Origin of the sequence: Sphingomonas sp. KRR8 (assembly GCF_023559245.1) — a bacterium.
Taxonomy (GTDB): Bacteria; Pseudomonadota; Alphaproteobacteria; order Sphingomonadales; family Sphingomonadaceae; genus Sphingomicrobium.
The window spans coordinates 2,198,352-2,253,094 of sequence record NZ_CP097462.1 but is presented as its reverse complement, the minus strand read 5'-3'; the positions used below and the strand labels follow the sequence as shown (position 1 = coordinate 2,253,094).

At 67.0% G+C, this 54,743-nt stretch carries 58 protein-coding genes and 1 tRNA gene (2 of these 59 cut by a window edge); 22 read left to right on the top strand and 37 right to left on the bottom strand.

Translation table 11 applies throughout. The features are described 5' to 3' along the window. The 4 genes from coxB to M8312_RS14520 all read left to right on the top strand — a co-directional run. Positions 1–625, top strand: partial view of a cytochrome c oxidase subunit II gene (coxB, locus tag M8312_RS11390; protein ID WP_250117809.1) — the 3' portion only. Its footprint begins 530 nt before the window's first position; 625 of the gene's 1,155 nt are visible here — the last part of the coding sequence; the start codon falls outside the window, past its left edge; it ends in the stop codon at positions 623–625. Between the two features lie 17 nt (positions 626–642). Then, positions 643–2,322, top strand: a complete 1,680-nt coding sequence (ctaD, locus tag M8312_RS11385; protein WP_250117808.1) for a cytochrome c oxidase subunit I — start codon at positions 643–645, stop codon at positions 2,320–2,322. 152 nt (positions 2,323–2,474) lie between these two features. Then, a complete protein-coding gene (locus M8312_RS11380; protein WP_250117807.1) occupies positions 2,475–3,134 on the top strand; it encodes a hypothetical protein in 660 nt (219 codons plus the stop codon). Between the two features lie 190 nt (positions 3,135–3,324). Continuing rightward, positions 3,325–3,564, top strand: coding sequence for a DUF6894 family protein (locus tag M8312_RS14520; RefSeq protein ID WP_502957416.1), 240 nt, complete (start codon positions 3,325–3,327; stop codon positions 3,562–3,564). Positions 3,565–4,157: 593 nt separating this feature from the next. Here M8312_RS14520 and M8312_RS14455 read toward each other — a convergent pair. The 5 genes from M8312_RS14455 to M8312_RS11360 form a co-directional block, all read right to left on the bottom strand. Further along, positions 4,158–4,385: a GDCCVxC domain-containing (seleno)protein gene (locus M8312_RS14455; RefSeq protein ID WP_284070179.1), complete on the bottom strand. Its 228-nt coding sequence runs from the start codon at positions 4,383–4,385 to the stop codon at positions 4,158–4,160. Between the two features lie 13 nt (positions 4,386–4,398). Then, positions 4,399–4,800 (bottom strand): organomercurial transporter MerC, encoded by a 402-nt coding sequence (merC, locus tag M8312_RS11375; protein ID WP_250117806.1) that lies wholly within the window; start codon positions 4,798–4,800, stop codon positions 4,399–4,401. A gap of 145 nt (positions 4,801–4,945) precedes the next feature. Continuing rightward, on the bottom strand, positions 4,946–5,242 hold the full coding sequence (locus M8312_RS11370; protein ID WP_250117805.1) for a hypothetical protein: 297 nt from the start codon (positions 5,240–5,242) through the stop codon (positions 4,946–4,948). Positions 5,243–6,043: 801 nt separating this feature from the next. After that, positions 6,044–6,415: a fluoride efflux transporter CrcB gene (gene crcB / locus M8312_RS11365; protein WP_250117804.1), complete on the bottom strand. Its 372-nt coding sequence runs from the start codon at positions 6,413–6,415 to the stop codon at positions 6,044–6,046. Beyond that, entirely contained in the window at positions 6,412–7,365 is a 954-nt protein-coding gene (locus M8312_RS11360) for a DUF808 domain-containing protein (RefSeq protein WP_250117803.1), read from the bottom strand. Before M8312_RS11360 ends, crcB begins: the two co-directional genes overlap by 4 nt. A gap of 56 nt (positions 7,366–7,421) precedes the next feature. On the opposite strand from M8312_RS11360, the gene serS reads away from it, so the two are divergent. Both serS and M8312_RS11350 read left to right on the top strand, forming a co-directional pair. After that, the gene (gene serS, locus M8312_RS11355; RefSeq protein WP_250117802.1) at positions 7,422–8,681 is read left to right on the top strand and encodes a serine--tRNA ligase; all 1,260 of its coding nucleotides are present in this window, start codon (positions 7,422–7,424) and stop codon (positions 8,679–8,681) included. Further along, positions 8,668–9,435, top strand: a complete 768-nt coding sequence (locus M8312_RS11350; protein ID WP_250117801.1) for an alpha/beta hydrolase — start codon at positions 8,668–8,670, stop codon at positions 9,433–9,435. Before serS ends, M8312_RS11350 begins: the two co-directional genes overlap by 14 nt. On the opposite strand, the gene M8312_RS11345 is transcribed toward M8312_RS11350, so the two are convergent. Together M8312_RS11345 and M8312_RS11340 are read right to left on the bottom strand one after the other, a co-directional pair. Next, on the bottom strand, positions 9,407–10,165 hold the full coding sequence (locus M8312_RS11345; protein WP_250117800.1) for a phenylalanine 4-monooxygenase: 759 nt from the start codon (positions 10,163–10,165) through the stop codon (positions 9,407–9,409). The genes M8312_RS11350 and M8312_RS11345 overlap by 29 nt on opposite strands. 195 nt (positions 10,166–10,360) lie before the next feature. Further along, positions 10,361–10,795, bottom strand: a complete 435-nt coding sequence (locus M8312_RS11340) for a hotdog fold thioesterase (RefSeq protein WP_250117799.1) — start codon at positions 10,793–10,795, stop codon at positions 10,361–10,363. Between the two features lie 117 nt (positions 10,796–10,912). On the opposite strand from M8312_RS11340, the gene M8312_RS11335 reads away from it, so the two are divergent. Then, on the top strand, positions 10,913–11,065 hold the full coding sequence (locus M8312_RS11335) for a hypothetical protein (RefSeq protein ID WP_250117798.1): 153 nt from the start codon (positions 10,913–10,915) through the stop codon (positions 11,063–11,065). On the opposite strand, the gene M8312_RS11330 is transcribed toward M8312_RS11335, so the two are convergent. After that, complete coding sequence (locus M8312_RS11330; RefSeq protein ID WP_284070178.1) at positions 11,059–11,304, bottom strand: 4a-hydroxytetrahydrobiopterin dehydratase; 246 nt, start codon at positions 11,302–11,304, stop codon at positions 11,059–11,061. The two genes, M8312_RS11335 and M8312_RS11330, sit on opposite strands and share 7 nt — an antisense overlap. Positions 11,305–11,391: 87 nt before the next feature. On the opposite strand from M8312_RS11330, the gene hppD reads away from it, so the two are divergent. The 3 genes from hppD to paaD are packed head-to-tail and all read left to right on the top strand — an operon-like array spanning position 11,392 to position 14,107. Continuing rightward, positions 11,392–12,477 (top strand): 4-hydroxyphenylpyruvate dioxygenase, encoded by a 1,086-nt coding sequence (gene hppD, locus M8312_RS11325; RefSeq protein ID WP_250117797.1) that lies wholly within the window; start codon positions 11,392–11,394, stop codon positions 12,475–12,477. Continuing rightward, positions 12,474–13,676: a 3-oxoadipyl-CoA thiolase gene (gene pcaF, locus M8312_RS11320; protein ID WP_250117796.1), complete on the top strand. Its 1,203-nt coding sequence runs from the start codon at positions 12,474–12,476 to the stop codon at positions 13,674–13,676. The genes hppD and pcaF overlap by 4 nt, the downstream gene beginning before the upstream one ends. Continuing rightward, positions 13,676–14,107, top strand: a complete 432-nt coding sequence (paaD, locus tag M8312_RS11315) for a 1,2-phenylacetyl-CoA epoxidase subunit PaaD (protein ID WP_250117795.1) — start codon at positions 13,676–13,678, stop codon at positions 14,105–14,107. Before pcaF ends, paaD begins: the two co-directional genes overlap by 1 nt. Here paaD and M8312_RS11310 read toward each other — a convergent pair whose 3' ends face one another. From M8312_RS11310 to trpD, 8 genes are read right to left on the bottom strand one after another with little or no spacing between them, the layout of a single operon-like run. Then, on the bottom strand, positions 14,108–15,094 hold the full coding sequence (locus M8312_RS11310; RefSeq protein ID WP_250117794.1) for a chorismate synthase: 987 nt from the start codon (positions 15,092–15,094) through the stop codon (positions 14,108–14,110). After that, positions 15,091–16,347: a 3-phosphoshikimate 1-carboxyvinyltransferase gene (gene aroA, locus M8312_RS11305; protein ID WP_284070214.1), complete on the bottom strand. Its 1,257-nt coding sequence runs from the start codon at positions 16,345–16,347 to the stop codon at positions 15,091–15,093. The genes M8312_RS11310 and aroA overlap by 4 nt, the downstream gene beginning before the upstream one ends. Before the next feature lie 26 nt (positions 16,348–16,373). After that, entirely contained in the window at positions 16,374–17,480 is a 1,107-nt protein-coding gene (locus tag M8312_RS11300; RefSeq protein WP_250117792.1) for a 3-deoxy-7-phosphoheptulonate synthase, read from the bottom strand. Position 17,481: 1 nt separating this feature from the next. Next, positions 17,482–18,357 (bottom strand): SDR family NAD(P)-dependent oxidoreductase, encoded by an 876-nt coding sequence (locus M8312_RS11295; RefSeq protein ID WP_250117791.1) that lies wholly within the window; start codon positions 18,355–18,357, stop codon positions 17,482–17,484. Further along, on the bottom strand, positions 18,341–19,159 hold the full coding sequence (gene trpA / locus M8312_RS11290; RefSeq protein ID WP_250117790.1) for a tryptophan synthase subunit alpha: 819 nt from the start codon (positions 19,157–19,159) through the stop codon (positions 18,341–18,343). Before trpA ends, M8312_RS11295 begins: the two co-directional genes overlap by 17 nt. Beyond that, positions 19,156–20,337, bottom strand: a complete 1,182-nt coding sequence (trpB, locus tag M8312_RS11285; protein WP_250117789.1) for a tryptophan synthase subunit beta — start codon at positions 20,335–20,337, stop codon at positions 19,156–19,158. The genes trpA and trpB overlap by 4 nt, the downstream gene beginning before the upstream one ends. Continuing rightward, complete coding sequence (gene trpCF / locus M8312_RS11280) at positions 20,334–21,674, bottom strand: bifunctional indole-3-glycerol-phosphate synthase TrpC/phosphoribosylanthranilate isomerase TrpF (RefSeq protein WP_250117788.1); 1,341 nt, start codon at positions 21,672–21,674, stop codon at positions 20,334–20,336. Before trpCF ends, trpB begins: the two co-directional genes overlap by 4 nt. Next, a complete protein-coding gene (gene trpD / locus M8312_RS11275; RefSeq protein ID WP_250117787.1) occupies positions 21,667–22,731 on the bottom strand; it encodes an anthranilate phosphoribosyltransferase in 1,065 nt (354 codons plus the stop codon). The genes trpCF and trpD overlap by 8 nt, the downstream gene beginning before the upstream one ends. A gap of 243 nt (positions 22,732–22,974) precedes the next feature. On the opposite strand from trpD, the gene M8312_RS11270 reads away from it, so the two are divergent. Together M8312_RS11270 and M8312_RS11265 are read left to right on the top strand one after the other, a co-directional pair. Then, positions 22,975–23,982: a 2-dehydropantoate 2-reductase gene (locus M8312_RS11270; RefSeq protein WP_250117786.1), complete on the top strand. Its 1,008-nt coding sequence runs from the start codon at positions 22,975–22,977 to the stop codon at positions 23,980–23,982. Then, positions 23,979–25,082 (top strand): glycosyltransferase family 4 protein, encoded by a 1,104-nt coding sequence (locus tag M8312_RS11265; protein WP_250117785.1) that lies wholly within the window; start codon positions 23,979–23,981, stop codon positions 25,080–25,082. The genes M8312_RS11270 and M8312_RS11265 overlap by 4 nt, the downstream gene beginning before the upstream one ends. On the opposite strand, the gene M8312_RS11260 is transcribed toward M8312_RS11265, so the two are convergent. The 3 genes from M8312_RS11260 to M8312_RS11250 are packed head-to-tail and all read right to left on the bottom strand — an operon-like array spanning position 25,062 to position 28,702. Next, positions 25,062–26,411, bottom strand: a complete 1,350-nt coding sequence (locus tag M8312_RS11260) for a lipopolysaccharide biosynthesis protein (RefSeq protein ID WP_250117784.1) — start codon at positions 26,409–26,411, stop codon at positions 25,062–25,064. The genes M8312_RS11265 and M8312_RS11260 overlap by 21 nt on opposite strands. Continuing rightward, positions 26,408–27,499, bottom strand: a complete 1,092-nt coding sequence (locus tag M8312_RS11255; RefSeq protein WP_250117783.1) for a glycosyltransferase — start codon at positions 27,497–27,499, stop codon at positions 26,408–26,410. The genes M8312_RS11260 and M8312_RS11255 overlap by 4 nt, the downstream gene beginning before the upstream one ends. Positions 27,500–27,502: 3 nt before the next feature. After that, a complete protein-coding gene (locus M8312_RS11250) occupies positions 27,503–28,702 on the bottom strand; it encodes a CDP-glycerol glycerophosphotransferase family protein (protein WP_250117782.1) in 1,200 nt (399 codons plus the stop codon). Between the two features lie 299 nt (positions 28,703–29,001). On the opposite strand from M8312_RS11250, the gene M8312_RS11245 reads away from it, so the two are divergent. Further along, positions 29,002–29,667 carry an FkbM family methyltransferase gene (locus M8312_RS11245; RefSeq protein WP_250117781.1) on the top strand — a complete coding sequence of 222 codons (666 nt, stop codon included), beginning with the start codon at positions 29,002–29,004 and terminating at the stop codon, positions 29,665–29,667. Between the two features lie 52 nt (positions 29,668–29,719). Here the strand turns inward: M8312_RS11245 and M8312_RS11240 are convergent. Further along, positions 29,720–29,810, bottom strand: a tRNA-Ser gene (locus M8312_RS11240). Between the two features lie 96 nt (positions 29,811–29,906). On the opposite strand from M8312_RS11240, the gene M8312_RS11235 reads away from it, so the two are divergent. From M8312_RS11235 to M8312_RS11225, 3 genes are read left to right on the top strand one after another with little or no spacing between them, the layout of a single operon-like run. After that, on the top strand, positions 29,907–30,305 hold the full coding sequence (locus M8312_RS11235; protein ID WP_250117780.1) for a metallopeptidase family protein: 399 nt from the start codon (positions 29,907–29,909) through the stop codon (positions 30,303–30,305). Next, a complete protein-coding gene (gene ccmA, locus M8312_RS11230; protein WP_250117779.1) occupies positions 30,302–30,865 on the top strand; it encodes a heme ABC exporter ATP-binding protein CcmA in 564 nt (187 codons plus the stop codon). Before M8312_RS11235 ends, ccmA begins: the two co-directional genes overlap by 4 nt. After that, positions 30,862–31,497 (top strand): heme exporter protein CcmB, encoded by a 636-nt coding sequence (locus tag M8312_RS11225; RefSeq protein ID WP_250117778.1) that lies wholly within the window; start codon positions 30,862–30,864, stop codon positions 31,495–31,497. Before ccmA ends, M8312_RS11225 begins: the two co-directional genes overlap by 4 nt. On the opposite strand, the gene M8312_RS11220 is transcribed toward M8312_RS11225, so the two are convergent. Genes M8312_RS11220 through M8312_RS11185 form a run of 8 tightly spaced genes read right to left on the bottom strand, consistent with a single transcriptional unit; the run spans position 31,494 to position 37,024 of the window. Then, on the bottom strand, positions 31,494–32,357 hold the full coding sequence (locus M8312_RS11220) for a class I SAM-dependent methyltransferase (protein WP_250117777.1): 864 nt from the start codon (positions 32,355–32,357) through the stop codon (positions 31,494–31,496). The genes M8312_RS11225 and M8312_RS11220 overlap by 4 nt on opposite strands. Next, complete coding sequence (locus tag M8312_RS11215) at positions 32,354–33,586, bottom strand: M16 family metallopeptidase (protein WP_250117776.1); 1,233 nt, start codon at positions 33,584–33,586, stop codon at positions 32,354–32,356. Before M8312_RS11215 ends, M8312_RS11220 begins: the two co-directional genes overlap by 4 nt. After that, positions 33,583–34,176 carry an SURF1 family protein gene (locus M8312_RS11210; protein WP_349773283.1) on the bottom strand — a complete coding sequence of 198 codons (594 nt, stop codon included), beginning with the start codon at positions 34,174–34,176 and terminating at the stop codon, positions 33,583–33,585. The genes M8312_RS11215 and M8312_RS11210 overlap by 4 nt, the downstream gene beginning before the upstream one ends. Further along, positions 34,173–34,547 carry a DUF983 domain-containing protein gene (locus M8312_RS11205; protein WP_250117775.1) on the bottom strand — a complete coding sequence of 125 codons (375 nt, stop codon included), beginning with the start codon at positions 34,545–34,547 and terminating at the stop codon, positions 34,173–34,175. The genes M8312_RS11210 and M8312_RS11205 overlap by 4 nt, the downstream gene beginning before the upstream one ends. Next, entirely contained in the window at positions 34,544–35,392 is an 849-nt protein-coding gene (locus tag M8312_RS11200) for a cytochrome c oxidase subunit 3 (RefSeq protein ID WP_250117774.1), read from the bottom strand. Before M8312_RS11200 ends, M8312_RS11205 begins: the two co-directional genes overlap by 4 nt. Before the next feature lie 35 nt (positions 35,393–35,427). Further along, the gene (locus M8312_RS11195; protein ID WP_250117773.1) at positions 35,428–35,988 is read right to left on the bottom strand and encodes a cytochrome c oxidase assembly protein; all 561 of its coding nucleotides are present in this window, start codon (positions 35,986–35,988) and stop codon (positions 35,428–35,430) included. Then, positions 35,985–36,122, bottom strand: a complete 138-nt coding sequence (locus M8312_RS11190) for a cytochrome c oxidase system small membrane protein (RefSeq protein WP_250117772.1) — start codon at positions 36,120–36,122, stop codon at positions 35,985–35,987. The genes M8312_RS11195 and M8312_RS11190 overlap by 4 nt, the downstream gene beginning before the upstream one ends. Next, a complete protein-coding gene (locus M8312_RS11185; protein ID WP_250117771.1) occupies positions 36,119–37,024 on the bottom strand; it encodes a heme o synthase in 906 nt (301 codons plus the stop codon). Before M8312_RS11185 ends, M8312_RS11190 begins: the two co-directional genes overlap by 4 nt. 51 nt (positions 37,025–37,075) lie before the next feature. Between M8312_RS11185 and M8312_RS11180 the strand changes: the two genes are divergently transcribed. Next, positions 37,076–37,687, top strand: a complete 612-nt coding sequence (locus M8312_RS11180; RefSeq protein ID WP_250117770.1) for a peptidylprolyl isomerase — start codon at positions 37,076–37,078, stop codon at positions 37,685–37,687. Here the strand turns inward: M8312_RS11180 and M8312_RS11175 are convergent. Next, on the bottom strand, positions 37,684–39,297 hold the full coding sequence (locus tag M8312_RS11175; RefSeq protein WP_250117769.1) for a M28 family peptidase: 1,614 nt from the start codon (positions 39,295–39,297) through the stop codon (positions 37,684–37,686). The genes M8312_RS11180 and M8312_RS11175 overlap by 4 nt on opposite strands. Positions 39,298–39,407: 110 nt before the next feature. Here M8312_RS11175 and M8312_RS11170 point away from each other — a divergent pair, with 110 nt between their 5' ends. The 4 genes from M8312_RS11170 to M8312_RS11155 all read left to right on the top strand — a co-directional run bounded on the left by M8312_RS11170 (position 39,408) and on the right by M8312_RS11155 (position 45,452). After that, positions 39,408–40,106, top strand: coding sequence for an ImuA family protein (locus tag M8312_RS11170; protein WP_250117768.1), 699 nt, complete (start codon positions 39,408–39,410; stop codon positions 40,104–40,106). Then, entirely contained in the window at positions 40,024–41,547 is a 1,524-nt protein-coding gene (locus tag M8312_RS11165; RefSeq protein WP_250117767.1) for a Y-family DNA polymerase, read from the top strand. Before M8312_RS11170 ends, M8312_RS11165 begins: the two co-directional genes overlap by 83 nt. 9 nt (positions 41,548–41,556) lie before the next feature. After that, complete coding sequence (locus M8312_RS11160) at positions 41,557–44,970, top strand: error-prone DNA polymerase (RefSeq protein ID WP_250117766.1); 3,414 nt, start codon at positions 41,557–41,559, stop codon at positions 44,968–44,970. A gap of 77 nt (positions 44,971–45,047) precedes the next feature. Further along, the gene (locus M8312_RS11155) at positions 45,048–45,452 is read left to right on the top strand and encodes a DUF2147 domain-containing protein (RefSeq protein WP_250117765.1); all 405 of its coding nucleotides are present in this window, start codon (positions 45,048–45,050) and stop codon (positions 45,450–45,452) included. Here the strand turns inward: M8312_RS11155 and hutH are convergent. From hutH to hutI, 4 genes are all read right to left on the bottom strand, one after another. Then, positions 45,449–46,972: a histidine ammonia-lyase gene (hutH, locus tag M8312_RS11150; RefSeq protein WP_250117764.1), complete on the bottom strand. Its 1,524-nt coding sequence runs from the start codon at positions 46,970–46,972 to the stop codon at positions 45,449–45,451. The two genes, M8312_RS11155 and hutH, sit on opposite strands and share 4 nt — an antisense overlap. Positions 46,973–47,054: 82 nt before the next feature. Then, positions 47,055–47,543, bottom strand: coding sequence for a lipocalin/fatty-acid binding family protein (locus M8312_RS11145; RefSeq protein WP_250117763.1), 489 nt, complete (start codon positions 47,541–47,543; stop codon positions 47,055–47,057). Between the two features lie 86 nt (positions 47,544–47,629). Continuing rightward, a complete protein-coding gene (hutU, locus tag M8312_RS11140) occupies positions 47,630–49,300 on the bottom strand; it encodes a urocanate hydratase (RefSeq protein ID WP_250117762.1) in 1,671 nt (556 codons plus the stop codon). Between the two features lie 11 nt (positions 49,301–49,311). Further along, positions 49,312–50,517: an imidazolonepropionase gene (hutI, locus tag M8312_RS11135; RefSeq protein ID WP_250117761.1), complete on the bottom strand. Its 1,206-nt coding sequence runs from the start codon at positions 50,515–50,517 to the stop codon at positions 49,312–49,314. Between the two features lie 36 nt (positions 50,518–50,553). Here hutI and M8312_RS11130 point away from each other — a divergent pair, with 36 nt between their 5' ends. Then, positions 50,554–51,447 carry an arginase family protein gene (locus M8312_RS11130; protein ID WP_250117760.1) on the top strand — a complete coding sequence of 298 codons (894 nt, stop codon included), beginning with the start codon at positions 50,554–50,556 and terminating at the stop codon, positions 51,445–51,447. Here M8312_RS11130 and M8312_RS11125 read toward each other — a convergent pair. From M8312_RS11125 to M8312_RS11110, 4 genes are all read right to left on the bottom strand, one after another. Further along, on the bottom strand, positions 51,386–52,996 hold the full coding sequence (locus M8312_RS11125) for an ATP-binding protein (protein ID WP_250117759.1): 1,611 nt from the start codon (positions 52,994–52,996) through the stop codon (positions 51,386–51,388). The genes M8312_RS11130 and M8312_RS11125 overlap by 62 nt on opposite strands. A gap of 60 nt (positions 52,997–53,056) precedes the next feature. Continuing rightward, on the bottom strand, positions 53,057–53,608 hold the full coding sequence (locus M8312_RS11120) for an alpha-ketoglutarate-dependent dioxygenase AlkB (protein WP_250117758.1): 552 nt from the start codon (positions 53,606–53,608) through the stop codon (positions 53,057–53,059). 3 nt (positions 53,609–53,611) lie between these two features. Then, positions 53,612–54,634, bottom strand: a complete 1,023-nt coding sequence (locus M8312_RS11115) for an ATP-dependent DNA ligase (RefSeq protein WP_250117757.1) — start codon at positions 54,632–54,634, stop codon at positions 53,612–53,614. Positions 54,635–54,695: 61 nt separating this feature from the next. Then, positions 54,696–54,743, bottom strand: the 3' portion of a protein-coding gene (locus M8312_RS11110) for an exodeoxyribonuclease III (RefSeq protein WP_250117756.1). It continues 723 nt past the right edge of the window; the window shows 48 of its 771 coding nt (coding positions 724–771); its start codon lies beyond the right edge, outside the window; it ends in the stop codon at positions 54,696–54,698.

The window sequence follows — 54,743 nt, the reverse complement described above, 5'->3', positions numbered from 1 at the left end:
GCCACCCGCCGACCTCACGGTTAAGGTGATCGGCAACCAGTGGTACTGGACCTACCAATATCCGGATAACGGCGGGTTCGAGATCGTCTCGAACATGCTCAAGGAAAAGAATGAGGCTGGCGCCGGCGCCCGCTTCCGGACCGATGCCGACGGCCCCAAGCTGCTGGCGGTGGACGAGCGGCTGGTGATCCCGGCCGGCAAGGTGGTGAAGTTCATCGTCACCTCCAACGACGTCATCCACAGCTTCGCCATGCCGGCTTTCTGGATGAAGATGGACGCCAACCCGGGCATCCTCAATGAAACCTGGGTGAAGGTCGACCGGCCGGGCGTCTACTTCGGGCAATGCTCCGAACTGTGCGGCGCGCGCCACGGCTTCATGCCGATCGCGATCGAAGTGGTCACCCCGCAGCGTTACGCGCAGTGGGTCGCAAGCAAGGGCGGCACCATGCCCGGTGCCCGTCCGGCCGCCACTCCCGACAGCACGGCGGCCACCACCGTCAGCCCGACCAACGTGACGCCCGCCGCGGCGCCGCTGCCCGCCACCAAGCCGGGCACGGCAGCGCCGGCAGCCCCCGGTGCCACCCAGCCAAACGTCGCCAATCGCGCGACCGACGCCAATCAGTAAGCGGACCTAAAACCATCATGGCCACTACCGCAGACTCCCTCCCGCTGACGGGGCACGAGGCGCCCGCCCATGACCACGGTCATGACGCGGATCACAAGCCGGCGTTCTTCGCGCGCTGGTTCATGTCCACCAATCACAAGGACATCGGCACGCTCTACCTGATCTTCGCCATCTGCGCGGGGATCATCGGTGGCGCGATCAGCGGCATCATGCGTGCCGAGCTGGCCGAGCCGGGCATCCAGATCCTGACCAAGGCTTGGCCGATCGGCGCGGGCAGCACCAACTTCGACGAGGCGCTCCATCACTGGAATGTGCTCATCACCGCCCACGGCCTGATCATGGTCTTCTTCATGGTCATGCCGGCGCTGATCGGCGGCTTCGCCAACTGGTTCGTGCCGATCATGATCGGCGCTCCGGACATGGCCTTCCCGCGGATGAACAACATCAGCTTCTGGCTGCTCGTCCCGGCCTTCATCCTGCTGCTTGGCTCGACCTTCGTGCCGGGCGGTACGGGGCTTGGTGCGGGCACCGGCTGGACGGTTTACGCCCCGCTATCGACCAGCGGATCGGCGGGACCGGCGGTCGACATGGCGATCTTCGCGCTCCACCTGGCGGGCGCCAGCTCGATCCTCGGCGCGATCAACTTCATCACCACCATCTTCAACATGCGCGCGCCGGGGATGACCCTGCACAAGATGCCGCTGTTCGTGTGGTCGGTGCTGGTCACCGCCTTCCTGCTGCTGCTGGCGCTGCCGGTGCTGGCGGGTGCGATCACCATGCTGCTGACCGACCGTAACTTCGGCACCAGCTTCTTCGACGCCAGCGGCGGCGGCGACCCGGTGCTCTATCAGCACCTGTTCTGGTTCTTCGGTCACCCCGAAGTGTACATCATGATCCTGCCGGCCTTCGGCATCGTCAGCCAGATCGTCGCCACCTTCAGCCGCAAGCCGGTGTTCGGCTATCTCGGCATGGCCTACGCCATGGTCGCGATCGGCGTGGTCGGCTTCGTCGTGTGGGCGCACCACATGTTCACCGTCGGCCTCGACGTGAACGTGAAGATGTACTTCACCGCCGCCACCATGATCATCGCGGTTCCGACGGGCGTGAAGATCTTCAGCTGGATCGCCACCATGTGGGGCGGCTCGATCTCGTTCGAGACGCCGATGCTGTGGGCGATCGGCTTCATCTTCCTGTTCACCGTGGGCGGCGTCACCGGCGTCGTCCTGTCGAACGGCGGCGTCGACACCTACCTGCACGACACCTATTACGTGGTCGCGCACTTCCACTACGTGCTGTCGCTGGGTGCCGTGTTCGGCCTGTTCGCGGGCTTCTACTACTGGTTCCCGAAGATGAGCGGGAAGATGTACAACGAGCTGCTGGGCAAGATCCATTTCTGGGTCATGTTCGCCGGCGTCAACGTCATCTTCTTCCCGCAGCACTTCCTGGGCCTGGACGGCATGCCGCGGCGCATTCCGGACTACACCCCGGCCTTCGCTTACTGGAACAAGATCTCCTCGATCGGCTACCAGATCACGGCGGCCGCGATGGTGGTGTTCTTCGTCAACGTCTTCTGGTCGTTGGCCAAGGGCAAGAAGGCCCCCGACAATCCTTGGGGCGAAGGCGCGACGACGCTCGAGTGGACCCTGTCGAGCCCCCCGCCCTTCCACCAGTTCGAGACCCTGCCGAAGATCGACTGATCGTCACGCAGAGTTCGGAACGACACGCAGACGCCCCGGCCTCACCGCCGGGGCGTTTTGCTATGCGGTGCAAGGAAGATTCATTTTCGGCCCCATTCGGACGTTAGCCATAGGCGCTCAACACGCGTAGCTTCGTTCGCGGGGGCGCGATCATGAAATTAAGCATACCGAAGCCCATACACGGTTGGCGAGAGTTTGCCGGGGAGGTCGGCATCATCGTTCTTGGCGTGCTCATCGCACTCGGCGCGCAGCAACCCGTCGAATGGGGCAATCACTTAAGCCAGGTCGACGAAATGTCCGCCCGGCTACGTAGGGAAAGCCTGGAAAATCGCGATGGCATGAATTTCGATCTTGCCAGCCTCCGCAAGTCGCTGAACGCCGTCAACAATCAGCTCGGCACGCTTGATGGCTGCAAGAGCCCTTTGGGCGTCACGCGTTTGGCTTCGGTACAAAGGCCGCTTGTTCTTCTGGCCACAGACTCCGCGTGGCTCGGCGTTCGCGATAGCGCCCTCCTGCCGATGATGCCGAAAGACGTTGTCGACAACTACTGGAAGCTGGACGCCACGGGTCAGCAGCTTCTTCCGATACTTCATGATGCGCAATTGTCATTCAACGACGCCGAAGCGTCCGTCAGTGCTTTGAAGGCCAATGTTGCGGATGCACAATCATGCGTGCGAGCCGTTCAGTCGCTTTATCGGCTCAGGAGCGCCGAACAGAGCTTGGTGAACTGGGTATCATTCTACCAGAGTGCCAACGAACAAGTTCTGCGCGGAGAGCGGCTTGTTCCGCCGAGAATACGAGCAGAAAACTAAATTTTCACCGCAAAACGCGAGGTCTGCTTTCGACCCAATCCGGACATTCAAGCCGAACGCATGAGTTCGATTCACGGCAAGGATGCCGCACGGGTGGAACGTTGCGCCTGGCGGAGCGCTACGTGCTTATCGCCGGATCGACTGGTGACTGAGAGACTCGTTGTGCTTTCTTTGTTGATGAAAGCGCCGAATGTCCCGGTACCATTTCCACCTAACGAGTGATCGTGAGACCTTTGACGATGAGGGGGTCGATCTCGCGTCGCTCCATGATGCGCGATGCTACGCGGTTCGCATGATCGCCGAAGTTCTGTGCAATGCGCCTGAACGCTACTGGGAAACCGAACAGTACCGAGTGACAGTCTCTGATCCGAAGGGCCTGACGCTGTTTTCTGTCGAGCTGGTATCCGCAGATGCGCCCTCAATCAGGTAACGTCTGCTTTCGACCCATTGCGGACATTCGCACAGGACCTAAGCTCACGTGGTCAGGCTACATCCCGCCTGACGACTCCGTGAGGTGGTCCAATGCTACACTTTGCCCTGATCGGCGCATCAGCAATGACCTGCCCCGCAGAGCATGCCCGCTACCAGCAACGTCACGATCCCTCGGTCACGGCTGAGTTCATGGCAGTTGCCGCAACGCCGGATTGGCCCAGCGGATTGGCACTTGAGGTGCGAGCACGTGGGACACCAGCGGTCAGCTGGTGGGTCCCTTGGATAGGTGGAACGGATAACTTGCTCCACCTCGCATCGACCACCGATGCGCGGGCAAAGGGGTGGCAGCCGCCCAACCCCGACGGAGGTCCGCGCCCCTACGGAGATCGTGATTATGTGGGCGCCGATAGTCAGTACGAACTATCCGGCACCGTCCCGGCGCGTGGCCACCCGGCCCCTGCTCACTTCCTCATTCCGAACGCGGGCAGCTCGCATGATGCAGTCTTCAAGGTTCGGGAATGGTTCGATCTGATCGGGTGTGATCGATCCGGACACTGAGGGTGGACGTCTGAGTTCGACCCATTTCGGACATTAAGACCGTGAGCAGCAACTCTCTTTGCCGCTCTCCCTAGCATCCTGAATGGGTGGGCACGGCACGTCTGCATAAGAGCAGAAAACGCAGCAGTCCCCGGCGAGCGGTCTGAGAATGGCACCGCAATGCTTGCAGTCGTAGAAATATTGGCAAGCGTCGGTTGGCATTGTCTCGGTTGAAGTGCCCGCACACTGTGGACAGGTTAGAGTCGATTGAAGTCCGGCCATGTGTCGATCTAACCTATCTGTTCGCTGGAATGGCTGGCGTTCGAGCCATCAAGTCCCATAAAGCTAGCCCAATCATGAGCACGAGACCCGGATAAAGCAGCCACTCTGTGGCCATGCCGTAAGTGGCCATTAGCAGCGATGCAGCAACCACGAGCGATGGTCCGACAACGCCGAGAACGATGCGAACCCAACTGCGGCGGCGCACACCGCTAAGAACGTTTGCGACCAACCCGATCAGGGCAAAAAGCGGCAGCATGTAATGGATCGAGATGCTCTCGAACTGACTTAGAAACCCCAGTCCGAGCGCGGAAGCGAGAGTGGCAAGGGCGGGAAAGCATGCCGTGCAACTCATCGCCGCGATGATGGCTCCCACTGTGCCGGTGCTGCCCGCAACGCGGGTGCCTTGGGTGGTCATGGCGGTGGACAGTCCTAGTTCCTCGTGAAATCGCAGAGCAGCTTACACGCAGTGGCCGAGTGTCCGCTATCCACCCATTGCGGACATTCAGCTTCGAACGTTGAACTTGAACCCAAACACATAACCTAGGTGCGCGACTGATCGTTCAGGGCCGGGCGTCAGGCGCAGCCCGCGACGCCGTTGCCGGTCGCACCCAGCCGGACACGGTGTAGCCTCGCTCCGCCAAGCAGCCGGTCATGACACGCTGGATGGCCACTTCGCGCCGATGGCGCTTCATCTTGGCCATGCCGACTGCCCCGCCAACAATGGCAAATGGCAGCAACACGACCGTGGCGGAGGCCAGAGCGACCCCACCCCCGTAAAGGCCTGCGCTGGTGGCTGCAGCACTGCCCAGGACAGCGGTAGTGGCACCAGCAGCCGCTCCCGCGGCGCCCGACGCCATTCGCCCACTCCCGTCCAACTTCCCCTGGACCTGGAGGTTCTGACACTCTGCGTATGCGGCCGGGAAGCCCTCAGGGACAGGGCCCGACGTCGCAAGACGAGGCTGAAATTCTCGCGGTCGCGATGAGCAGGCTTGAAGGACCAGGCACAGCGCCAACGCACAAGCGATTTGTCCTTGTTGCATGCCTGCCCCCACCCAAACGAAGACAAGTGGTCTGCCGACCTGGTCGGACTGTCAACCTGCTCCGTGCCGTCGAGCAGGCCCGGCGGAACGAGAAGGTGATGCAGTTCGTGAAGACGTGTCGTCTTCTTTCACAGCGGCAGATTGGGCGTCAGGTCCCGTGAGGCGGCCTCACCGCGACCTGGCGACGTTCATTGGGTGTGCCTTCCCCTGAACACCTGCCCTGAACGGGCGACCGATGACCTCAAGGCTCGCTCGCCCCAATGAGTGGCAAGATAGGTCTTCAATCCTGCGGGCTGGAAATGTTGTGTGTGCCTCAAGGCTCGCGCTTGCCGGAGGTGTGGCTGGAGCGTCCGCTATCCGGCCAATCACTCCTGTTCTTAAACAATAGGATTTTGACTGCTTCCCTGAGCTGCGCACTATCCGTGTCTCGACCATCGACGGAGCTGTGCAGCGCCCCTCGGCCGGTCGCGACCTTAGACAGAAGGTCACGGCAGGGAAACTTGGAAGCGTGCGCCCAGCTGTTCGGGATTGGCGGAAATCGGGCGAACTCACCCTCGCCGCTTGCGCCAGGAACGTGGGGTACCGGGGAAACTTCGTGACCCGGGACGGTCGTGCGGTTCAGGCGAGGCGGGCGGCGGCGAAGCCGACGGTGATGGCGAGCAGGGAGAGCAGGACAGAGGCGAGCACGTACAGCGCCGCCAGCCCTACCTGCCCCCGCTGCCACAGGGTCAGCGCGTCCAGGCTGAAGGCGCTGAAGGTCGTGAAGCCGCCGAGCACGCCGGTGGCGAGGAACAGGCGCCACGGCTGGCTCGCCGCCGGCCCTTCCGCCAGCACGGCGGCAAGCAGGCCCATGAGGAAGGAGCCAAGGATGTTCACCACCAGCGTGCCGGCGGGAAGGAAGGATCCGGCCCAGGGAAGGCTCAGCCGGCCGACGCCGTAGCGGGCGACGGCCCCCAGCCCGCCGCCGACGAAGACGATCAGGGCGTTCACTGAGCGACCTCGGCCACCCGCCTGCGGTGGGGAAGGAGGTGGAGGACGCTGACGACCACCGCGCCGACCGCGGTTCCGACCACCGCCGAGCCCAGGGCGAAGACCAGCCATTCCCAGAAGGCGGCCCAGAAGCCGAGGGTCTCGGCGGTGGCCACCGCCAGGTGATGAACGAAGTGCGGCAGTGCGGTGAGCAGGTGGAGCTGCTCCAGCCCGTGAAGCAGGATCTGGCCGCCGACCCACAGCATGGCCGCGGTCCCGATCGCCGCCAGCCCGCCGAGCAGCTTGGGCACTCCGCGCACGAGCAGCAGGCCCAGGTGCCGCGTCGATCCGCCCCGCTTGGCCAGGTGCAGGCCGATGTCGTCGAGCTTCACTATAAGCCCGACGGCGCCATAGACCGCGACGGTGATGACGATCCCCACCAGGACGAGCGCCAGCGCGCGGGTCCAGAAGCTGGACGTCTCCAGGCTGGAAAGAGCGATGACCATGATCTCGGCCGAGAGGATGAAGTCGGTGCGGATCGCGCCCGCGACCTGCCGCTGCTCGAGTTCGCCGGGGTCCTCGCACTCGGCCAGGGCGGCTTCGTCGTGGTGCTCGCCTGACAGTTTCTCCCACAGCTTCTCGGCGCCCTCGAAGCAGAGGTAGGTGCCGCCCAGCATCAGGATGGGCGTGATCGCCCACGGCGCCAGCGCAGACAGGATCAGGGCCACCGGCAGGATGATCAGCAATTTGTTGCGCAGCGAGCCCACCGCGATCTTGCCGATTATCGGAAGTTCCCGATCCGGGGTCAGGCCGGTGACGTAGCGCGGGGTGACGGCGGTATCGTCGATGACGACGCCCGCCGCCTTGCTGCCCGCCTTGCCGACCGCCGCGCCGACGTCGTCCAGGCTGGACGCGGCCAGCTTGGCGATGGTGGCGACATCGTCGAGCAGGGCGATCAGTCCGGACGGCATGGCAGCGGCTGTAGGCGAACTTGCGCGGCCCGCGCAATTCGCGCATCCGCGCGGCCATGCTGAGCCTCGACTTCATCCGCCAGAACCGTGACGCCGTCGCCTTGGCCGCCAGGCAGAAGAATGTGGCCGTCGATCTCGACGCTCTGCTCGCCCTCGACAGCGAGACCCGCGGCATCAAGACGGAAGTCGACCGCCTGCGAGCCGAGCGCAACGCGATCAGCGCAGGCTTCAAGTCGGCCGCACCGGAGGAGAAGGCCGAGCTTGGCCGCCGCGCCAAGGAAGCCGGCGCCAGGGCGGGCGAGCTCGAGAGCGAGCTGGCAACCAAGGATGACGAGCTCAAGGAACTGCTCCTCCGCTTGCCCAACATCCCGTGGGAGGGTGCGCCGGTCGGCCCGGACGAGAGCTTCAATACCGTCGTCCGCACCGAAGGCACCCCGCGCGACTTCGGTTTCACCCCACTGGACCATGTCGAACTGATCGAACGCAACGACTGGGCCGACCTCACGCGCATCGTCCAGATAGCCGGCAGCCGCCAATATTGCCTCAAGGGCCGCCTCGCCCTGCTCGAAGGCGTGCTGATGAACTGGGCGCTGGCGAAGATCTCCGCCGCAGGCTTCACCCCGATCACCGTGCCTGCGCTAACCCGCGAGGACGCCTTCATCCGCCAGGGCCAGTTCCCCGGGCACCGCGAGGAGACCTACCAACTTCCCAATGACGATCTGTGGCTGGCCGGGACGGCAGAGGTCGCGCTGACCTCGCTCCACTCGGGCGAGATCCTCGACCTGTCGAAGGGGCCCGTGCTTTATGCCGGCTACTCCCCCTGTTTCCGCCGGGAGGCAGGGAGCGCCGGCCGTGACGTTCGCGGACTTCTGCGCGTCCACCAGTTCCTGAAAGTCGAGCAATACGTCATCTGCGAGGCGGACGAGGCCATCTCGGCCGAGTGGCACGCCAAGCTGCTGGGCCTCGCCGAACAGCTGCTGACCGACCTCGAAATTCCCTATCAGGTGATCGAAACCTCGACCGGCGATATGGGCCTCGGCAAGTTCCGCATGAACGACATCGAGAGCTGGGTACCGTCCTTGAGCAAGTACCGCGAGACGCACAGCTGCTCGACCCTGCACGACTGGCAGGCACGCCGGGCGAACCTCCGTTACCGTGATGGAGAGGGCAAGGTGCGGTTTGCCCACACGCTCAACAACACCGCTCTGGCGAGCCCGCGCATCCTCGTTCCGCTGCTGGAGAACCACCAGCAAGAAGACGGCCGGGTGCGCCTGCCCAAGGTCCTCCAGCCACTGATGGGCGGTGAGTATCTCTGAGTTCTTCCGCCGAGGTGGCCCCAATCCGGCCGCTGGTACGTTGCACCGCAACATGGAACTCGACACTCGTCCGCCCCCGGCCACCGCGCGCATCGCCGAAGTCGCCGCCTTTCTACCCCGCGCCTGGAAAGGCCTTGCGCCCGTACGCCCGCTGGGGCCTCAGGACGGGCCCAAGTGCATGGTCATCCCCGGCTTCCTTGCCAGCGACCGCTCCACCGCCGAGCTGCGCCAAGCTTTTGCGGACGCCGGCTGGCGCGTCGAGGGCTGGGACGCGGGCCTGAACACGGGGGCCAAAGCCGACACCATCGCCCTGCTGCGAGAGCGCTTCGAGGCGTTTAGCGACGGCGACAAGGTACTGCTGGTCGGCTGGAGCCTGGGTGGCGTCTTTGCGCGCGAGTTGGCGCGCGAAGTGCCGGACGACGCGCTGGCGGTGGTGACGCTGGGCTCGCCTTTCAGCGGCGACCCGCACTGGAACAACGTTTGGCGGATGTACGAGTGGGTGGCTGGCCACAAGGTTGAAGAGCCGCCCGTGATGCGTGATCACTCCAAGCCGCCCGTCCCGACCCTCGCCCTGTGGTCGCGCCGCGACGGCATCGTCGCTCCCCGGGCCGCCTACGGCCTGCCCGAGGAAAGCGATGAGGCGGTGGAGCTCGATTGCACCCACATGGGCTTTGCCGTGACCAGCACCGGCACGCGCGCTGTGGTGAAGGAGACCATGCGTTTCCTCAGCGAACGGGAACTCGCGCCTCGGTGATGGCGGCGACCACCGCTTCAAGGGAATCAGCAACGAAGTAATGCGGTTGCATCGCGTCGTGTCGATAGGGCGCGGCGGTTGCCTCGGCGACGCTGAACCGGCGCCGCTCGATCGCGGGACCTTCGAGGCTGACTCGCGCCTCGCCAAAGCTGGACGCTAGGCCGGCACCTAGAATTCGCACATCTTCACCTTCCCGCAGCAGGCCGAACTCGACCGTGTGCCAGTAGAGCCGGGCAACCCAGTCGCCCTGCCCGGCCGCGATCGCTTCCATGCCGAGCTGGCCAACCTTCTGCATGGCGTCCGCCATGCCGGCATGCGCGAGCATCGGCACATGGCCGAAGATGTCGTGGAAGCAGTCCGGCTCTTCCAGGTAATCGAGCTGGTCACGACGCCGGATGAAGTCACCGACGGGGAACACCCGCTCCGCGAGCATGGCGAAGAATGCCTCGTCAGGGACCAGCCCCGGAACCGCGACGCAGCGCCAGCCAGTCAACTGTTCCAGCCGGGCGTTCAGCTGCCCGAGCTCCGGAACACCGCCCGCGCCAAGGTCGAGCAGGTCCAGGCCATCAAGGAAGGCCGACACGACTCGGCCACGCAGCAGCGCCGCCTGCCGGTGGTAAAGCGTGTCCCAAACCGCATGGTCGCCGGGCGTAAAGCTTGCCCAGCCCTGGTCGATGACATGGGCCTGCCAGCCAGAGGCGGTCGGTAGTGGGTCGAAGGTCTGGAACATGGCGGGTCCTTGTCGAGGGCAATAAAAAACCCCGCCGGACCTGAACCTGGCGGGGTGCGGTGGGTCGAACCTGACGAGCGCGCGTCAGCCGATCTCCACCGCAGGCGGATAATAATAAGCAGCAGCGATGGCGATCGTGCGGTTCATGGGAGCGAATCTGCCATGATGTGAGTGAACGTGCAATGGCCGGCCCGTTCAGACTTGCTGAGTGGCAATCACCGCCAGCGTGATCCGCGACAGGCAGATGAGCTTGCCAGCCTCATCGGTGATTCGCATCGTCCACACCTGCGTAGTTCGGCCGAGCGCCTCGTTGGTGGCGCGGCAGGTGACGTATCCGTCGCGGGCTGCACGGATGTGGTTGGCGTTGATTTCGAGTCCGACGACGGTGCGCTCGGCAGGATCCACCGCCAAAGAGCCTGCCATGGAAGCAACCGTTTCGGCGAGAGCGACAGAGGCGCCGCCATGCAACCGCCCGAATGGCTGATGCGTCCGGCGGTCGACTGGCATGCGCGCTTCGACCCAATTGTCGCCAATGGCGGTGAACTCGATTCCGAGATGCCCGGGCATGCTGGCTTCACCCAGCTTTGTGATGGCGTCGAGGTCGATGTCCTTGCGCTGCCAGATCGCCACCCCAGATCTCCCGGATAAGTGAACCCCCGCGCGACTTGCCAGAGCGCAGGCCGGCCCGCCAGCCGGTTCGGGTGAGCGCGACGCTGCGTCGACGGACTGATCGAAAGGAAGTGAACAATGACACCTGAGAGCAAACGCATCGTCAAATATGCTGCCATTGGCGCGGTGATGGCGATTCCGCTGCCGATCGTTGGACCGATCATCGGCGGAATCGTTGGAGCGGTGATCGCCAACAACAAGAACAGGAACGAGGGCCTGCGCTCTTACTGAGCGGCCAGTTCGTCGATCGCGCGCGCCAGTGCGTGGTCGCGGGCCGTCACGCCTCCCGCGTCATGGCTGGTCAGGCGAAAGTCGACCCGGTTCCAGGCACTGGTGAATTCAGGATGGTGGTCGACCTTCTCGGCATGGAGCGCCACGCGCATGAGGAATGCGAAGGCGCTGCTGAAGTCCTTGAACCGGAAGCTTCGGGTCAGCGCGCCGTCCTGCTCCGTCCAATGGTCAGCGGTCATGGCTCACTCCTTCTCCCGCTCGACTGCGCCTGCTTGAAACGCCGCGTCAAGCGGAGCAGGGGGACGTTCAAGCAGAGGAGTAATTCCATGGCCACCGCCACCGCCGAGCTTTCGCCGCTCGGTTTCGAAAATCCGATGGGCACCGACGGGTTCGAATTCGTCGAGTTCGCCGCCCCCGACGCGCAACTGCTGCGCTCGCTGTTCGACAAGCTCGGCTTTCCGCTGGTCGCGCGGCACAAGGCGCATGACATCACGCTGCACCGTCAGGGCGACATCAACTTCCTGATCAACGCCCATCCGCAAGGCCATGCCGCCGACTTCGCGCGGGACCACGGACCGTCCGCCGCATCCATGGCCTTCCGGGTCAAGGACGCCGCCGCCGCCCACGCCCGCGCGCTGGAGCTCGGCGCGACCGACGCCAGCGAAGGCGGACTCGGCGCTCCGGCCATCGAGGGCATCGGCGGATCGCGCCTTTACCTTGTCGACCGCTACGGCCCGGCTGGCAGCTTCTACGAAGACAGCTTTACCTTCGAGGACGGGTGGCAGGCAAAGGAACGGGAAGCCAACGCCCACCTCGTCTACCTCGATCACCTGACCCACAACGTCCACCGCGGGCGGATGGCGCATTGGGCCGAGTTCTATGAGCGGCTCTTCAACTTTCGCGAGATTCGCTACTTTGACATCGAGGGCAAGGTCACCGGGCTCTTCTCCAAGGCGATGACGTCGCCCTGCGGCAAGATCCGGATCCCCTTGAACGAGAGCCAGGACGACAAGAGCCAGATCGAAGAGTTCCTGCGCGAATATAAGGGCGAAGGCATCCAGCACATCGCGCTCGGTTCCGACGACATCTATGCCAGCGTCGATATCCTGAGCGAGCGCGGCATTCCCTTCCAGGACACGATCGACACCTATTACGATTTGCTGGATGAGCGGGTGAAGGATCATGGCGAGCCGCTCGCCGAGCTCAAGAAGCGCAAGATCCTTGTCGATGGCGCTCCGACCGAAGGCCAGGGCCTGCTGCTGCAGATCTTCACCCAGAACGTGATTGGGCCGATCTTCTACGAGATCATCCAGCGTAAGGGGAACGAAGGCTTCGGCGAGGGCAATTTCAAGGCGCTGTTCGAGAGCATCGAACTGGACCAGATCCGGCGCGGGGTGATCTCGGCGGAATGACCGACGCCTTTATCTGCGACGCCGTTCGCACTCCCATCGGCCGCTACGCCGGGGCGCTGTCGAGCGTCCGCGCCGACGACCTCGCCGCTATCCCGATCCGGGCGCTGATCGAGCGCAATGCCGACGTGGATTGGGAGCAGCTCGACGACATCATCCTGGGCTGTGCTAATCAGGCGGGCGAGGACAATCGCAACCTCGCAAGGATGGCGGGACTCCTGGCCGGGCTGCCGCACCAAAGCGGCGGCGTCACCCTGAACCGGCTGTGCGGCTCGGGGCTCGATGCGGTGGCAATGGCTGCGCGGGCCATCCGCGGCGGCGACAAGGATTTCATCATCGCTGGCGGCAGCGAAAGCATGAGCCGCGCCCCGTTCGTCCTGCCCAAGGCCCAGTCGGCGTTCGACCGCAACGCCGAGATCTACGACACCACCATCGGCTGGCGCTTCGTCAATCCCAAGCTGCGCGATGCCTACGGCGACGACACGATGCCGAGCACGGCGGAGAATGTCGCCGACGATTTCGGCATCGGCCGCGAAGACCAGGACGCCTTCGCCCAGCGCAGCCAGGAGAAAGCCGCCGCCGCGCAGGCAAATGGTCGCCTTGCCGCCGAGATCGTTGCGGTGGAGATTCTGGGCCGCAAGGGCGAGGTGACGCGGGTCGAGAAGGACGAGCACCCGCGCCTGACGGGTCTCGACAAGCTCGCGGCCTTGAAACCCATCGTGCGCAAGGACGGCACCGTGACCGCCGGCAATGCCTCGGGCGTGAATGACGGCGCGGCGGCGCTAATCGTCGCTTCGGAGGAGATGGCCAAGCGGCACGGCCTCACTCCGCGCGCGCGCGTCCTCGGCACGGCCGTGGCGGGCGTGCCGCCGCGGATCATGGGCATCGGCCCGGCCCCGGCGAGCGAGAAGCTGCTGGCGCGGCTCGGGCTGACGCTCGACCAGATGGACGTGATCGAGCTGAACGAGGCGTTCGCGGCACAGGGGCTGGCGGTGCTGCAGCAGTTGAAGATCGCCGACGACGACCCGCGCGTGAATCCGAATGGCGGAGCGATCGCGCTTGGTCACCCGCTTGGCATGAGCGGGGCGCGGCTGGCGCTGACTGCCACCGAGGAGCTGATGCGAACCGGCGGCCGCTATGCGCTGTGCACCATGTGCATCGGCGTCGGCCAAGGCATCGCCATGGTGATCGAGCGGGTCTGATGCAGCCAATCTGGGACGTCTTGAAGGAAGTCCCAGACCCCGAGATCCCGGTGATCTCGGTGGTCGACCTCGGCATCGTCCGCGACGTCAGCCCCGAGCGGGTGGTGATCACCCCCACTTATTCGGGCTGCCCCGCGACCCAGGTGATCGAGCAGAGCATCCGCGAGGCGCTCGACGCGGCCGGCTACCGTTCGGTGCGGATCGAGACTGCCATCGCCCCGCCGTGGACGACCGAGTGGATCACTCCAGAAGGCCGCGAGGCGCTGCGCCGCTACGGCATCGCTCCGCCCGAACCGTCCGGCGCGGTCGCCTGCCCGCAGTGCGGGTCAGCCGACGTGGAGGAAGTCAGTCGCTTCGGCTCGACCCCCTGCAAGAGCCAGTATCGCTGCCGCGCGTGCCTCGAGCCGTTCGACCGCTTTAAATGCCACTGATCAGCCGCATTGCCCGCGGTGCAGCAATTTGTGATCCGCCAGCACCAGCGCCATCATTGCCTCGACCACAGGTGCTCCGCGAATGCCGACGCACGGGTCGTGCCGTCCCCGCGTGACCGCTTCTACTTCATTGCCCTCCGCATCGATGCTCGGAACGCCGACGCGGATCGACGACGTCGGCTTGAATGCGACTCGAAGCACCACGTCCTGACCGGTTGAGATGCCGCCGGTGATCCCGCCGGCATGATTGCTGTCGAACCGGCCGCCGGAGCGGATTCCGTCGGCGTTCTCGCTGCCCTTCAGACGCGCGGTCGCGAAGCCGTCGCCAATCTCGACGGCCTTCACCGCGTTGATGCCCATGATGGCGGCGGCGAGGTCGGCGTCGAGCTTGGCGTAAATCGGCGCACCCCAGCCGGCGGACACGCCGGTCGCGGTACATTCGACGACAGCGCCGAGGCTGTCGCCCGCCGCGCGCGCTTCGTCGAGCAGCATGTCCCAGCGGGTCTCGTCGGCCTCGCCGCCAATCTCCACCACGCGCGCGGCGATGGCGACTTCGGGGATGATCAGCCGGGCGATAGCGCCGCCAGCGACCCGGATGGCGGTCTCGCGCGCGCTGGACCGGCCGCCGCCGCGCGGGTCGCGAATGCCATATTTCTGCTGGTAGGCGAAGTCGGCGTGGCCGGGGCGGAAAGGCAGGCCGGTATAGTCCTTCGACCGCGCGTCGACATTGTCGATGATGAAGGCAATCGGTGTGCCGGTTGTGCGGCCTTCGTAGACACCGGACAGCAGGCGGACCTGGTCCGGCTCCTGGCGCGGGGACACGTTCTTGCCGGTGCCAGGCCGCCGCAGGTCGAGGAAACCCTGCAGCTGTGCCTCGTCTAGCGCGATGCCCGGTGGGCAGCCGTCGAGCACGCCGCCAATGGCCGGTCCGTGGCTTTCGCCCCAGCTGGTCAGGCGCAGCAGCCGGCCGAAGCTGTTCCAGCTCATGCGGTTTGCGCGATGTCGGCGCCGAGCGCGCGCATGGCGCCGACGTAGGTGGGAAAGCTGGTCGCGATCATCTCGGCCTCGTCGACGGTGACCCGTTGCTGGGACGCAAGGCCGAGCACCAGATGCGCCATGGCGATACGGTGGTCGCCGTGCGTGCGAATGTCGGCGCCGCCGACCACGGAACCGCCCTGGATGACCAGCGTGTCCCCATCCGAGCCGGCTGCGACGCCACAGGCGCGAAGTCCCTGCTCCATCAGCGCGAGCCGGTCGCTTTCCTTGTGGCGAAGTTCGTCCAGGCCTTCGATCCGGGTCTCGCCCCGCGCGAACGCCGCGACCACCGCAAGGATCGGAATTTCGTCAATCATCGACGGGATTTCCTCGGGCGTGAATTCGGCGCCGAAGATCGGACCATGGCGGACCCGCACGTCGCCGATGGTCTCGCCCGCCTGACCGCGAACATTGGCCAGCGCCACGTCGGCGCCCATCCGCTGTAATGCCATCACAAAGCCGCTTCGCTGCGGGTTGAGCAACATGTCGGGCGCGGTCACCTCGGAACCTGGCACGATCGCGGCGGCAGCGAGTGCGAAGGCGGCGGACGACGGGTCGCCCGCAATCTGCAGCAGCGCGGGGGTGAGCGTGCGCCTCCGGCCAAGCCGTGTGAAGGCACCATTGCGCTCCAGCTCCACGCCCATCGCCGCGAGCATGATCTCGCTGTGATCGCGGCTTGGCACCGGTTCCTCGATCACGACCTCCGCGTCCGTGCCTAGCCCCGCCAGCAGCACCGCCGACTTGACCTGCGCCGATGCCGGTACATTGCGATGGTGGATACCCATGGTCACCGGCCCATGCACGGTCAGCGGAAGCGTTTGGCCGCCCTCGACCCGCACGCCCATCGCCTCCAGCGGGCGCCGGACGCGGCCCATCGGGCGTCGGCTCAGCGACGCGTCGCCGGTGAAGGTAGCGGTAATACCCTGGCCCGCCGCGGCGCCCATCAGCAACCGTGCTCCGGTTCCGCTGTTGCCACAGTCGATTGGTCCATCCGGAGAGCGCCAGCGCCCTCCGATCACCCGCCAGCGTCCGGGCCCGAACTGCTCCACACGAACCCCGAACGCCCGCAGCGCCGCCGCGGTGGCGAGCACGTCGTCACTTTCCAGCAGACCGCTGACCACCGTCTCGCCCTCGGCAAGTGCGCCGAAGATCAGTGCGCGGTGCGACAGTGACTTGTCGCCCGGCACGGCGAACCGGCCGGCCAGCGCCGGTGAGGAACGGGCGACGAGTTTCAGGCTGCTTCCCTCCGGGCAAGGGCGGCTGCGAAGGCGCCAGCAAGCTCGGCCGCCTGCTCGGGATTGAGGCGGGGATCGCAGGCGCTGGTCCAGCCTTGGCCTTCTCGTCCGCCGCTGCATTCGGCGACATTTTCAGGCGTCATCTCAAGATGCAGTCCCCCCGGCCAGACCCCTTCTGCCAAAGCGATGGCAACAAAGTTCTCGGTCTCACGAATCATGTCGGAAAGGCGCCGGACCTTGCGTGGGCCGCCCCGGAGCGTGTTGCCGTGCATCGGATCGCTCACCCACAAGGGCGCTCGTCCCTCCGCCCGCAACACCCGCATCAGCGGCGGAAGCGCACGCGTAATTTCGTTGGCGCCCTGCCGGACAATCAGCGTCAGGCGACCTGGCTCGCGCGCAGGATCGAGCCGGTCGGCGAGCCTCAGGAGCTCTTCCGTTCCCAGCCCCGGGCCAATCTTCAAAGCGACCGGGTTGGTCAGCCCCGACAGGAACTCGACGTGGGCGCCGCCAAGATCCCGGCTTCGCTCACCGATCCACAGGAGGTGGCCCGAGACGCTGTAGGGCATGCCCTGCTCGTCGTTGCGGACCAGCGCTTCCTCGTAGGGCAGCAACAGCGCCTCATGACTGGCGAACAATCCGGCCGGCAGGCGTGCCGCCGTCCGCACGGCATGCTGATGCGCGCGGAGCATCCGCGTCGGGTCGGGAGCAAGCGCCTCGCGGCCGTTGACGATCTCGCCGCGCCAGACCTCGCCCTCGACCGTGCGCGGCTTGGCGAACTGCCCGGCAATCCGCGCCAGCTGGACCACCGGTTGGCGAAGCGATCGTTCGAGTTGGTCGGCAAGCCGCTCGAACAAGGCGGCGAGCGCGTCGACATCCGGCTCGGCGAAGGTTTCGGCGCAATCGCCACCCTGAAGCAGCAGGGACCGCCCGGCCGCTGCCTCAGCAAGCCGTCCCTTGAGCACCCGGACCGATTGCGCGTCGACGATCGGCGCGGCCTGCCGAAGCTTAGCCTCGACCGCAGCCAGCGTGGCCGCATCGGCATAGACTGGCTGCTGCGCCGCGGGGCGCTCTCGCCAGCTCGCCGGATGCCAGCCGCCCGTCATTTCAGGCGCCGAGCGCCTTGCCGAGCTCGACCTGTCCCTGCTCCAAGCCAGAGGCCGGAACGGTCGCGGTCGCCAAGTCGCCAATCTCCGCGAGCCGGTCGAGGATCACCTGGGCCGCGTCGAGGTCGTCCATACCCTTGATCGCGATGCCCTTGGTGAGCGTGATCTGTGCGGCTTCGACCCCCTGCGCACCGGCGGCAAGGATGGTCCGAGTGGGCGCGTTCTCGGCCACCAGCGCGAGCAGCGCGGGGCTGACGAACTCGGGCTTGAGAAGCTCCAGCGCCTGGGGCGGCAAGAGGTTTTCGGTCATCGCCGTGCGCGCCGTCGGCGCCAGGCAGTTGACCTTCACATTGTTTTTGGCGCCCTCGAGCGCGAGGGTCTGCATGAAGCCGACGAGCGCCATCTTGGCCGCCCCATAATTGGACTGGCCGAAGTTGCCGTACAGTCCGCTCGATGACGTGGTCATCACGATGCGGCCGTAATTGCGCTCCCGCATGCCATCCCACACCGCCTTGGTGCAGATGACGCTGCCCATCAGATGGACGTCGACCACCAACCGGAAGTCAGCGAGGTCCATCTTCGAAAAGCTCTTGTCGCGCAGGATGCCGGCGTTGTTGACGAGGATGTCGACGGCGCCCGCCTTGCCGACCATCTCCGCCACTGCCGCTTCGTCGGTCACCGACGCGCCGAACGCTTCGCCCTGGCCGCCAGCCGCACGGATTTCCTCCACCACTTGTTGGGCGTGATCGAGGTTCTGCGGAATGTCGTTGACGATCACCCTGGCGCCGGCACGGGCCAGCAGCAGCGCATGGCAGCGGCCAAGGCCCCCACCTGCACCGGTGACGATCGCGGTCTTGCGCTCAAGCGAAATGGCCATGCAGCTCCCTTTCTGGTTGAAGCAGGGCAGTAGCGTCCTTCATCGCGCTGACAAGCTGGCGCAGGCCCTTCACATCGGTCCCCAGCTTCACCAGCGCGGAGCCGGCGATCACGCCTTTGGCACCGCTCGCCAGCGCCTCGGCGACATGTTCGGGCGTCGAGATGCCGAAGCCGAGGATCGGAGGCGGCGCTCCGGCCTCCGCCAGGCTGGCGAAGATAGCCTTGTGATCGAGCGCCAAGCTTTCGCCGGTCCCGGTCACACCGGCACGCGCGACGCAATAAGTGTAGCCGCCGCTCAGTGCCGCGATCCGCTCCACGACGCTTCTCGGCGTGTTGGGCGCCGCGATCATGACGAGCTCCAGCCCCGCCCCTCGCGCCGCCTTGGCGAAGCGCTCGGCCTCTAGGCTCGGCACGTCGGCAACCAGGATCGAATCCGCACCCGCCGCTGCAGCATCGGCCATGAAGCGGTCCAGCCCGCGCGCGATCAGGAGATTGGCATAGGTCAGGATGCCAACCGGCACCGCCGGGTGGCTCTGGCGAAAGGCCGTGAGCAGCTCGAAGCAGTCGTCGACCCGCACGCCAGCCCGCAGCGCCCGATCCGCCGCGGCCTGGATTACCGGGCCGTCAGCGACTGGGTCAGAGAAGGGAATGCCAACCTCAATCATGTCGGCGCCGCCCTCCACCAGCGTATCGAGCAGCTTCGCGCTTGTCCCAAGGTCGGGATCGCCGAGCATCAGGAAGCCGCCGAACGCGCCCTCGTTCCGCTGCTTAAGGCGCAGGAACATCTCGTCGTAGCGGCTCATGCGGCCTCCGGCTTCAGCAGCTTGACGGCCGAGGCGATATCCTTGTCGCCCCTGCCCGAAAGGTTGACCACGATGGCCATCTCCCTGTCCGCCTCCCGCGCCAGCTTGATTGCATGAGCGATGGCATGCGCGCTCTCGAAGGCAGGAATAATCCCTTCCGTCCGCGCCAGCGCCTGAAAGGCGGCGAGCGCGTCATCATCCTCCACACCGACGTAATCAGCCCGGCCACTTTCCTTGAGGAAGGCGTGCTCGGGTCCGACCGCCGGATAGTCGAGGCCGGCGGAGATCGACCAGCTGTCGCTGATCTGTCCGTCCGAATCCTGCAGCACCAATGTCTCGGTCCCGTGCAGGATGCCGTGGCTTCCGCGCAGGATGGTGGCCCCATGTTCGTGACCGGACAGGCCTTTGCCCGCCGCCTCCACGCCGATCAGCCGAACTCCTTCGTCGGGGACGAAGTCGCTGAACATGCCGATCGCGTTGGAGCCGCCGCCGACGCAGGCGACCACGACGTCAGGCAGCCGCCCCTCAGCCTCCAGCACCTGCGCCCGCGCTTCCTTGCCGATCACGCGCTGGAACTGCCGGACCATCGTCGGGAAAGGGTGCGGACCGGCCGCCGTTCCGAGCAGATAATGCGTATGCGGAAAGCTCGCGGTCCAGTCCCGCAGCGCTTCGTTCACGGAGTCCTTGAGGGTGCGGCCACCCGCGGTCACCGGGATGACCTTGGCACCCATCAGCTCCATCCGGAAAACGTTGAGCTGCTGCCGCTCAACGTCGTCGGCGCCCATGTAGATTTCCGTTTCAAGTCCGAACAGGGCGCCCGCAAGCGCGGTGGCGACGCCATGCTGACCCGCGCCCGTCTCGGCGATCAGCCGGCGCTTGCCCATGCGCTTGGCAAGCAGGCCTTGCGCGAGCACCTGGTTGGTCTTGTGCGCACCGCCGTGCAGCAAATCCTCGCGCTTCAGGTAAATCCGTGCGGGGCTTTCCCCGCCCAGGTTGCGGCAAAGGGTCAGCGGGGTGGGCCGCCCCGCGTAAGTGGTGAGCAGTTCCTCCAGCTCCGTGTGGAACGCCGGGTCCTGCTCTGTCTCCAGGAAAGCTGCCTCCAGCTGTTCCAGCGCGGGAACGAGGATCTCGGGCACGTAACAGCCGCCGAAGCGGCCAAAGCGTCCGTCATGCTTCATGTGTTTGCCTTTCGGTCCTGCGGTCGAAGCGCTTCGAGCAGCGCCCTCAGCTTGTCGTGATCCTTGATACCCGCCGCCGCTTCGAGCCTCGAGCTGGCATCGATGCCGTAGGCGCCAGTGGCCTGCGCCGCGCGGGCATTGTCGACCCCGATGCCACCAGCCAGGATCGCCGCGCCAAGTGCGGGATGATCAGCGATGGTGCTCCAGTCGAACGTCTCGCCCGTGCCGCCGGGGCCATGGTCGAATAACGCGCGATGACCGCCACGCTGCTCGACACCGGCGGTCCACACTTCGCCGGGAAAGGCGGCGCGGATCGCGGCTACCTCATCCGCGCGCTCCTGACCGTGCAGCTGCACCGCGGCGAGGTCGAGTTCGGCTGCGGCGGCGAGCACTGCGTCGACCGAAGCATCGCGGAATACGCCGACTGGCTTCAGCCCTTTGGCCCGGGCGAGAACCGCGAGGGGCCTGGCCTGCTCCAGCGTCAGTGCGCGGGGGGTGCCTGGCACCAGGATCAGCCCGGCGTGGGTCGCACCCGCAGCCGCCGCGACCAGGACGTCCTCGGCCCGCGTCAGACCGCAGATCTTCACCCGACCGAACACCAGCGCGCGGGCAGCTTCTCCCACATCATCGGAGGCCATCAGTGACGAGCCGACCAGAAATGCGTCGGCGAATGGCGCGAGCCGCTCCACATCGGAGCGGGTCCCAACCCCCGATTCGCTGACCAGCACCACGTCCGCCGGCACCAGCGGCGCCAGTCTTTCAGTCACCGCCAGGTCGGTCTTGAGCGTCTTGAGGTCGCGATTGTTGATCCCGACGATCCGCGCGCCGAGCGCCACCGCCCGGGCAAGCTCGCCCTCGTCATGCACCTCCGTCAGTACGTCCATGCCGAGCCGCGCCGCCTCGGCCATGACGCCGCTGGCGCCTTCGTCATCCAGTACCGACAACATGCAGAGCACCGCGTCGGCCCCGTGCAGCCGCGCCTCGGTGACCTGCCGCGGGTCGACCACGAAATCCTTGGCGAGGATGGGCCCGTCGAACAGTGCGCGGACTGTCCGCAGCGCCTCGAACGAGCCCTGGAAGAAGCGTTCATCGGTCAACACGCTGACCGCATCCGCGACACCCGCATAAGCCCGTGCGGCGGTCTCGATCGAATGGGCCGACCGATGGCCCGAGGGCGAGGCGCGCTTCACTTCCATGATGAAGCGGACACCGGGTTGCCGCAGGGCTTGCTCCAGTGAGCGTCGGCTCGGCTCGGCGGCGCTGCCGTCGAAGTCCGCAAGCCTGGCGGCCACCTCCTGCCGCTTGTGCGCGACGATCTGTGCCAGGACGTCAGCCACGGCTCGCCTCGACATAAGTCTTGAGGACGTTCGCCGCTTTGCCGCTGGAAAGCACGTCGGCGGCCATGCCCGTCCCTTCTCTGAGGTCACTTGCGACCCCGGCCGTCATCAGCAGCGCGCCCGCGTTGATCGCCACGACCGCGGCCTCGGCGGCTGCACCGCGCCCCTCCAGCAGCGCCAGCAATCGTGCGCCATTCTCCTGGGCGTCCCCGCCTTCCACACTGGTCAGCGGAGCACGCTCAAGCCCCGCCTGCTCGGGCGACAGCTCAACCTCGGTCAACTCGCCACCGTGCAGGCGGATGGCCCGCGTGTCGCTATGCAGCGCAACTTCATCCAGCCCGCCGCCATGCACGACCAGCGCCTGTTGGGCGCCCATCGCCTTCAGGACCAGCGCGACCCGTCGAAGCAGCCCGGGATCGGCGACGCCCAGCAGTTGCACGGGCGGCCTGGCCGGGTTCACGCAGGGGCCCAGCAAGTTCATCACCGTGCGGACCTGCAGCTGCCGGCGGACCACCGCCGCATGCTTCATACCCAGGTGGTAGGCCGGCGCGAACAGGAAGCAAAAGCCGCTCTCATCTAGGCAGCGGCGGGCTTGGTCGGGCGCCATCTCCAGCGTCGCACCAAGGGCTTCGAGCACGTCGGCCGACCCGCAGCGGCTGCTGGCCGAGCGATTGCCATGCTTGGCGACGGGCAATCCGCAGGCGGCGCTGACGAACGCGGCGGCGGTGGAAATGTTGATCGATCCAGAGCCGTCACCCCCGGTGCCGCAACAGTCGGCGAACAGATAGTCCGGTCGCGGGAAGTCCACGGCTGCCTCCGACAGCGCGCGGGCCGCGCCGATCATCTCTTCAGAGGTCTCCCCCTTGAGGCGCAGGGCGACCAGCATTCCGGCAATCTCACCTGGCTCGAGCCGGCCAAGCACGAGCCGCTCGAACAGATGCTTGCTGTCATCGGCGCTCAGATCCTCGCCGGCGAGCAGCCGGGGCATCGGGTTGGGAACCGGCCCCTGGTCGGGCGGAAGGTGGGGTGCAAGCAAAGCGGCGCTGGAGAGGGACATGAAGGGAAGCTTTCGTGGAGCATAAAAAAACCCGCCGGAAGGCGGGTCGATGCAGTCTGGTCAGTGAAGTCGGTCTATTCGATCCGCTTACCGCCAGCGCCATCGCGCCGCCGCCACAGGCACACGCCACCAACGCCAGGCGGCGGCAGTCGAAGCGGCGGTGGTCGATGCGCGAAGCATGGCGCCTACCTCCCCGCTTCGGCACGGCTTGTCAACGCCGGCCGAAAGGCCATGGTGGCAGGCATGAGCAAGGCCAGGATTGTCATTGCCGGTGCGGGTAACATCGGCTGCTACGTCGGTGGCCTGCTGGCTGCCGCCGGACGCCCGGTTACCCTGCTCGGGCGTGAACGGATCGGGCGCGAGCTTCGCGAGCATCCTCTTAGGCTCACCAGTCTGGACGGGCTTGATCTGGAGATTGGCCCTGGCTCCTTCCGTTTCGCCTCCGATCCGGGGGCACTTTCGGAGGCAGACCTGATCGTCGTCACCGTGAAAAGTGGCGCCACGGCGGAGATGGCGGGACTGATTGCCAGCCACGCGTCCGAGCGCGCCATCGTCATCAGCCTGCAGAACGGCGTGGGCAACGCCGATACGTTGCGCTCCGCACTGGCCGGCCGCCGCGTCCTGGCCGGCATGGTCCCGTTCAATGTGCTCCACCTCGGCAACGGCAGATTCCACCGTGGCACATCGGGCGACCTGGTGATCGAGACCAGCGATGCGACGCTGCTCGAGCCGATGGCGGTCCCGCATCTCGGCGTTCGGCCAATCGACGACATCACCGCAGTCGCCTGGGGCAAGCTGGTGATCAACCTCAACAATGCGCTGAACGCGCTGTCCGGCCTCACCCTGCACGAACAGCTGCAGGACCGCCGCTGGCGACGCGTGTTGGCGGCCCAGCAGAGCGAGGCGCTTGACCTCCTTCGCCTCGCCGGTGTCGACCCGGCGGGGATCGGCAAGTTCCCGCTCAAGTGGTTCCCCACCGTACTGCGATTACCAACTCCCCTGTTCCGCCGGCTGGCGAGCTCCGCCGTGCGGATCGACCGCCAAGCCCGCTCGTCGATGTGGGACGACCTGGAGCGGCGGCGTCCGACCGAAATTGCCGAGCTTCAGGGTGCGGTGGTCGATCTCGCCCGCCGCTTGGGCCGCCCCGCACCCGTCAGCGAGCGCATCATCGCGCTGATCCGCGATGCAGAGGCGAAGGGTGAGGGGTCGCCCGGGCTGGATCCGGCGCAGGTGCTGCCCCGCGCCGCATGAAGATCCTCTACGTCATCAACTCGGTAGAGGGCGGTGGTGCCGCCCTCCCAGTCCCGGCCATTGTCGCGGCACTGCAGAAGGCGGGCGCCGAGGTCCATGTGGTCGCGCTCACCCGCCGCAACGGCAAGGCGCTGCCCGCGTTTGAGCGGGCCGGCCTGCGGGTCAGCATCCGCGAAGGGGGTGAAAAGGACCACCGCCGCGCGCTTCGCTGGCTGAACGAACAGATCGACCGTGACCGACCGGACCTGATCTGGACCTCCCTGACCCGCGCCACCCTGCTTGGCCAGTGGGCTGGCCAGCAGGCCGGGGTGCCGGTGGTCAGCTGGCAGCACAATGCCTTCCTGAAGCCTTCCAACCGCTGGCTGCTCCGTGCGCGGCGCAAGGCGGCGCTCCTATGGGTGGCGGACTCCGCGTCCGTCGCTCGCCTGACGGAGGAGCGGCTTGGCCTGCGCGCCGACCGGGTGATCACCTGGCCCATCTTCGCGGCCGATCCCAAGGCGCCACAGGCTTCGCCATGGCGTCCGGGTCAGCTCCTTGAACTCGGCAGTCTGGGACGACTGCATCCGAACAAGGGCTACGACCTGCTGATCGACGCTCTTGCCGAGCTGAAAGGCAGCGGCTTTCAGCCTGCCGCCCCCTATCGAGTCACCATCGGCGGGGAAGGTGCGGACGAGGCAGTATTACGGGCCAAGGCGGCCGACGCGGGCATCGAAGAGCTCCACTTCGCCGGCTTCGTGGCCGACACCCGCGGATTCCTTACCGGTCTTCACGCCTATCTCCAGCCATCCCGCCGCGAAGGCTTCTGCATCGCCGCCCACGAAGCGATGCAGGCCGGTCTGCCGGTGCTCGGCACCCGTACCGGTGAGATGCCCTTCACGATCAACGAAGGCCAAACCGGGTGGCTTGCTCCGCCGGGCGACAAGCGCGAGCTTGCGGAGGCCCTGCGGCGACTGCTGTCCGCTCCGGAACGCCTCGCCGGAATGGGCCACGCGGCGCGGCAGACGGTGCTCGACCGCTTCGCCCAGCAGCAGTTCGAAGAGATTGCCGCAATCATCCTCAAGCGGGTGGCGACGTTCCGCTCAGACCGCGGCCACCTCTAGCTCACCGCGCTTGTAGCGTCGAACGGCCACGCGGAAGGACCACAGCAGGCTGCCGGCGATCACGGCGCTTTGCAGCAGCGCGTGCCAGCCGGCTCCGTTTAGCCCCAACCACCAAAGCAGCGGGGGCAGCGCAGGATAAAGCAGCAGGTTGCCCATCAACTTGGCATTGATCGACTTGTTCGGAAGCCCGAGCGCGATCAGGCCTGGCGAGACCGGCGCCGTGCCGAGGGTCAGGAGCCGCCCGGCCGCGGTCAGCGAGAGGATCCAGGCCGTCCCGCTACCGGTGAAGCTGCGCCCGCCGATGAAGTGCATGATGGGGTCGGCAAATGTGCCCAGGATCAGGCACATCGGTACCCCGACCGCCGTCGCTACGCCGGCCGAGTGCCACACTGCCTTGCGAAAGCCCTTGAAGTCCTGCTGCGCGATCAGCTTTGCGACCACTGCATAACTGGAGTTGGCGAGCATCTGGGCCGGCTGCTGGAGCACCACGCTGGCGCGCTGGGCGAGCGAGAAGATGCCCGCCGCCGCCGGGCCAAGCATCCAGCCAACGGTGAGCGGGGCGAGCTTCGGCCCCATTTCGCTCAAGGTGATGTCGACATTGGTGGTGACGATGAACGGCAACAGCCCTTCGTTCTCGGCAATCGTTCCACGCACCGGACCAACCAATCCGTGCGACAGCCGCATCTTGCGCAGAATCCACAGGCCCAGCGCCCACATGCTGAGGCCCTCTGCCAGCGACGCGAGCAGCCAGATGGTGAGAAAGGTCACGAGACCGCCACCAAGCGCCAGCGTCAGCAGGCAGCCGCCCAACCGCACCAGCGGGTTGATCAGCTGGTGAAAGCCAAGCAGGTCGAAGCGCTCCGCAATCTGCAGGATGCCGTAAGGCGTCGCCCGGACAGTCGCGACGATCGCAAAGGCGTACGGAATGGCGAAGCGCATCGCATCGGCCGACCAGCCCAGCCGCGGCCCTATGAACGGGACCAGCACCATCGCGATGAGGATCGCGATCGCTCCGCAGCCGATCTCGAGCAGCGCCATGAACCGGATGAGCCGCATCAGGCGGCCATGCTCGCCGGCCTGAAGCGCGAAGTTCCCGTAGCGAACCACCCCGTGAAAGCCCGAAAATGCGATCAGGCTGCCGATCAGCGTCGTGTAGCCGTGAAGCAGGATCAGGATGCCGTAATTGGTCGCACCCAGCGCATGGGTGACGATTACCACATAACAGAGGCTGAGCAGGCCGGCCCCTATCTTGCCGCTCGCCAGCAGGCCGAGATTGGCGAAGATCCGGCGCAGCGCGCCGCCTTCCTCGGCGGTGGTGGCGGTGGTCATGGGCGGTTGAACAATTCCAGATAGGATGCGGCCGCTCGTCCCAGGCGATGCTCGGCGATTGCTCGTGCCATAGCCTCCGGTGGCGGCGGCGCAAGGCAGAGCTGCCGTGCCATTGCGTCCGCCAGCGCGCGCGCCTCACCGGCCGGAACGATCTCGCCCACCGCAGGGTCGCCGATGATCTCGCGAATGGCCGGGCTGCAATCGGTGGCGATCAGCCGGCAGCCATTGGCGAGCGCCTCGATCAGTACTGCGGGATAGCCCTCGAACCGCGAACTCAGCACGAACACGCGTGCGGTCCGCAGCAGAGGCGCGATTTCCTGCACCCGCCCCGGCAAGCGAACCTGGCTCGCCAGTGCCTTGCCGACGCGGCGGCGGAGCGGCGCCAGCCCCGGCCCGTCGCCGGCGATGGTCAGCGTTATCGTTGGGTCGGCAAGCGTCACGACCGCCTCGACCAGCAGGCCGAAGTCCTTCTGGGGAGCGAAACGGCCGGCGGCGATGAGACCCGCGCGTGGCCCGGTCCCGTCGGGCGGCTCAAAATCGTCGTCGATGATCGGCTCCGGAACCACACTGAGCGGCAATGGGCCAAGAATGCTACGGGCCTCGCCCGCGAGTGCCGGCGACATCGCAACGACCGCATCGGCACGGCGCGAGCGACGGGCCATGCGCCCCCGCCAGAAGGGCCTCAGCCGATTGAACTGCCGCTGACGCGCGATGGTGTTGCTGAGCTTCGCCAGAACGACCGGTGGTTTGCCAATCGAAAAGCGGAGCCCGTCGAGCAGCGGAAAGTGGTAATTGCCGGGCAGGAACAATCCGCCAAGCTCTCGCTCATCAGCCTGCATGGAGACCCATCGTGAGAGCCGCCGGCGAGAGCCAAGGCCGCGTGGTATCGGCCGCTCCGGAGTAATCAGTGGCAGCCCCTCTGCAAGCCCTTGCAAGGGCCCATGCGGATCACCGCACAACAGCACGACCGATCGGCCCAGCGCTTGCCAGCCATGCGCCAGCCGCAGCGCGATCCGCTCGCTCCCGCCGCCGGACAGGTCGTGCAATACGACCCCGATCGGCCGCTGCTTCAACGGCGAGCCGGCCATGACCTAGCCTGAGGCACCGATCAGCCGCCGAAGGATTGCATCGGCGGCGCGTTCCGAAGCGGGGAGATCGCCGCGATCGATGCTTTCGGCGAACAATCGCTGCTGGGCCGCAAGGTAGCGTGGATGGTCGCGCCAGGCTCGCTCGAGTGCTCGCGGCAGGTCGGCAACGTCGTCGACGACTTCGCCCGCCTGCCAGAACGCGTAATTGAGGTCGTTCCGCCAGTCGATGCCATGCGTGTTGAGGAAAACGCACGGCCGCGGCCGCTCCAGAAACTCATACACCTGGCTGCTGACATCCCCGAGATAAAGGTCTGCGGCCTGCGTGTAGGTCATGTCGGTCGCGGCGGGTGAGCCCAGATCGATGAGGATGTTCGGCGCCTCGGCAAGATCCTTCGGGATCCTGCCCGGCCGACGAGCAGTCAGCCGGTCGATCGTGACCGTTAGCGGCCGCTCGAACAGCATCACATGCGGCGCGAAGATGAGATTGTACTGAGGGTGCGCGGCGAACCATTCTAGCACCGTCAGCCCGTCTTCGTACCAGGATGACAGGTGCGGGGAAACGTGAGGGTTGTAGAGCACCGTCGGCTTGCCACTGGCCTGGACCGGCAGCTGTGTCGGGCTTTCCGGCAACAGGTCGAGCTTGGGATAACCGACCAGGGCAAGCCGGTCCGGCGGCACACCGGCCTCTTCGGTCAGCCGCCTGGCGATCTTCGGCCCGGAGACAAGCACCAGGTCGAAGGCCCGGCTCGCGGCATTGAAACCGATCGCCCGGTCGCCGGCTCCATGGCGGGTGTGGATGAGGACAAGGTCATCCAGGCCATAGCGTGTCTTGAGCAGGGTGGAGCTCTTCTCCGCCACCACCAGTGCGTCGAGCGTACGGAAGAACGGCAGATTGTCGCGGTAGATGGCCAGCTTCGCAACCGGCAGCCAGCGTTCGAGCAGCCTGCTCGCCAGGCGGCTGGACCAGCGCCGGGGACGAAGATGCACCATCGTCAGCGCCGGCCGCTCGTCCTGGCGCTCGATCAAGCGGTCGACCTCCGCACGAAGCCGGTCCGAGGTCGTGATCAGCAGCACTTCGAGGTCAGGCCGCTGCCGTCGCGCAAGGGCGAGCGCCACCGGCAGGCTGTGCCCGATCTGATGGATCTGGTCATGATTGAAGAGAAAGCCGACGCGGGTCGTCGTCCCGTTATCCGTCGCGCTCACCGCCGCCACCTTCTTAGCCCCACCCCTGTCGCCTCCCGGGGGCAAAGCTATGGCGGAGGCAGGCCACCACCACAAATGACTTCGCAGCGAAGTACCGACTGCCGCAGGCGTACGTCAGCATCGCAGGGGTTCGTCTGGCAAACCGCCGCCCTGCTCTGACAATCCGTTTCCGATCGGACGCACCTTTCCGATGCTGCCCTCAAGAACAAATCCTTGGACACAGACTAAGTGCAAGGTCAACTTTCGGGTGGTTGAAAGCGATTCGCTACGCAGTTTGTTCGCAGTCGAGGAATTCAGGAATGCTAAGCAAATCGGCGTATCGGGCGATCCGCTATCACCCAATAGTTGAGCGCCTCCAGAACACACTCCGGAAGACGTCTGGTGTGCGGTTCGAGGAGATCGATCTGTTCGTGCCTGCTGGACCAGGCGACGTCATCATCGATGCAGGGGCGAACGTCGGCAGTATCACCTCCAAGGCCGCTCGAACTGGAGCGACAGTTCATGCATTTGAACCTAACCCGATCTGCTTTGCGACCCTGCAGCGCCGGTTCGCGGCTCAATCAAATGTGCACCTGCACAACAAAGGGCTCATGGACCGCAACTGTACGCTGACCCTTTCCACGCCCATTCCGCACAATGGCTATGACGCGGTGGAAACAACGGTGGCCGCGAGCTTTGTAGCACAACGCTTCGATGCGGATGTTATCAAAGACGAGATCGAGTGCGTCGACGTTGCCGAGGTTGTGCGGGGGCTTGGCAGAATCACGCTTCTGAAGATGGACATTGAAGGCGCCGAGATACCCGTATTGCATCGTTTGCTTGACGAGAAGCTTGCTGACCGCATCGGCATTGCAGTGGTTGAAACCCATGAGCGCTTCTCACCAGAGGTTGCCGCTAAGACGAACGACCTGAAGAAGCGCCTTGAGGCAAACGGCTTGGGGCACTGGCGGCTCGACTGGATCTAACAGCAAGACGCTCGGATTTCGTACGTCTGCTGCGTGATCTTCTCGCGGAAGCTGGCGGAGCGGGAGGGATTCGAACCCTCGATACGGTTTTGCCGTATACTCACTTTCCAGGCGAGCGCCTTCGACCACTCGGCCACCGCTCCGCACTTGGGATGCCTGGAAGAGGCGCTCTCTAGGGAAGCGGGGGCCGGTGGACAAGCCACTCGCGCGGTTCACGTCGAGTCGCTAAGTCCACGCCGATGCGCGCTTTCGGTCCGTCCCCTTCTGCCGCCGAAATCGAGGCGCTCGCCCGGGCCGCGCTCCTGGCCTTGCCCGAGCCGTTTGCCGGGCATCTCACCGGCGTGGTCCTCCAGGTGGAGGAGTTCGCGGACGAGGAGGTCCTGGCCGAACTCGGGATCGACGACCCGTTCGATCTCACGGGCCTCTACTCGGGCCGGCCGCTGACCCAGCGGAGTGTCAGCGACAGCGGCGCCCTTCCCGATCGAATCCTGCTTTACCGCCGTCCCCTGCTCGACGAGTGGGCGGCCGAAGGGGAGGATCTGGAAGCACTCATCAGCCATGTCCTGGTGCACGAGGTCGGTCACCATTTCGGCTTTTCCGATGCCGACATGCACGCGCTCGAAGGTGAGGCGCCGTGAGCACCCTGCTGCGCTTCAGCGACGTTGCCTGCTGGCGCGGCGGCCGGCTGCTGTTCGAAAACCTGTCGTTTGGGCTTGTGGAAGGCGAGGGGCTGTGGCTGCGCGGCCCCAATGGGGCCGGCAAATCCAGTGCGCTGCGGCTCGCGGCCGGACTGCTCAGACCTATAGCCGGGCAAGTCGAGGCGGAACGGCTCGCGCTCGCCGACGAGGGGCTGGCGCTGGATCGCGAACTGCCGCTGTCCCGGGCACTGCGTTTCTGGGTAAAGAGTAGGGCGCTGGATGAAGCCTTTGCTGCGCTCAATCTTACGCACCTTGCCGACGTTCCAGTTCGCCTGCTTTCGACGGGACAGGCGCGGCGCGCGCGGCTCGTGCGGGTAGCGGCCTCAGGCGCTGGGCTGTGGCTGCTCGACGAGCCGCTGAGCGGACTTGATGCTGCGAGTATCCCACTCGTCACCGCGCTGATCGACCGGCATCGCGCGCGGGGTGGGGCAGTCCTCCTCACCTCGCACCAGCCGCTGCCGCCGGAGGGCTGGCGCACCCTCGACCTCGCCGTCGCATGACTGGTCCGCTGATCCTTCGCGAAGTTCGCCGGGCACTCAGCGCCGCCGCCTGGCTGCCGGTCGCCTTCTTCCTGCTGGTGGTCGCCATCCTGCCGTTCGCGGTCGGTCCCGATCCTCGACTGCTGGCGCGGATCGCCGGTGGCGCGCTGTGGATCGCGGCCCTGACCGCGGCCTTGCTGCCGATCGAACGGCTGATCGAACCCGACCGAGCGGACGGCGTGCTCGACCAGCTGATGCTGGCGGGTCTCACTGACGAGTTGACTGCCGCGGCCAAGATCGCGGGCCACTGGCTGACGTTCGGACCCCTACTTCTCCTCGCCAGCTTTCCGGCCGCCGCACTGCTCGGAATGGACGCATCTTCCCTGGGACGTGGCCTCGCCAGCCTGGCCATCGGCACGCCAGCCCTCGCCGCCCTTGCCGTCGCCGTCGCCAGCCTCACCGCCGGATTGCGGGGCTCCGCGGCGCTCGGCGGGCTGCTGCTGCTTCCGCTTGCCGTGCCCTTGCTCATCTTCGGTGCGGGGGCCGCCGCCGGCGAATCGGGGGCAATTGCGCTGGAAGCCGCGACCGCTTTGTTCATCACCGCCGGAGCGCCGTTCGCCGGGGGCGCGGCGCTGAAGTCGCTGCGAAGCTAGTCGCGGCTCCAGCGGGCGAAGATCGCCGTCGGAAGCAGCAGCCCGCGCGCTTCCTCACGCACGGCCATCTCCCCACATTCCACCGTGCCGCCGAGCTCCGCCATGGTCTGTCGCAGCAGCTCGCCAATGCTGAGCGCGCTCATCCTGACGGCATAAACGGTCAGTACCAGGAAGCGGCTGTCGGCATCCAGCAATCGGCGGCAGTCGGCCAGCAGCGGCGCCAGATGCTCCTCCAGCCGCCACATCTCACCGGTTGGCCCGCGCCCGAACTTGGGCGGATCGAGCAGGATTCCGTCGTAGCGACGTCCGCGCCGGACCTCGCGGGCGGTGAACTTGCTGGCATCGTCCACGATCCAGCGAATGGGTCGTTCACTCATGCCGGACAGGGCCGCATTGGCGCGGCCGCCCTCGACGCTCTTCTTCGACGCATCGACGTGGACCATGCGCGCGCCCGCGTCACTCAGTTGGAGGGTACCCACTCCCGTATAGCCGAACAGGTTCAGCACTTCGGCACCGTCGGTCCGCTCCCGCATCCAGTCCCATTGCGGCGCCATGTCCGGAAAGAAGCCAAGGTGCCGGAACGGCGTCAGGCTGGCGTGGAAGCGGACGGCGCCCCGGGCCAGCGGCCAGCTCGCGCGGACGGGCCGCTGGTGCACCCAGCGCCCACCGCCATCCTCGTCGCTGCCGGGCACGAATTCGGCATCGGCCGCCCAGTCGTCGCTGGCGGGCGCCCACATCGCCTGCGGCTCCGGCCGGATCACCCGCACGTCGCCATAGCGTTCGAGCTTGCGGCCGTGCCCGCTGTCGAGGAGGCCCCAGTCCGCCCACGGCTCGGCCACGATCGTGCGCAGGTCGCTCATGCAGCGAGAGCGAGCGTACCGCCGCCGATCGCCGCGAACGCCGGTCGCCCGGAGAGCATCGCGACACCCGCCGCGCGCGCCGCGCCGACGTCCACCGCCGCCAGTTCGGCCAGGGATTCCTCCAGGCTCATCAGCCGGCCGAACAGCTCGACCGAGCGGGCATGGTGGTCGGCGCGCCCCTGCACCGATTCCAGGCTCATCCGCAGCTGCGCCTCGATCTGGGCCTTGGCTCGCCCGCACTCCCGCTCGTCGAGGGTCTCGGCGGCCGTCCTGACCACTTCCTGGGCCAACGCCAGCGCGGCCGGCGCGTCGCCGCGATCGGTGGCGGCGGACACCGCGAACAGGCCGGTGTCCGCGAAGCCCTGCACCCAGCTGTAGACCGAATAAGCGAGGCCTCGTTCCTCGCGCAGCTGCTGGAACAGGCGCGAGCTCATTCCGCCGCCGACTGCCTGGGAGAAAACCGCCGCCGCCGGCATCGTGGCATCCGCGCCAGCCGGTGCCGCCCAGCCGAGGTGCCAGTGCGCCTGCGCGGTCCGCCGGGCCTCGCGCCGCGCTTCGCCAGTGAAGCGGGCAGGGGCTTGCGGCGCCACGCTCCCAGCGACCAGATCCCCGAACCTCGCCTCGGCCAGAGCCAGCAGCGCCTCGGCATCGATGGCGCCGGTCCCGATCAGCATCAGGCGTTCGGGCGTGAACTGACCACCGATCCAGTTCTGGAGGTCGGTAGTGGTAAAGTCCCGGATCGTCGCCTCGGTCCCGATCACCGGGCGGCCGAGCGACTGGTCGGCAAAGGCGGCCTCGAACAGCATATCGCCCGACAGATCCTCCGGATTGTCGAGGATCTCGCCAAGTTCGGACAGGATGACGCCCTTCTCGCGCTCCAGCTCCTCGCGATCGAATCGGGGTGCGCGCACGAGGTCGGCGATCAGCTCGACCGCCAGCGGCACGTCCGCGGGCAGCACACGCGCGTGAAAGGCGGTCTGGTCGCGCGCGGTCCAGGCGTTCAGCGATCCGCCGACATTCTCGATATCCTCGGCGATGGCCCGGGCGTCGCGGCTCCCGGCGCCCTTGAACACCATGTGCTCCACCATGTGGGCGAGCCCGCCCTTGCCCACGGCTTCGAACCGCGAGCCGACCGCGGCATAGAGCCCCACCGCCGCCGACTGCGCGCCTGGCATCGGATCGGCGACCACGGCCATGCCGTTGGGGAGCCGGTGCAGCGCCGCGTTCACGCCCGCTCCTTGAGCCTGGCCCGCACCGCGAAGCCGTAGATCAGCAGCGCCACGGCGGCGAAGGCGAACCATTGCACCGCATAGGACAGGTGGTTGTTCGGAATGTCGTTGATGTCTGGCGGGGCGCTCGGCTGCAGTCCGGCGTAGCCAACCGATGAGATCAGCCGCATCCGCTTCTCGCCATCGGGTCCGATGATCCCGCTGACCGGCCCGCCGCGCCAGCCCTTGCCGGCATTCGGATCCTGCGACCAGCCGATGTCGACCCGGAGGCCGGGCCCTTCCGCTCCGCCGGTGCGGCAATCGACCAGGTGACTGTAACCGCTGTCGCCTTGAAGGCTGCGGCCCGCCACGGCCTTCTGCGTCACGGCCTCCAGGCAGTTGGCGCTCGCCCGGCGGAACAGTGGCAGTCGTTCCGTTGGCGTGGGCACCGTCGGCCAGACGGTCGGCGGAAGGCCTTGAGCCTGCGTGTAACGGGCAAGCAATGCCTCTTTCTCGTGCGCCCGGCGCAACTGCCAGAAGCCGAGCGCGATCATGGTCGCGACCGCTGCCAGCACGATGATGGTGGGAATGATCGGCAGGCGTCGGATCATGGGACGAGCTGCCCTTCTCGGGCCCGGTTGCGATATTCCGCGCCGAGCAGCCACGCCTTGGCAAGCCGCAGCCCGCCAGCGGTAAGCACCAAGCCGATCGGGAGCCAGATGAGGTGCACCCACCACGGCGGCTCAGCGCTTGCATCGAGAATCAGCGCACCGATCACCAGGATCGCGCCGACGATCAGGATCAGGAAAGCCGCCGGTCCGTCACCGACGTTGAACTGTTCGAAATCAAGGCCGCAGTCGCTGCAGCGGCTCGCAAAACGAACAGGGCCGGCAAACAGCCGGCCCTTTCCGCAGCGTGGGCAGGTGCCGGTCAGCGCTGTCTTCAGCGCATCGGGCTCCCGCCGCTCGCCGTCTTGCGTCACCCGTGCATCGGGGCGCCCCAGCCGCCCCAGATGTAGATGGAGACGAACAGGAACAACCACACCACGTCGACGAAGTGCCAGTACCAGGCCGCGGCTTCGAAGCCGAAGTGCTGCTTGGGCGTGAAGTCGCCCTTCACCGCCCGCAGGTAGCAGACGATCAGGAAGATGGTGCCGATGATGACGTGGGCGCCGTGGAAGCCCGTCGCCATGAAGAAGGCCGAGGTGTAGATGTTGGCCGGGCTCTCCGCCGTCGCATGCTCCGACGAGAAGCTGAAGGGCGCGTGGATATACTCATACGCCTGGATGCAGGTGAAGGTGATGCCCAGGATGATCGTGAGCAGGAGCCCGTTCTTCAGGCCCTTGCGATCGCCGTTGATCAGCGCGTGGTGGGCCCAGGTCACCGTGGTACCCGAGCAGAGCAGGATCAGCGTATTGAGCAGCGGAAAGCCGAACGGGTTCAGCACCTCCATGCCCTTGGGCGGCCACTGCGCGCCGACGCTCTCGGCCGCGCTGGGGAACAGGGCGTTCATGAAGTAGGCCCAGAACCAGGCGACGAAGAACATCACTTCCGAAGCGATGAACAGGATCATGCCGTAGCGCAGGTGGAGCTGGACGATCGGCGTGTGGTCGCCGGCATGAGCTTCGTGAATGACGTCGCGCCACCAGCTGTACATGACGCCCAGAACGCCGAGCAGGCCGGCGATGCAGACGAACTTGCCGTAAGGGTTGTCATGCATCCACATCACGCCGCCGCCCGTCAGGAACAGCGCGGAGAAGCTCCCCGCCAGTGGCCAGAGGCTCGGCGGCAGGATGTGATACGGATGGTTCTTGGTGGTAGCGGCCATCGAAAGTCCCGTGTTCATCGAGTTTGGGCGAGGCCTTAGCTGGCGCTTCCGGGTTTTTCCACTGGGTAAAAAGTGTAGCTCAGCGTGATCTCGTGAATGTCCTTCGTCGCGGGGTCCTTGCGGATCTGCGGATCGACGAAGAACACGACCGGCATGTGCGCCTTCTGACCGGGGCGAAGCGTCTGCTCGGTGAAGCAGAAGCATGCGATCTTGCTGAAATATTGACCGGCAAGATCCGGCGACACGTTGAACACGGCCCGCCCGGTGGTGACCCGCGCACTCATGTTGTGCGCGAAATAGCTGATCTGCGTCTTTTCGCCCGGGTGGATCTTCACCACCGTCTGCTCGGGCCGGAATTCCCAGGGAAGCGCGGCGTTGATGTTCGAATCGAACCGAACGCTGATCTGACCCGCGACGGCACCCGGCGCCACCTCGGCCCGGCGCGGCGTTCCGCCGAAGCCCGTCGCCTGGCAGAAAGCCCGATAGAGCGGGACCGAGGCGAAGGCGACGCCCAGCATGAAGAACATGAACAGCGCGGCGCGGGTCGCGACCTTGCGGTTGCGGCGATCGTGCTCGACCTTGGCCGGCGCGTTCACCGGTTCACCGTCAGCTTGGCGATGGTGATGGCGAAGGTCAGCACCACAAAGGCGATCAGCAGGATGGCGGTCACCCGCGCCCCGCTCTTCTGACGTGCGCGGACGATTTCATCTTCGGGTCGGGGAGCGATCATAGGGGCCACCAGCGGTCGGCGACGACGGCGCCGAACAGGACAAAGAGATAGACGATCGAATAAGCGAACAGCTGTTTCTCGGGCTTCATCGCCGCCGGCTCGGTCGCCCGGTTGCGCCACACGGCGACCGCCAGCACCAGGAACAACGCCGAGCCCAAGGCCGCGGTCACGCCATAGATCGGACCCGTGAGGCCGAGCGGCCAGGGCGCCACCGCCGCCGCGACCATCGGCAGCGTGTAGAGCAGGACCTGCAACCGGGTATGCGGCAGCCCGGCGACCACCGGCAGCATCGGCACTCCGGCCTTGGCGTAATCGGTCCGAACGAACAGGCTGAGCGCCCAGAAGTGCGGCGGCGTCCATAGGAAGATCAGCCCGAACAGCAGCACCGGCAGAAGCTCGACCCGCCCGGTCGCCGCGACCCAGCCGATCAGCGGCGGAAAGGCACCCGCCGCACCACCGATGACGATGTTCTGCGGTGTCCGTCGCTTCAGCCAGACGGTGTATATGACCGCGTAGAAGAAGATGGAGAACGCCAGGATCAGCGCCGCCAGGTGATTGGTGGCGAGGTCCATCAGGATCACCGACATGGCGGACAGGCCGATGGCGAAATGCAGGGCCGTCTGCCGATCCAGCCGCCCGGCGGGCAGGGGCCGCTTCTCCGTCCGCCGCATCTGCGCGTCGAGATCCGCTTCGTACCACATGTTGAGCGCCGCGGCCCCGCCGGCACCCAGCGCGATGCACAGGACCGCCGTGAAGGCCAGCACGGGGTGCAGGGTCACTGGCGCGGCCAGCATCCCGCACAGGCCGGTGAACACGACCAGGGTCATGACGCGCGGCTTGGTAAGCGCGAACAGGTCCCGCCAGTCGGCTGGCAGGTGCATGGTGGTAGCTGCGGTCGGCATGAGTCTGCGGCGCATATAGTGGGACGCGACCAGCGGCGCTAGGCTGACCTCATGACCAGCCGAATCACGTTCGCCCTCGCCCTTTGCCTTGCGACTTCAGCCGTGGCGCAGCAGACGGCTCCCGCTCCGGCAGCCACCGCCACTGCTCCCAGGGCCGACATCGTCCGGGTTGCGCTGGACACGGCGCAAGGCCGGATCGTGCTCGCGCTCGACCAGGCCCGCGCGCCCGTCACCACCGCCAATTTCCTGCGCTATGTCGATTCCAAGCGCTTCGACGGCATCACCTTCTACCGCGCCATGCCCTACGGGCAGGGCAACGGCCTGATCCAGGCCGGGATCACCAAGGACGCGCGACTGCTCTATCCTCCGGTGAAGCATGAGCCGCCAAGCGAAACCGGGCTCAAGATGGACGCGGGCGCCATCGCCATGGCCAACCTCGGCCCGGGCACCGCCCGATCGGACTTCTTCATCCTCGCCGGCCCGATCACCACCTTCGGCGACGCCTTCGCGGTGTTCGGCCATGTGGTCGAGGGCATGGACGTGGTGAAGGCGATCCTCGCCAGCCCGGTATCACCCACCAAGGGCGGCGAAGGGATGAAGGGTCAGATGCTCGAACCCGCCATCGCCATCCGCACCGCCCGGCGGGTCGATCCGGCGAACTAGCGCCGGTCGGCCGCGCTCTCCTGGCGGGTCGCGGCATAAACAGCCCCCGGCAGCCAACCAGGCCAGCCCGCGCTGTTCGCCACCATTTGCCCGACCCGATAGGCCGCCAGCGCCTCCTGCGCGCTGCCGGCGAATGTCCACCTGGGGTCGAACTGGTCGCACGGCTGGTGATAGCAGCGCTGGTTGTAGGCCCCGACGATTCGCTGCCCGGCCGCGAGCCCGCCGACCTTGAGGTCGCGACCGCCGCGAAAGGCAAGCACCGGCACGCCGCGCTGGGCGAACGGGAAATGGTCGGAGCGGAAGTACCAGCCCGCCTCCGGACTAGGCTCCGGATCGACCCGCAGCCCCTGCTCCCGCGCCGCTTGGACCAGCAGACCTTCGAGCTCCGACTGGCCGGGGCCAATCAGTTCGAGGTTGCGGGCCGCTGGCAGGGCCACATGCGGGTCGAGGTTGATGACAGCCGCCATCTTGGCCAGCGGCACGACCGGATGCTGGGCGAACCATTCTGAGCCGAGCAGCCCCTTCTCCTCCGCCGTCCAGGCCGCGAACACCACCGATCGTTGCGGGCGTGGGCCGTGCGCGAAGGCGCGCGCGACCTCGAGCATTTCCGACGTGCCCGTGGCATTGTCGATCGCACCGTTGCGGATGCTGTCGCCCCGCGCGTCAGGGCCGTTGTGCCCATTGGCGTCCCAATGTGCTCCGTACAGCACCGTTTCGTCCGACCGCGCAGCTCCGCGGAGGATGCCGACCACATTGTGGCTGATGACGTTGGTGGCGCGGTTGGTCGCATCGACGCTGACCGTCCCCGGCAGCGCAAACGCCCGGAACGAAGCACTGCGCGCCCGTTGCTTCAGCGCAGGCAGCGTGAATCCGGCGCGGGCGAGCAGCGGCAGGATGGCGCCACCGCGAACGATGCCGCTGAACTTGAGGCTGGTCGGTTTCAGCGGCGCATAGCTGAACGAAGGCACGCGAATGCTTCCGCCGACCTGGGAGTAAGGCCAGCTGTAGGCCGCTTCTTCGTGGATGAAGAGCACGCCCGCCGCGCCGGCCTTGGCCGCCGCCACCGCCTTGGTCCCGCCGCGCCCGCCGAACGTCAGTGCTCGCCCGCCGAAGCCGAGGTCCCGGCCGCCTTCGAAATCGGGGTCATTGGCAAGCATCACGACCACCTTGCCGCGCACGTCCACGCCCTGGAAGGCGTCCCACCCCCGCGCCGGATCGGGCGCGCCCCAGCCGGCGAACACCAAAGGCAGGTGGTCTAGCTTCGTTCGACCCGGAGTCGTGGGATTGATATCGAGGTCGGGCCCGTCGCGCAGCACGGCGGGGGAGCCGCGCATGGCAATGGTCAGCCGCCCGCCCGGCAAGGTGTCGAGGCGGACAAACGGGATGCTCTGATACCATCCGCCATTCTCCCCCGCCGGTTGCAGGCCCGCCGCCGCCATCTGCCGCGCGATATAGGCAATGGCCTTCTGCTCGCCGGGTTCGCCGGGGCCGCGCCCTTCGAAGGCGTCGGAGGAGAGCGTCCGGACGTCGGCCTTGATCCTGGCAGGATCGATCGGACCGGCGGCTGTGAGGGTGAGCAGGAGGGCGGGGGCGAGGAACAGGCTGCGCATGCCTGCCTTTGGGCGCTGCAAAGCTTTGCAGGCAAGGACAAAAATGAGGTCGGCGAGTCGCTCCATTGACTCACTGGCCGGACTCGCGGGAATAAGAACAAAAGTAGAACATGAACGTTGCGAGTCGTGTGGAACGAGGTTTGTCCCCCGTCCCCGGCGGGGATCCCGCGCGGGTTGAACACTCCCTGCCGCCATGGGCAGCGGGGCGGCCGACCCTGTCCGAACTGTTCGCCGCTTCCCCGCGCGATGCGGGCTGGGCGGGGTTCCTGCTGGCTGGGCTCGACCCGGCCCGGCCGCTGCTGTGGGTGCAGGAGCGAATGGCGATCCTCGAAGGCGGGCGGGTCCATCCGGCGGGGCTCGGGCCGGCTGGCCGCGGGCTCATCCATGTCGAGGCGCGCGACGCAAAGGCGGCGCTATGGGCAATGGAGGAGGGCCTGCGATGCCCGGCCCTGAGCGCCGTCATCGGCGAATTGTGGGGCGACCCGCCCGCACTCGACTTCACCGCGACACGGCGGCTGGCAGTAGCCGCCGAACGCCATGGCGTGGCCGCCTTTTTGATTCGGCTCGGCGGCCACGCCAACCTCAGCGGGGCGCGCTTCCGCTGGAAGCTGGCGAGCGCGCCCAGCGCTGCCCATCCGTTCGACTCCCGTGCACCCGGCGAGCCGCGCTGGAACGCCGAATTGTTCCGTGCCCGTGGCTGCCAGCCTGGCCGCTGGGTGGTGGCCGGTGACGGACGCCAGGATCTGCTCCCTGTGGCTGCCGCGGCTGGCGATCGAACGCTGGACGGCGATTGGCGGCGGCACGCCTGATCGAGCGGTCGTCCTCACCCTTGAGGCGCAGCACGGCCAACTGATCCACGCCGCGACCGAAGCGGCGCTGGAAGGCGGCGCACGGGTCGGCGGCCGGCTGACCGACGCCCGCGCGCTCGACCCTGCGCTGGAGGCGGTGCCGGCCGATGTCGCGGGCGATTCCGCCTGGCTTCGCGCGCTGGCGCTGTGGGCCGGGCGCTGGTCACCGTTGGTCGAAGTCGACGGCAGTGACTCGCTGCGGCTGGACGTGACCGGCGTCGCCCACTTGTTCGGCGGCGAGGCACGGCTGCTGGCCGAGATGGAAGCAAGGATCGGCGCCCTCGGCTTTACCGTGCGGAGCGCCATCGCCCCGACGGCAGGCGCGGCCTGGGCGCTGGCGCGGTTCGGCGGCGGCGCGGTGCTGGTGTCGAATGCCCGACTGGCACCGCTGCTCGCGCCGCTCCCCGTGGCCGCCTTGCGGCTGAGCGCGCCGGCCACCCACACGCTGGTCCGGCTCGGGCTCAAGACCATCGGCGACTTGGCCGGCGTGCCGCGCAAGAGCCTGGCGCGGCGCTTCCGCGAGGCCGACCACCCACTGGACGCGCTCGACCGGGCGCTCGGCCGCAAGCCCGAGCCGCTGACCGGGATCCGCCCCGACCCGCCGCCCCGCGCGCTGCTGCGAATGAAGGAGCCGGTGAGCCATCCTGAGTCCGGTGCCCAGGCACTCGCCCTGCTGGTCCCCCGGCTGGTCGAGCAACTGGAGGCACGCAGGCTGGGCGCGCGCGAATTGCTGCTGACCGGCTACCGGGTCGACGGCAGCCTTGCGCAAGCAGGCGCCGCCACCTCCATTCCGACCCGCGACCCCAAGCACCTTGCCCGGCTGCTGGCTGACAAGGCGGGGACCATCGATCCGGAGTTCGGGATCGATGCCTTCACCCTGACCGCCACCTGGACCGAGCGGCTCGATGCCGGCCAGGAGGCACTGGTCGGCGAGCCATCCGGCGAGACCAGGCTGGCCGAGCTTGTCGACCGGCTTAGCGTCAAGCTTGGCCCCGACAAGGTCCGCCGGCCGGCCCCGCGCGCAAGCCATGTGCCGGAGCGGGCCAATGGGTGGGCGGCCGGAGTCCACCCTCCCCCATCCGTCGGCGGAAGGGGGTCAACGGGAGCGGGGAAACCCCAGCGCCTGCTCGACACCCCTGAGGCAATCGCGGTCATCTACGCCACTCCCGAAGGTCTGCCCCGCCGCTTCGTGTGGCGGCGCAAGGTCCACGACATCGCCCGCGCTCAGGGGCCGCAGCGGATCGCGCCCGAATGGTGGCGCGAGCGCTCCACCGCTCGCCTGCGCGATTATTACAAGGTCGAGGACGAGGACGGCCGCCGCTTCTGGATCTTCCGCGAAGGGCTGGTCGGTGACGGGCGCGGCGGACCGCCCGGCTGGTTCGTCCACGGGCTGTTCGGGTGAGGACGCTCCATGCCTGAACAGGAAGGCTTCGCCCGCCGCAAGCTGGTCCGCAAGGACGGGCCCGCGCCCTACATCCCGCCGGCTTCTTTCGTTGAACTGGGGATCGCCACGCCCTTCAGCTTCCTGCGCGGGGCGTCCGACGCGATCGAGCTGGTGATGACCGCCTTCGCCATGGGCATGGACGCGATCGGAGTGGCAGATCGCAACACCTTGTCGGGCGTGGTGCGGATGCACAGCGCCTGCAAAGGCGCGGGTTTGAAGCCGCTGATCGGGTGCCGGCTTGTGGTGAGCGTGCCGCCACCGGCGAGTGCGACCGTCCTTCCTTTTCCCCTTCGTCCCGAGCGGAAACCCCAGGCCGCAGTCGAGGGGCGCTCACCCAAACGGACGCCCCTCGATCGCGCTCCGCTCCGCCATGAGAGGTTTGCCACCCTCCTCGCCTACCCCATCGACCGCGAAGGCTACGCCCGTCTGTCCCGGCTGCTCAGCCTGGGCCAGGGCCGGGCGGAGAAGGGCCAGTGCGACCTCAGCCTGGCCGACGTCGCCGACCACCAGCAAGGCATCGCCTTCATCGCCTGGCCGGACGAGGATCTCGACGCCTTCGAAGCGCTATTGCCGGCCCTGACCGCCGCCCTCCCCGACCTCCGCCACGTCGCCGCCGCCCACCTTTATCGCGGCGACGACCTCGCCCGGATCGAGCGGCTGGACCGGCTGGCGAAAGCGATCGGCGGGACCATCCTCGCCACCAACGACGTCCATTATCATGAGCCCGCCAAGCGCCCGCTGCAGGACATCATGACCTGTATCCGGGAGAAGACCACGCTGACGGAAGCGGGTTACCTCCTCCACCCCAATGCCGAGCGGCATCTGAAGAGCCCGGCCGAGATGGAGCGATTGTTCGAGCGCTGGCCGCACGCGATCCGCGCCACTCGCGCGTTCGCCGACGCGCTTCACTTCAGCCTCGACGAACTGAAATATGAATATCCGCGCGAGAGTGTTCCCCAGGGCCGCACCCCGCAGCAGCAGTTGGAGCACCTCACCTGGATCGGCGCTTCGCAACGCTGGGGCACCGACGGCGTGCCCGAGACGATCGTCAAGCAGCTCCGCCACGAATTGAAGCTGATCGCGAAACTCGACTTCGCGCGCTATTTCCTGACCGTCCACTCCATTGTCGAGTTCGCCCGTTCGTGCGAGCCGCCGATCCTCTGCCAGGGGCGTGGGAGCGCAGCCAACAGCGCGGTCTGCTATTGCCTCGGAATCACCGCGGTCGACCCGTCCACCACCGATCTCCTGTTCGAGCGCTTCATCTCCGAGGAACGGCGCGAACCGCCCGACATCGACGTCGACTTCGAGCATGAGCGGCGCGAGGAGGTGATCCAGCACATCTATCAGAAATACGGCCGCGACCGCGCCGGGATCGCCGCCACCATCATCCACTATCGCCCGCGCTCGGCCATCCGCGAGGTCGGCAAGGTGATGGGCCTCAGCGAAGACATTTGCGCGGCGATCGCCGGCACGATCTGGGGCTGGGGCGAGGACGTCAGCGAAAACCATGTGGCCGAAGCGGGCCTGGACCTCTCCGACCCGCACCTGGCCCGGGTGATCAAGCTTGCCGAGCAGCTGATCGGCATGCCGCGCCACCTGTCGCAGCATGTCGGCGGCTTCATCCTGACCGAGCGGCCACTGATCGAGACGGTGCCGGTCGGCAATGGCGCCATGCCTGACCGTACCTTCATCGAGTGGGACAAGGACGACATCGAGGAACTGGGCATCCTCAAGATCGACGTCCTCGCGCTCGGCATGCTGACCTGCATCCGTAAATGCTTCGAGCTGGTCGAACGGCATCATGGTGAGACCTGGGACCTCGCCACCGTCCCGCGCGAGGAGAAGGGCGTCTACGACATGTTGTGCAAGGGCGACAGCCTGGGCGTTTTCCAGGTCGAAAGCCGGGCGCAGATGAACATGCTCCCGCGCCTCCAGCCCCGCTGCTTCTACGACCTGGTGATCGAGGTGGCGATTGTCCGTCCTGGCCCGATCCAGGGCGACATGGTCCACCCCTATCTCAAGCGCCGCCAGGGCAAGGAGCCGGTGGTCTATCCCCGGCCCTCGCCCGAGCACGGCCCGCCCGACGAACTGGAGCGAATCCTCAAGCGGACGCTGGGCGTGCCGGTGTTTCAGGAGCAGGCGATGAAGATCGCCCTGGATGCCGCGCGGTTCAGCTCGGAAGAGGCCAACCAGCTGAGGAAGGCCATGGCGACCTTCCGCAGCCGCGGGACGATCGACCTCTTACAGGACAAGATGGTCGAGCGGATGGTGACGCGCGGTTACGAGCGTGAGTTCGCCGAACGTTGTTTCCACCAGATCCGGGGCTTTGGCGAATATGGCTTTCCCGAAAGTCACGCGGCCAGCTTCGCGCACCTCGTTTACGTGTCGAGCTGGCTGCGGTGGAAATATCCCGCGGCCTTCGCCTGCGCCTTGCTCAACAGCCAGCCGATGGGCTTCTACGCGCCCGCCCAGATCGTCCGCGACGCGCGCGAGCATGGGGTCGAAGTGCGCGCGGTGGATGTGAACGAGAGCGGGTGGGATTGCTCGCTGGAGGACGGCGCATTGCGGCTCGGCCTGCGCCAGGTCGAAGGCTTGCGGGTGGCGGATGCAGCGCGGGTCGTGAGCGCGGCCCCGTTCGCCACGGTCGAGGAATTGCAAAGCCGCGGGCGGGTCCCGCCGCATGCGGTGGAGCGGCTGGCCGAGGCCGACTGCTTCCGTTCCATCGAACTCGACCGGCGGCAGGCGCTGTGGGAGGCACGGGCGCTGAAACCGGTGCCGGAGCTGCCCCTGTTCGCCGCCGCTGATGCCCGCGACGAAGGTGACGAGGTCGAGACCGCCGTTCTTCCCACCATGCCGCTCGGCGAGCATGTGGTCAGCGATTATCAGACCGTTCGTCTGTCGCTGAAGGCGCACCCGATGCAGTTCCTGCGCGACCATTATGCTGCCAAGGGCTTCGTTCGGGCGTGCGACCTTCGCGACATCAAATATGGCCGCCGCGTGAGCCTGGCGGGGCTGGTGCTGATCCGCCAGCGACCGGGCAGCGCCAAGGGTGTCTGCTTCATCACGCTGGAGGACGAGAGCGGTGTCGCCAACCTCGTCATCTGGCCTGACGCCTTCACCGCCCAGCGCAAGGTGGTGATGGGCGCACGGCTGATGGTGGTGCACGGCATCGTCCAGCATGACGAGGCGGTGTGCCACCTGATCGCCCAGCGGCTGGAGGACGACAGCGGCCTGCTGCGAACCTTGTCCGACGCGCAGCCATTCGACCCGCAACTTGGCCGCGGCGACGGCGCCGGGCCGGCACGTCCGCCCATGGCCCGCCACCCGCGCGAGGCTGAAGTCATCCCCAAGGCGCGCGTCATCGATTGCCCGACCAATTGATCTCAAGCCTTGAATCGCCACATTCCCGCCATGCTTCGGCAAGGTCAGGCTCAGATTCGGGCTGCTAGGGGGACCGCATGATCAAGCAAATCAACACCGCCGCAGCCCTGGCGCTGGCCCTCTGCGCGGTTCCGGCCACGGCTTCGCCGGCCTCCGAGCTCGAGGGCCTGTGGCGCAATCCCAAGGGTAGCGTCACCGTCCGCATCGGCCAGTGTGGGCCGACGCTTTGCGGCCGCGTGGTTCAGGCGACTGCCTCGGCCAAGGCCAAGGCCGCGCAGGGCGGCACCGAGGCACTGATCGGAACCACCATCCTCAGCAACATCACCCCGGCTGGGACCAAGCGCTGGAAGGGCCGGGTGTTCCTGCCCAAGCAGAACATGCACGCCAACGGCAATCTGCGTCTCGCCGGCAATCAGCTGACGGTGCAGGGCTGCGTGCTCGGCTTCATCTGCAAGGACCAGACCTGGGTCCGGGTGAGCTAGCCCGAAAGGGCAAAGCCCCCGCTGAGCTCTCCCGCCAGCACTGCTGACTGAAGCGCCGTCATCTCGTCGGCCCAATAGCGGTCCGCCTCCAGATGAGGGCTGATGGCCCGCACCCTCGCGTGCAGCGCCTGCAGGGTCGCGCTGGTGGCGAGCGGGGCGTGATAATCGACCCCCTGCGCGGCAGAGATCAGCTCCACCGCGACCACCCCCGCCGTATTGCGGACGATCTGGCCGGCCTTGCGCGCCGCGATCGGGGCCATGGAGACGTGGTCTTCCTGCCCTGCGCTCGTCGGAATCGAATCGACCGAGGCCGGGAAGGCCAGACTCTTGTTCTCACTGACCAGCGCGGCAGCGGTGACCTGGGGGATCATCAGCCCGCTGTTCACTCCGCCATCATCGACGAGGAAGGCGGGTAGACCGCTCATCTTCGGGTCCACCAGCACGGAAGTTCGCCGCTCGGACAGGCTGCCCACCTCGCACATCGCCATGGCGATGGTGTCGGCCGCGAAGGCGACGGGCTGTGCATGGAAGTTGCCGCCGCTGATCGCGCTATCCTCATCCTCGAACACGATCGGGTTGTCGGTCACAGCCGCCGCCTCGATCGCCAGGGTCCGGGCCGCATTCTCCAGCAGGTCAAGCGCCGCGCCCATTACCTGCGGCTGGCAACGGAAGCTGTAGGGGTCCTGCACCCGCCCGCAACGATGATGGCTGTCGACAATCGCCGATCCGTCCAGCAGCCGGGCGATTTCACGGGCCACGCGGATCTGGCCGGGCTGGCCACGAAGCGCCGAGATGCGCGGGTCGAACGGCTTGACGCTGCCCTTCAGCGCATCGACCGAGAGCGCCCCGCTGTGGAGCGCCGCGCCGAACACCCGCTCGGCGGCGAACAGCGCGTCGAGCGCCACCGCCGTCGAGAACTGGGTCCCGTTGATCAGCGCCAGCCCCTCCTTGGGTCCAAGCTCGAGCGGTTCGCGGCCGAGCCGCTGCAGCGCCTGGCCCGCCGCCACCCGCTCACCGGCAAGATCGATCCAGCCTTGCCCCATCAGCGCGGCGGTCATGTGCGCCAGCGGTGCCAGATCGCCGCTCGCCCCGACGCTGCCCTGGCTTGGGATGATCGGCATGGCGTCCTGGTCCAGCAGCGCCTGCAGCGCGTCGATGACTTGGTGCCGCACGCCCGAGTAGCCGCGCCCCAGCCCGAGCAGTTTCAACACGATCATCAGCCGCACCACCTGGCGCGGCGTCGCTTCACCCAGCCCGCAACTGTGCGACAGGATCAGGTTGCGCTGAAGCTCCGACAGACGCTCGGCTGGAATGCGGGTCTGCGCCAGCAGGCCGAAGCCGGTGTTGATGCCGTAAACGGTGTCACCGCTCGCCACGATCCGCGCAACGGCGTCGGCCGAGGCCTCGATGCGGGTGCGACTGGGCCCATCCAGCCGGCACCGAGTCCCGAGCCAGAGTTGGCGGAGGGTGGCAAGGCCGATCGCTTCAGGATCGAGGGTGAGGACGTCGGAACTGGTCATGGGCCAGTCCTGCCAGACACGGGCCGACGGGGCCAGTTCGCTCGCATCGCCTTGGCGGGAGAGCAGTCGTGGTCAGCGGCCCTCAGCGCCTGACCCGGCGGAAGACGTTGGTGCGGATCAGCGGCTTGCCATCGTCACCGACATAGGCCGCCGTTTCGACCAGTTCCTCGCCGCCGGGCTGCAGGGCGTAGACACGGGTCGAGGCAGGCGTGCCGTTCTTCGCGAGCGCAAGAACCATGACGTCGGGCGTTGGCAGGGTCACCGCCGCCGTATCCGCCTCCAGCGTGTCGCCCTCGATTTTGTAGGGCGTACCATCGGCGGTGTAGCTGCCGGTCATCGTGCGCTCCGACCCATCGCCGGCGAGGATTCGGACCAGGGTATGGTATCGGCCGTCCCCGCTGCGCGAAAAGGTCAGCGTCACGCTCTTCGGCCGCGCCTCGGGCGGCATGGGCAGGCGGCTCACATCGACCGCCCAACTACCCATCAGTGGCCAGGACTGCTCCGCCCCGGCGAGCGCCGAGGTTGCGCCAAGCAGGAAGACGAGGACGAGGATGCGGAGCAGGTTCTTCATTCGGCACCTCCGGGCGGGCAACGGGAACCTAGCCAACCATGCCGGCTTGGCAACGGCTCGCTTGATCCTCGTCGTCGGACCGTAACTCAGGTCCGCGAGGACGAGAGCATCGGCAGGTCCAGTCCCTGCTCGCGCGCGCAGTCGGCGGCCTCCTCATAACCCGCGTCGGCGTGCCGCATCACCCCGGTGGCGGGGTCATTCCACAATACGCGCTCCAGCCGCCGCGCCGCCTCGTCGGTGCCGTCCGCGACGATCACCATGCCGGCGTGCTGGCTGTAGCCCATGCCGACGCCGCCGCCGTGGTGGAGCGAAACCCAGGTCGCGCCGCTTGCCGTATTGAGCAAGGCGTTGAGCAGCGGCCAGTCACTGACGGCGTCGGAGCCATCCTTCATCGCTTCGGTTTCGCGATTGGGGCTGGCGACGCTGCCGCTGTCGAGGTGGTCGCGGCCAATCACGATGGGCGCGCTGACCTCCCCGTTCCGCACCATCTCGTTGAAGGCGAGGCCGAGCCGATGGCGCTGGCCAAGGCCGACCCAGCAGATGCGGGCGGGCAGGCCCTGAAAGGCAATCCGCTCCCGCGCCATGTCGAGCCAGCGGTGGAGATGGGGATCGTCGGGGATGAGCTCCTTCACCCGCTGGTCGGTCCTGTAGATATCCTGCGGATCGCCGCTCAGCGCGACCCAGCGGAACGGCCCGATACCACGGCAGAAAAGCGGCCGGACGTAGGCGGGAACGAAGCCGGGAAAGTCGAAGGCGTGCTCGACGCCGGTGTCTTTCGCCTCCTGGCGAATGTTGTTGCCGTAATCGAACACCGGCACGCCCATGTCGCGGTAAGACAACATCGCCTCGACGTGGCGCGCCATGGCGATCCGCGCCGCCGCCGCCACGGCCTGCGGGTCCCGTTCGCGCATCTCGAGCCACTGCGCCACCGTCCAGCCGATCGGGAGGTAACCATTGGCGGGATCGTGGGCGCTGGTCTGGTCGGTGACGGCGTCCGGGCGAATGCCTCGGGCGAGCATCTCGGGGATGATCTCCGCCGCGTTGCCGAGCAGGCCGACGCTGGTCGGCTCGGCGGCGGTGCGGAGGATCTCCAGCGCCTCGTCGATGCTGGTCGCGCGGCGGTCGAGATAGCGGGTCTCCAGCCGCTTCTCGATCCGGCTTTCCTGGCACTCGATGGCGATGCAATGCGCCCCGGCCATCACCGCCGCCAGCGGCTGCGCCCCGCCCATGCCGCCAAGGCCCGCAGTCAGGATCCACTTGCCGCTTAAGTTCCCGCCATAATGCTGGCGGCCCATCTCGGCGAAGGTCTCGTAGGTGCCTTGGACGATGCCCTGCGTGCCGATGTATATCCAGCTGCCGGCCGTCATCTGGCCGTACATCATGAGGCCGGCGCGATCGAGTTCATTGAAATGCTCCCAGGTCGCCCATTTGGGCACCAGGTTGGAGTTGGCGATCAGCACGCGCGGGGCATCGGCATGAGTGCGGAAGACGCCGACCGGCTTGCCCGACTGGACCAGCAGGGTCTGGTCGTCCTCGAGCCGCTCCAGAGTGTCGACGATGCGGTCGAAGCAAGCCCAGTTGCGCGCCGCCCGGCCGATGCCACCGTAGACGACCAGGCTCTCCGGGTCCTCGGCGACCTCGTCATCGAGGTTGTTCTGCAGCATCCGCACGGCAGCTTCGGTGAGCCAGTTCTTGGCCTTGATCTCGCTCCCGCGCCGCGCGCTGATCCGGCGGCTGTTATCCCTGCGTTCGTTCAACTCCTGTCCCCTCAACAATCCACCCCCGCCAGCATCCGCCGCTCCGGCCCGGGCATACCGATCCAGTAGCCAAGCTCCGCCGGCTCCGAAATGTCCCAGGCCACCAGGTCCGCCACCTTGCCTGCCGCGATGGTGCCCACCTGGTCGTCGATGCCAAGCGCCTGCGCGGCGTTGACGGTCATTCCGGCCAGCGCTTCCTCCGGCGTCAGCCCAAACAGGGTGCAGGCCATGTTCATCGCCAGCTGCGGGTTGAGCAGCGGCGACGTGCCGGGGTTGCAGTCGGTGGCGATGGCAATCGGCACGCCATGGTCGCGCAGCAGTTCGACGGGCGGCTTCTGCTTCTCCTGAAGCGCATAGAATGCGCCTGGCAGCAGCACCGCAACCGTCTCGGCGGCGGCCATCGCCTCGGCCCCCACGGCGTCGAGATGTTCGAGGTGGTCGGCGGACAAGGCGTGATAGCGCGCCGCCAGCTTGGCTCCGCCACGATTGCTGAGCTGCTCGGCATGAAGCTTGACCCGGAGGCCCTGGTTTTCGGCGGCGACGAACAGTTGCTCGATCTCATGTGGCAGGAAGCCGATCCCCTCGCAGAAACCGTCCACGGCGGTCGCCAGCTGCGCGTCTGCCACCGCCGGCACCAGCTCATCGATCGCCTGGGCGACGAAGGCCTTGCGGTCGGCGCCCTTCGGCAAAGCATGCAAGGCAAGCAGGGTCGGGGCGATGCGCACCGGCTCGCTTTCGGCCAGCCGCTGGGCAATGCGCAGCAGGCGCATCTCACTGGCCACATCGCTGCCGTAGCCTGACTTGATCTCGACCGTCGTGCAGCCGCCGGCCATCAGCGCCCGCAGCCGGCGCCGGCCGCTTTCCAGCAGTTCATCGTCACTCGCGGCGGCCGTGGCAGCTATGGTCGAGGCGATCCCGCCGCCCGCCTTCGCGATCTCCTCATAGCTGGCGCCCATCCGGCGCAGCGCATGTTCGCGCGCGCGGGTGCCGCCGAAGACCAAGTGGGTGTGGCAGTCGATCAGGCCGGGCGTCACCCACAGGCCGTTCATCGGCACCACTTCGCCGACCTTCATTCCAGCCATGTCGGTGCGTTTGCCGACGCGCACGATGCGTCCGTCGGCAATCGCGATCGCGGCGCCTCGGACGACTCCCAGCGGGTCGTTCCGGGTCGGCACCATGGTGCAGATGTTGCAGTCGGTGAGCAGCCGGTCCCACATGGCGTGGGGCTTGGCACGCTGCTAGGCAGATGCGCAATGACCAGCGCTTGGCCCAATCTCTCGGAATTGCTCACCGGAGCCCCCGATGCGCCGATCGGTTGGGTCGGCGCTCCGCTGGCGGCGGGGTCGGTCACGCCGGGGCGCTGCGACCTGGCGCCGGCGGCGTTGCGGTCGGTGCTTCGGCGGGTCGGGCGCTACGACATCGAGCATTCGACCGAACTGGCGACCACCATCCGCGACCGCGGCGACGTGGCGTTGGACGGGCTCAAGATCGAGCAGGCCACGCCACCCTTGCGCGCGGCGGTCAGCGAAAGCATCGCGGCGCATGCGCTGACCCTGCTCATCGGCGGCAACAATGCGGTGACCCGGCCGGGGGTGCTCGGGCTCGGCGATGCGCTTGGACTGCCGCTCGATAAGCTTGGGCTCATCACCCTCGACGCACACCTAGACATGCGCGACACCAGCGGGGGGCTCGGCAACGGCAATCCGGTGCGCGCCCTGCGCGAGGACGGGCTGCCCGGCCGCAACGTCGTGCAGGTCGGGCTCGCCCCGTTCGCCAACAGCCTGGCAATGCACGGGGACGCCGCCTCCGGCGGGCACCTGCTTCTCACCGCGGAGGAAGTTCATGCAACCGGCGGCCGGGCCGCGGCAGTGCGCGCGCTAGAAGCGCTCGACCATTGCGAGGCGATCCTGCTCGACTGCGACATCGACGTCATCGACCGCGCGCAGTTTCCCGGGGCGCCGGGAGCACGTCCGGGCGGGATCACCAATCGCGACTTCTTCGCGGCCGTCAGGCGATTGGCGGCCGAGCCACGCGTGCGGGTCATCGACCTGACCGAATGGGACCCGCCGCTCGACCCCAGCGATCTCAGCGCGCTGACCGCCGGGCGCTGGCTGGCGGAGGTGCTGGCGGGGTTCGAGGCGCGCTGAGCATCTGCTCGACCGCCGTCGCAAGATCCGCGGCGCCGATCGGCTTCTTGAGCACACGGGCATTGCCCGCCACCGCCTGGTCGATTGCATCGCTATCCGAATGACCGGTGATGAACAGCAGCCGCAGGTCGGGCTTATGCTCCAGTGCCTGCCGGGCGACGTCGGCTCCGGTCATGCCCGGCATCGCGAAATCGAGCAGCAGGAGGTCGAACAGCTGGCCCTTGAACATCGCCAGTGCCTCTACCCCGCTGGCCGCCTGCTGAACCACGTGGCCGCGCGCTTCGAGCATGTCGGCGAGCGCCACCCGGACATTGTCGTCATCATCGACCAGCAGGATGGTTCCAGTCACCGGCGCCGACGCAACGCCGGCGGCTGCAGTCTCTTGTTCGCCTGACGCCGCTTCGGCCGGCTCCTGCCTTGGTAGCGTCATCACCACCGTGGTGCCGTGGCCAACCGCGCTGTCGATGTCGACGCGTCCTCCGGCTTGCTGGATCACGCCATAAACCATGCTGAGCCCGAGGCCCGTGCCGCGCCCAGGTCCCTTGGTTGTGAAGAACGGCTCGAGCGCGCGTTCGATCACTTCAGGTGGCATTCCGACGCCAGTGTCCGTGACGGTGATTACGACCGTCTCCCCCCGACGTTCGGCACCGATCGCCAGCCGCCCGCCGGAAGGCATGGCATCGCGGGCGTTGATGGCGAGGTTGAGGAGGGCGAGCTCCAGCTGCGTGCGGTCGGAGGTGACCACGCCCAGTTCCTCGCCAATCGACAGTTCCACGTCGATCCGTGGACCAACCGAGTTGCGGATCAGCTCATCCATGCCGGTCACCAGGTCGGCAACGTCGATCGGCTTGGCCTCGAGCCGCTGCTGGCGGGAAAAGGTTAGCAGCTGGCCGGTCAGCTTGGTCCCGCGCTCCACCGCCTGCGCGGCATTTCCTGCCCAACGGCGGACCTTGTCGGTCTGGTCGGGCGCAAGGCCGATCAGCTCCAAATTGCCATGGATCGCCTGCAGGAGATTGTTGAAATCATGCGCGATGCCGCCGGTCAGCTGACCGATCGCCTCGATCTTCTTTGACTGGACCAGCGCGGCTTCCGCCCGCTCGCGGTGCGCGACCTCGGCGCGAAGCTGCTCAAGCGCTCGGTCACGCTCGACCAGCACGCCCGCCAGCTCCTCATTCTTCTGCTGCAGCATGGAGGGCGACGGCAACGCCAGCGCCTTGGGCAGCAAGGGCCACAGCATGATCGCGGTCGGCAGCGACGCCAGCGCGGTGATCGCCTTGACCACGGCCTCTACACCATAGTCGCCGTGCCACAGGTTCCAGATCCCCAGGACGTGCGTGAAGCCGCAGGACAGGATGAACAGGGCGAACAGCCAGAAGACCCTCCCGAACTCCACGTCCGGGCGCTTCCGCACAAACGTCAGCAACACGATCGGAATGGAGAAGTAGGCAAGCGCGATCAGCGCGTCGGAGATCACGTACGTCCAGACCAGCTCTGGCTGCCAGAGCAGGCAGTAACCGTGCGGTGCGTAATCGCTGAAGAACGTTGGCATAACACAGCGTTATGTCTTTCGTTTCGGCGCCGCTAGCTGCCCTAGGGGGCCGAACTTCGTTTATTCCGCAAGCGACCGAAAAGTGATGGAAAACCGCAACGCTTCGTGAGGCTTGATGCCATGTTCCCATTGTTGTCGCGCTTCCCCGCTGAGGAGATAGGCACTGCGCGGCGCCAGGGGCACGGCCACGCGCGCAAACTTCCGGTCGCCAAGCCGACGGCGGAAGTCCAGGGTGGTCGCCGCGCCAAGCGACACGCCGACCACCTCCTCGAACACCGGCCGGTCGCGATGCCAGCCGATGCCCGCACCCGGATCGTAGCGGATGAGCAGCACGTGGACGAGGTGGTCCGGCTCCAGTCCAGCGAAGCTGGCGCAGCGCGCCCGTAACGGCTGCAGCCAATCGGGAATGGGCTCGCTCTCTTCCAGCCGACCTCGGGCAAAATCATAATGCCGGCCAAAGCTGCGGGTCAGTCGCTTGCCCTCATACTGCTGAAACTGGAATGGAGTTAGCGGCTCGGCGGCGATCCTCGCGATCAGCTCGTCTTCCTCGGCCTCGTCGACCAGCGCTTCCCGCAGCTTCAGCCCGGGTATGGGATCAAGCTCGAACAGCATGGGTCAGCGGCCGAGCAATTGCCCGAGCTCGGCGGGGCTGAGCGGATGGCGCAGTTGCTCGCAGCGGCACTGGTCGGGCCGTTTGTCGGGACGGCGGCGAAGGAAGCGCGTGCCGTGACGGAACCGACCGGCAGTGACCTGATCGTAGCCGACTTCGATCACCAGTTCGGGCCTGAGAGGCACCCACTCCGCCGACCGGCCGTTGGCCCAGCGGCTCGGGCCGCCCGGCGCAGCCCCGCTGAAGCCTTCGCCCCCGGCCAGCGGCTCGAGTTCGGCGGTCCACGCCGCACGCTCGACCGCACTGAAGGATGAGCAGAAACCGACATGGTTCAGCAGGCCGGCATCATCGTAGAGGCCGAGCAGAAGCGAGGCCATTTTGCCGCCAGCGCGCTCGGTCCGGTAACCGCCCACCACGCAGTCGGCGCTGCGGTGCTGCTTCACTTTGATGAACGCCCGTGTTCCCGCCTGGTAGGGCTGGTCCATCGGCTTGGCGATTACGCCATCGAGCGCGGCCCCGCTGCGCGCCAGCCACTGCTGGGCCTGCTGGCGATCGTCCGTCGCGGGGGACAGGAGGAGATCGGGCGTTCCCTGCTTCTCGATGAACTGCTCGAGCGCCCGCCTCCGCTCGGCCAGCGGCGCGGCGGCAAGGTCGCGCTTGCCGATCGCCAGCAGGTCGAACGCCATCAGCTTCGCTGGCGTCTCTCCAGCCAGGCGCCGCACCCGGCTTTCCGCGGGATGGAGCCGCTGCTGCAGTGCATCGAAGTCGTAATGGCCGTCGCGCTCGATGATGAGTTCACCGTCGAGCAGGAAGCGGTCCGCCGGCAGCGCCGCAAGGCTCGACACGACCTCGGGGAAGTAGCGGCCCAGCGGCTTGCCGCTCTTGGACCAGAGCTTCACCTCCCCTCCCGCCCGCTCGGCGAGGCAGCGGAAGCCATCCCATTTCGGCTCGAACAACCAGCCCGGACCCGACGGCAGGTCCTTGGCGAGCAGCGCCTCCATTGGGGCAAGGGGAGCGGTTTCGCTCATCACCGCACAACCGCCAATACGCACCGAAGTGCCGCCGGCCCTGTGTGCGCCAGCATCGCGCCTAGGCCAATTCGATCCACACCGGGGCATGATCGCTGGTCTTGGGCAG

Bases quoted from the DNA above. Each gene is read 5' to 3' on its own strand.
- ctaD (WP_250117808.1), top strand. From the start codon at position 643: ATGGCCACTACCGCAGACTCCCTCCCGCTGACGGGGCACGAGGCGCCC.
- M8312_RS11260 (WP_250117784.1), bottom strand. From the start codon at position 26,411: ATGACCACCGCCACCACCGCCGAGGAAGGCGGCGCGCTGCGCCGGATC.
- M8312_RS11360 (WP_250117803.1), bottom strand. From the start codon at position 7,365: ATGCCGTCCGGACTGATCGCCCTGCTCGACGATGTCGCCACCATCGCC.
- trpB (WP_250117789.1), bottom strand. From the start codon at position 20,337: ATGAAGCATGACGGACGCTTTGGCCGCTTCGGCGGCTGTTACGTGCCC.
- M8312_RS14520 (WP_502957416.1), top strand. From the start codon at position 3,325: ATGTCCCGGTACCATTTCCACCTAACGAGTGATCGTGAGACCTTTGAC.
- M8312_RS14455 (WP_284070179.1), bottom strand. From the start codon at position 4,385: ATGGCCGGACTTCAATCGACTCTAACCTGTCCACAGTGTGCGGGCACT.
- M8312_RS11160 (WP_250117766.1), top strand. From the start codon at position 41,557: ATGCCTGAACAGGAAGGCTTCGCCCGCCGCAAGCTGGTCCGCAAGGAC.
- M8312_RS11190 (WP_250117772.1), bottom strand. From the start codon at position 36,122: ATGATCGCTCCCCGACCCGAAGATGAAATCGTCCGCGCACGTCAGAAG.
- M8312_RS11225 (WP_250117778.1), top strand. From the start codon at position 30,862: ATGACTGGTCCGCTGATCCTTCGCGAAGTTCGCCGGGCACTCAGCGCC.
- M8312_RS11155 (WP_250117765.1), top strand. From the start codon at position 45,048: ATGATCAAGCAAATCAACACCGCCGCAGCCCTGGCGCTGGCCCTCTGC.
- trpA (WP_250117790.1), bottom strand. From the start codon at position 19,159: ATGAGCCGCTACGACGAGATGTTCCTGCGCCTTAAGCAGCGGAACGAG.
- M8312_RS11380 (WP_250117807.1), top strand. From the start codon at position 2,475: ATGAAATTAAGCATACCGAAGCCCATACACGGTTGGCGAGAGTTTGCC.
- M8312_RS11245 (WP_250117781.1), top strand. From the start codon at position 29,002: ATGCTAAGCAAATCGGCGTATCGGGCGATCCGCTATCACCCAATAGTT.
- M8312_RS11130 (WP_250117760.1), top strand. From the start codon at position 50,554: ATGACCAGCGCTTGGCCCAATCTCTCGGAATTGCTCACCGGAGCCCCC.
- M8312_RS11235 (WP_250117780.1), top strand. From the start codon at position 29,907: ATGCGCGCTTTCGGTCCGTCCCCTTCTGCCGCCGAAATCGAGGCGCTC.
- pcaF (WP_250117796.1), top strand. From the start codon at position 12,474: ATGACCGACGCCTTTATCTGCGACGCCGTTCGCACTCCCATCGGCCGC.
- M8312_RS11335 (WP_250117798.1), top strand. From the start codon at position 10,913: ATGACACCTGAGAGCAAACGCATCGTCAAATATGCTGCCATTGGCGCG.
- M8312_RS11115 (WP_250117757.1), bottom strand. From the start codon at position 54,634: ATGAGCGAAACCGCTCCCCTTGCCCCAATGGAGGCGCTGCTCGCCAAG.
- M8312_RS11170 (WP_250117768.1), top strand. From the start codon at position 39,408: ATGAACGTTGCGAGTCGTGTGGAACGAGGTTTGTCCCCCGTCCCCGGC.
- hppD (WP_250117797.1), top strand. From the start codon at position 11,392: ATGGCCACCGCCACCGCCGAGCTTTCGCCGCTCGGTTTCGAAAATCCG.
- M8312_RS11200 (WP_250117774.1), bottom strand. From the start codon at position 35,392: ATGGCCGCTACCACCAAGAACCATCCGTATCACATCCTGCCGCCGAGC.
- M8312_RS11265 (WP_250117785.1), top strand. From the start codon at position 23,979: ATGAAGATCCTCTACGTCATCAACTCGGTAGAGGGCGGTGGTGCCGCC.
- merC (WP_250117806.1), bottom strand. From the start codon at position 4,800: ATGACCACCCAAGGCACCCGCGTTGCGGGCAGCACCGGCACAGTGGGA.
- hutH (WP_250117764.1), bottom strand. From the start codon at position 46,972: ATGACCAGTTCCGACGTCCTCACCCTCGATCCTGAAGCGATCGGCCTT.
- trpD (WP_250117787.1), bottom strand. From the start codon at position 22,731: ATGTCCCTCTCCAGCGCCGCTTTGCTTGCACCCCACCTTCCGCCCGAC.
- M8312_RS11185 (WP_250117771.1), bottom strand. From the start codon at position 37,024: ATGCCGACCGCAGCTACCACCATGCACCTGCCAGCCGACTGGCGGGAC.
- M8312_RS11345 (WP_250117800.1), bottom strand. From the start codon at position 10,165: ATGTTCCAGACCTTCGACCCACTACCGACCGCCTCTGGCTGGCAGGCC.
- M8312_RS11220 (WP_250117777.1), bottom strand. From the start codon at position 32,357: ATGAGCGACCTGCGCACGATCGTGGCCGAGCCGTGGGCGGACTGGGGC.
- M8312_RS11180 (WP_250117770.1), top strand. From the start codon at position 37,076: ATGACCAGCCGAATCACGTTCGCCCTCGCCCTTTGCCTTGCGACTTCA.
- M8312_RS11295 (WP_250117791.1), bottom strand. From the start codon at position 18,357: ATGGCCATTTCGCTTGAGCGCAAGACCGCGATCGTCACCGGTGCAGGT.
- hutI (WP_250117761.1), bottom strand. From the start codon at position 50,517: ATGTGGGACCGGCTGCTCACCGACTGCAACATCTGCACCATGGTGCCG.
- M8312_RS11370 (WP_250117805.1), bottom strand. From the start codon at position 5,242: ATGGCGTCGGGCGCCGCGGGAGCGGCTGCTGGTGCCACTACCGCTGTC.
- M8312_RS11255 (WP_250117783.1), bottom strand. From the start codon at position 27,499: ATGGCCGGCTCGCCGTTGAAGCAGCGGCCGATCGGGGTCGTATTGCAC.
- serS (WP_250117802.1), top strand. From the start codon at position 7,422: ATGCTGAGCCTCGACTTCATCCGCCAGAACCGTGACGCCGTCGCCTTG.
- M8312_RS11125 (WP_250117759.1), bottom strand. From the start codon at position 52,996: ATGCCAACGTTCTTCAGCGATTACGCACCGCACGGTTACTGCCTGCTC.
- M8312_RS11120 (WP_250117758.1), bottom strand. From the start codon at position 53,608: ATGCTGTTCGAGCTTGATCCCATACCCGGGCTGAAGCTGCGGGAAGCG.
- M8312_RS11210 (WP_349773283.1), bottom strand. From the start codon at position 34,176: ATGATCCGACGCCTGCCGATCATTCCCACCATCATCGTGCTGGCAGCG.
- paaD (WP_250117795.1), top strand. From the start codon at position 13,676: ATGCAGCCAATCTGGGACGTCTTGAAGGAAGTCCCAGACCCCGAGATC.
- M8312_RS11300 (WP_250117792.1), bottom strand. From the start codon at position 17,480: ATGACGGGCGGCTGGCATCCGGCGAGCTGGCGAGAGCGCCCCGCGGCG.
- M8312_RS11330 (WP_284070178.1), bottom strand. From the start codon at position 11,304: ATGACCGCTGACCATTGGACGGAGCAGGACGGCGCGCTGACCCGAAGC.
- M8312_RS11270 (WP_250117786.1), top strand. From the start codon at position 22,975: ATGAGCAAGGCCAGGATTGTCATTGCCGGTGCGGGTAACATCGGCTGC.
- M8312_RS11175 (WP_250117769.1), bottom strand. From the start codon at position 39,297: ATGCGCAGCCTGTTCCTCGCCCCCGCCCTCCTGCTCACCCTCACAGCC.
- M8312_RS11310 (WP_250117794.1), bottom strand. From the start codon at position 15,094: ATGAGCTGGAACAGCTTCGGCCGGCTGCTGCGCCTGACCAGCTGGGGC.
- M8312_RS11145 (WP_250117763.1), bottom strand. From the start codon at position 47,543: ATGAAGAACCTGCTCCGCATCCTCGTCCTCGTCTTCCTGCTTGGCGCA.